The 57,671-nt window shown below is 70.3% G+C and carries 48 protein-coding genes (1 of these 48 running past the window's edge); 25 read left to right on the top strand and 23 right to left on the bottom strand.

Annotation, left to right across the window (positions count from 1 at the left end; all coding sequences use genetic code 11):
- A protein-coding gene (locus tag ACWEQQ_RS35215) for a hypothetical protein (protein ID WP_452351238.1) crosses the window boundary here: on the top strand, positions 1-479 show its final stretch. Its footprint begins 580 nt before the window's first position; only the last 479 of its 1,059 coding nucleotides appear in the window; its start codon lies off the left edge, out of view; its stop codon occupies positions 477-479.
- Here the strand turns inward: ACWEQQ_RS35215 and ACWEQQ_RS35210 are convergent.
- Positions 430-756 carry a hypothetical protein gene (locus ACWEQQ_RS35210; RefSeq protein WP_040857932.1) on the bottom strand — a complete coding sequence of 109 codons (327 nt, stop codon included), beginning with the start codon at positions 754-756 and terminating at the stop codon, positions 430-432. The genes ACWEQQ_RS35215 and ACWEQQ_RS35210 overlap by 50 nt on opposite strands.
- A 195-nt stretch (positions 757-951) precedes the next feature.
- Between ACWEQQ_RS35210 and ACWEQQ_RS35205 the strand changes: the two genes are divergently transcribed.
- Positions 952-1,287, top strand: a complete 336-nt coding sequence (locus ACWEQQ_RS35205) for an RNA polymerase-binding protein RbpA (RefSeq protein WP_040857934.1) — start codon at positions 952-954, stop codon at positions 1,285-1,287.
- A gap of 137 nt (positions 1,288-1,424) precedes the next feature.
- On the opposite strand, the gene ACWEQQ_RS35200 is transcribed toward ACWEQQ_RS35205, so the two are convergent.
- From ACWEQQ_RS35200 to ACWEQQ_RS35180, 5 genes are all read right to left on the bottom strand, one after another.
- A complete protein-coding gene (locus tag ACWEQQ_RS35200) occupies positions 1,425-2,207 on the bottom strand; it encodes an ABC transporter permease (RefSeq protein WP_452339992.1) in 783 nt (260 codons plus the stop codon).
- A gap of 92 nt (positions 2,208-2,299) precedes the next feature.
- Positions 2,300-3,292, bottom strand: coding sequence for an ATP-binding cassette domain-containing protein (locus ACWEQQ_RS35195; protein ID WP_452351237.1), 993 nt, complete (start codon positions 3,290-3,292; stop codon positions 2,300-2,302).
- A complete protein-coding gene (locus ACWEQQ_RS35190) occupies positions 3,289-16,941 on the bottom strand; it encodes an amino acid adenylation domain-containing protein (protein ID WP_452351236.1) in 13,653 nt (4,550 codons plus the stop codon). The genes ACWEQQ_RS35195 and ACWEQQ_RS35190 overlap by 4 nt, the downstream gene beginning before the upstream one ends.
- Before the next feature lie 406 nt (positions 16,942-17,347).
- A complete protein-coding gene (gene lnt, locus ACWEQQ_RS35185) occupies positions 17,348-19,294 on the bottom strand; it encodes an apolipoprotein N-acyltransferase (RefSeq protein ID WP_452351235.1) in 1,947 nt (648 codons plus the stop codon).
- Entirely contained in the window at positions 19,284-20,879 is a 1,596-nt protein-coding gene (locus ACWEQQ_RS35180; RefSeq protein ID WP_452351234.1) for an amidohydrolase, read from the bottom strand. The genes lnt and ACWEQQ_RS35180 overlap by 11 nt, the downstream gene beginning before the upstream one ends.
- Before the next feature lie 96 nt (positions 20,880-20,975).
- Between ACWEQQ_RS35180 and ACWEQQ_RS35175 the strand changes: the two genes are divergently transcribed.
- Genes ACWEQQ_RS35175 through ACWEQQ_RS35165 form a run of 3 tightly spaced genes read left to right on the top strand, consistent with a single transcriptional unit; the run spans position 20,976 to position 21,707 of the window.
- Positions 20,976-21,179, top strand: coding sequence for a hypothetical protein (locus ACWEQQ_RS35175; RefSeq protein ID WP_452351233.1), 204 nt, complete (start codon positions 20,976-20,978; stop codon positions 21,177-21,179).
- A complete protein-coding gene (locus tag ACWEQQ_RS35170) occupies positions 21,172-21,492 on the top strand; it encodes a type II toxin-antitoxin system PemK/MazF family toxin (RefSeq protein ID WP_452339888.1) in 321 nt (106 codons plus the stop codon). The genes ACWEQQ_RS35175 and ACWEQQ_RS35170 overlap by 8 nt, the downstream gene beginning before the upstream one ends.
- Positions 21,493-21,533: 41 nt before the next feature.
- The gene (locus ACWEQQ_RS35165; RefSeq protein ID WP_452351232.1) at positions 21,534-21,707 is read left to right on the top strand and encodes a hypothetical protein; all 174 of its coding nucleotides are present in this window, start codon (positions 21,534-21,536) and stop codon (positions 21,705-21,707) included.
- Between the two features lie 37 nt (positions 21,708-21,744).
- On the opposite strand, the gene ACWEQQ_RS35160 is transcribed toward ACWEQQ_RS35165, so the two are convergent.
- From ACWEQQ_RS35160 to ACWEQQ_RS35150, 3 genes are all read right to left on the bottom strand, one after another.
- Entirely contained in the window at positions 21,745-22,239 is a 495-nt protein-coding gene (locus ACWEQQ_RS35160) for an FxsA family protein (protein WP_364610100.1), read from the bottom strand.
- An 81-nt stretch (positions 22,240-22,320) separates the two neighbouring features.
- Positions 22,321-22,983, bottom strand: a complete 663-nt coding sequence (locus tag ACWEQQ_RS35155; protein ID WP_354832289.1) for a response regulator transcription factor — start codon at positions 22,981-22,983, stop codon at positions 22,321-22,323.
- An 89-nt stretch (positions 22,984-23,072) separates the two neighbouring features.
- Positions 23,073-24,305, bottom strand: a complete 1,233-nt coding sequence (locus ACWEQQ_RS35150; protein WP_452351231.1) for a sensor histidine kinase — start codon at positions 24,303-24,305, stop codon at positions 23,073-23,075.
- A gap of 100 nt (positions 24,306-24,405) precedes the next feature.
- Here ACWEQQ_RS35150 and ACWEQQ_RS35145 point away from each other — a divergent pair, with 100 nt between their 5' ends.
- A complete protein-coding gene (locus ACWEQQ_RS35145; protein WP_452351230.1) occupies positions 24,406-25,176 on the top strand; it encodes a TSUP family transporter in 771 nt (256 codons plus the stop codon).
- A 16-nt stretch (positions 25,177-25,192) separates the two neighbouring features.
- On the opposite strand, the gene ACWEQQ_RS35140 is transcribed toward ACWEQQ_RS35145, so the two are convergent.
- On the bottom strand, positions 25,193-26,017 hold the full coding sequence (locus tag ACWEQQ_RS35140; RefSeq protein ID WP_452339883.1) for a TetR/AcrR family transcriptional regulator: 825 nt from the start codon (positions 26,015-26,017) through the stop codon (positions 25,193-25,195).
- A gap of 187 nt (positions 26,018-26,204) precedes the next feature.
- Here ACWEQQ_RS35140 and ACWEQQ_RS35135 point away from each other — a divergent pair, with 187 nt between their 5' ends.
- The 5 genes from ACWEQQ_RS35135 to ACWEQQ_RS35115 all read left to right on the top strand — a co-directional run bounded on the left by ACWEQQ_RS35135 (position 26,205) and on the right by ACWEQQ_RS35115 (position 31,453).
- A complete protein-coding gene (locus tag ACWEQQ_RS35135) occupies positions 26,205-27,731 on the top strand; it encodes a TldD/PmbA family protein (protein WP_452351229.1) in 1,527 nt (508 codons plus the stop codon).
- Between the two features lie 21 nt (positions 27,732-27,752).
- Positions 27,753-29,150, top strand: coding sequence for a metallopeptidase TldD-related protein (locus tag ACWEQQ_RS35130; RefSeq protein ID WP_452351302.1), 1,398 nt, complete (start codon positions 27,753-27,755; stop codon positions 29,148-29,150).
- A gap of 180 nt (positions 29,151-29,330) precedes the next feature.
- Positions 29,331-29,576, top strand: a complete 246-nt coding sequence (locus tag ACWEQQ_RS35125) for a hypothetical protein (RefSeq protein ID WP_452351228.1) — start codon at positions 29,331-29,333, stop codon at positions 29,574-29,576.
- A gap of 158 nt (positions 29,577-29,734) precedes the next feature.
- Entirely contained in the window at positions 29,735-30,331 is a 597-nt protein-coding gene (locus tag ACWEQQ_RS35120) for a dihydrofolate reductase family protein (RefSeq protein WP_452351227.1), read from the top strand.
- A gap of 219 nt (positions 30,332-30,550) precedes the next feature.
- On the top strand, positions 30,551-31,453 hold the full coding sequence (locus tag ACWEQQ_RS35115; RefSeq protein ID WP_452351301.1) for a S1C family serine protease: 903 nt from the start codon (positions 30,551-30,553) through the stop codon (positions 31,451-31,453).
- Positions 31,454-31,465: 12 nt separating this feature from the next.
- On the opposite strand, the gene ACWEQQ_RS35110 is transcribed toward ACWEQQ_RS35115, so the two are convergent.
- Complete coding sequence (locus tag ACWEQQ_RS35110; RefSeq protein WP_452351226.1) at positions 31,466-31,735, bottom strand: helix-turn-helix transcriptional regulator; 270 nt, start codon at positions 31,733-31,735, stop codon at positions 31,466-31,468.
- 79 nt (positions 31,736-31,814) lie between these two features.
- Between ACWEQQ_RS35110 and map the strand changes: the two genes are divergently transcribed.
- A complete protein-coding gene (map, locus tag ACWEQQ_RS35105; protein ID WP_452351225.1) occupies positions 31,815-32,582 on the top strand; it encodes a type I methionyl aminopeptidase in 768 nt (255 codons plus the stop codon).
- A 254-nt stretch (positions 32,583-32,836) separates the two neighbouring features.
- Positions 32,837-33,523, top strand: a complete 687-nt coding sequence (locus tag ACWEQQ_RS35100; RefSeq protein ID WP_452339878.1) for a TetR family transcriptional regulator — start codon at positions 32,837-32,839, stop codon at positions 33,521-33,523.
- On the opposite strand, the gene ACWEQQ_RS35095 is transcribed toward ACWEQQ_RS35100, so the two are convergent.
- Positions 33,520-34,113, bottom strand: a complete 594-nt coding sequence (locus ACWEQQ_RS35095) for a TetR/AcrR family transcriptional regulator (protein ID WP_452351224.1) — start codon at positions 34,111-34,113, stop codon at positions 33,520-33,522. The genes ACWEQQ_RS35100 and ACWEQQ_RS35095 overlap by 4 nt on opposite strands.
- A 93-nt stretch (positions 34,114-34,206) precedes the next feature.
- Between ACWEQQ_RS35095 and ACWEQQ_RS35090 the strand changes: the two genes are divergently transcribed.
- On the top strand, positions 34,207-34,938 hold the full coding sequence (locus tag ACWEQQ_RS35090) for an alpha/beta fold hydrolase (protein ID WP_452351223.1): 732 nt from the start codon (positions 34,207-34,209) through the stop codon (positions 34,936-34,938).
- Between the two features lie 120 nt (positions 34,939-35,058).
- Entirely contained in the window at positions 35,059-35,439 is a 381-nt protein-coding gene (locus ACWEQQ_RS35085; RefSeq protein ID WP_354832266.1) for a PPOX class F420-dependent oxidoreductase, read from the top strand.
- A 452-nt stretch (positions 35,440-35,891) separates the two neighbouring features.
- Here ACWEQQ_RS35085 and cobN read toward each other — a convergent pair whose 3' ends face one another.
- Positions 35,892-39,527 (bottom strand): cobaltochelatase subunit CobN, encoded by a 3,636-nt coding sequence (cobN, locus tag ACWEQQ_RS35080; protein ID WP_452351222.1) that lies wholly within the window; start codon positions 39,525-39,527, stop codon positions 35,892-35,894.
- Positions 39,528-39,826: 299 nt separating this feature from the next.
- On the opposite strand from cobN, the gene ACWEQQ_RS35075 reads away from it, so the two are divergent.
- The 3 genes from ACWEQQ_RS35075 to ACWEQQ_RS35065 all read left to right on the top strand — a co-directional run bounded on the left by ACWEQQ_RS35075 (position 39,827) and on the right by ACWEQQ_RS35065 (position 42,473).
- Positions 39,827-40,081, top strand: a complete 255-nt coding sequence (locus tag ACWEQQ_RS35075) for a hypothetical protein (RefSeq protein WP_452339874.1) — start codon at positions 39,827-39,829, stop codon at positions 40,079-40,081.
- Between the two features lie 391 nt (positions 40,082-40,472).
- A complete protein-coding gene (gene cobG, locus ACWEQQ_RS35070; RefSeq protein ID WP_452351221.1) occupies positions 40,473-41,672 on the top strand; it encodes a precorrin-3B synthase in 1,200 nt (399 codons plus the stop codon).
- A gap of 249 nt (positions 41,673-41,921) precedes the next feature.
- Positions 41,922-42,473, top strand: coding sequence for a hypothetical protein (locus ACWEQQ_RS35065; RefSeq protein ID WP_452339872.1), 552 nt, complete (start codon positions 41,922-41,924; stop codon positions 42,471-42,473).
- Here the strand turns inward: ACWEQQ_RS35065 and ddaH are convergent.
- Positions 42,442-43,314, bottom strand: a complete 873-nt coding sequence (ddaH, locus tag ACWEQQ_RS35060; protein ID WP_452339871.1) for a dimethylargininase — start codon at positions 43,312-43,314, stop codon at positions 42,442-42,444. The genes ACWEQQ_RS35065 and ddaH overlap by 32 nt on opposite strands.
- Before the next feature lie 154 nt (positions 43,315-43,468).
- On the opposite strand from ddaH, the gene ACWEQQ_RS35055 reads away from it, so the two are divergent.
- The 4 genes from ACWEQQ_RS35055 to ACWEQQ_RS35040 all read left to right on the top strand — a co-directional run bounded on the left by ACWEQQ_RS35055 (position 43,469) and on the right by ACWEQQ_RS35040 (position 46,875).
- The gene (locus ACWEQQ_RS35055; RefSeq protein WP_379380569.1) at positions 43,469-43,906 is read left to right on the top strand and encodes an Lrp/AsnC family transcriptional regulator; all 438 of its coding nucleotides are present in this window, start codon (positions 43,469-43,471) and stop codon (positions 43,904-43,906) included.
- Between the two features lie 129 nt (positions 43,907-44,035).
- Positions 44,036-44,671, top strand: a complete 636-nt coding sequence (locus ACWEQQ_RS35050; RefSeq protein WP_452351220.1) for a precorrin-8X methylmutase — start codon at positions 44,036-44,038, stop codon at positions 44,669-44,671.
- Positions 44,668-46,293, top strand: coding sequence for a precorrin-3B C(17)-methyltransferase (cobJ, locus tag ACWEQQ_RS35045; protein ID WP_452351219.1), 1,626 nt, complete (start codon positions 44,668-44,670; stop codon positions 46,291-46,293). The genes ACWEQQ_RS35050 and cobJ overlap by 4 nt, the downstream gene beginning before the upstream one ends.
- Positions 46,294-46,329: 36 nt before the next feature.
- The gene (locus tag ACWEQQ_RS35040; RefSeq protein WP_379400066.1) at positions 46,330-46,875 is read left to right on the top strand and encodes a PadR family transcriptional regulator; all 546 of its coding nucleotides are present in this window, start codon (positions 46,330-46,332) and stop codon (positions 46,873-46,875) included.
- Between the two features lie 12 nt (positions 46,876-46,887).
- On the opposite strand, the gene ACWEQQ_RS35035 is transcribed toward ACWEQQ_RS35040, so the two are convergent.
- From ACWEQQ_RS35035 to cynR, 5 genes are all read right to left on the bottom strand, one after another.
- A complete protein-coding gene (locus ACWEQQ_RS35035; protein ID WP_452351300.1) occupies positions 46,888-47,634 on the bottom strand; it encodes a cobalt-precorrin-6A reductase in 747 nt (248 codons plus the stop codon).
- Entirely contained in the window at positions 47,631-48,206 is a 576-nt protein-coding gene (locus ACWEQQ_RS35030; protein ID WP_452351218.1) for a hypothetical protein, read from the bottom strand. Before ACWEQQ_RS35030 ends, ACWEQQ_RS35035 begins: the two co-directional genes overlap by 4 nt.
- Positions 48,207-48,405: 199 nt before the next feature.
- Positions 48,406-49,161 (bottom strand): aspartate/glutamate racemase family protein, encoded by a 756-nt coding sequence (locus ACWEQQ_RS35025; RefSeq protein WP_452339867.1) that lies wholly within the window; start codon positions 49,159-49,161, stop codon positions 48,406-48,408.
- 26 nt (positions 49,162-49,187) lie between these two features.
- Complete coding sequence (locus tag ACWEQQ_RS35020) at positions 49,188-50,735, bottom strand: NCS1 family nucleobase:cation symporter-1 (RefSeq protein WP_452351217.1); 1,548 nt, start codon at positions 50,733-50,735, stop codon at positions 49,188-49,190.
- A gap of 189 nt (positions 50,736-50,924) precedes the next feature.
- On the bottom strand, positions 50,925-51,812 hold the full coding sequence (gene cynR, locus ACWEQQ_RS35015) for a transcriptional regulator CynR (RefSeq protein WP_452339865.1): 888 nt from the start codon (positions 51,810-51,812) through the stop codon (positions 50,925-50,927).
- A gap of 209 nt (positions 51,813-52,021) precedes the next feature.
- Here cynR and ACWEQQ_RS35010 point away from each other — a divergent pair, with 209 nt between their 5' ends.
- Positions 52,022-52,492 carry a nuclear transport factor 2 family protein gene (locus ACWEQQ_RS35010; protein WP_452351216.1) on the top strand — a complete coding sequence of 157 codons (471 nt, stop codon included), beginning with the start codon at positions 52,022-52,024 and terminating at the stop codon, positions 52,490-52,492.
- Positions 52,493-52,579: 87 nt separating this feature from the next.
- Here the strand turns inward: ACWEQQ_RS35010 and ACWEQQ_RS35005 are convergent, their stop codons facing one another.
- Positions 52,580-53,350: an isocitrate lyase/PEP mutase family protein gene (locus tag ACWEQQ_RS35005; protein WP_452351215.1), complete on the bottom strand. Its 771-nt coding sequence runs from the start codon at positions 53,348-53,350 to the stop codon at positions 52,580-52,582.
- A 200-nt stretch (positions 53,351-53,550) separates the two neighbouring features.
- Positions 53,551-54,111 (bottom strand): MarR family winged helix-turn-helix transcriptional regulator, encoded by a 561-nt coding sequence (locus ACWEQQ_RS35000; RefSeq protein ID WP_452351214.1) that lies wholly within the window; start codon positions 54,109-54,111, stop codon positions 53,551-53,553.
- Between the two features lie 204 nt (positions 54,112-54,315).
- On the opposite strand from ACWEQQ_RS35000, the gene ACWEQQ_RS34995 reads away from it, so the two are divergent.
- Both ACWEQQ_RS34995 and ACWEQQ_RS34990 read left to right on the top strand, forming a co-directional pair.
- The gene (locus tag ACWEQQ_RS34995) at positions 54,316-54,753 is read left to right on the top strand and encodes a nitroreductase family deazaflavin-dependent oxidoreductase (protein ID WP_452351213.1); all 438 of its coding nucleotides are present in this window, start codon (positions 54,316-54,318) and stop codon (positions 54,751-54,753) included.
- Between the two features lie 253 nt (positions 54,754-55,006).
- Entirely contained in the window at positions 55,007-55,930 is a 924-nt protein-coding gene (locus ACWEQQ_RS34990; RefSeq protein ID WP_452351212.1) for an NADP-dependent oxidoreductase, read from the top strand.
- 27 nt (positions 55,931-55,957) lie between these two features.
- On the opposite strand, the gene ACWEQQ_RS34985 is transcribed toward ACWEQQ_RS34990, so the two are convergent.
- Both ACWEQQ_RS34985 and ACWEQQ_RS34980 read right to left on the bottom strand, forming a co-directional pair.
- On the bottom strand, positions 55,958-56,560 hold the full coding sequence (locus ACWEQQ_RS34985; protein WP_452351299.1) for a maleylpyruvate isomerase family mycothiol-dependent enzyme: 603 nt from the start codon (positions 56,558-56,560) through the stop codon (positions 55,958-55,960).
- Between the two features lie 217 nt (positions 56,561-56,777).
- Positions 56,778-57,509 carry an alpha/beta fold hydrolase gene (locus ACWEQQ_RS34980; protein ID WP_452351211.1) on the bottom strand — a complete coding sequence of 244 codons (732 nt, stop codon included), beginning with the start codon at positions 57,507-57,509 and terminating at the stop codon, positions 56,778-56,780.
- Between the last annotated feature and the right edge of the window lie 162 nt (positions 57,510-57,671).

Below are 57,671 nucleotides of genomic sequence, written 5' to 3'. Positions count from 1 at the left end.
GACACCCGGTCCGGCTGGGCGCGGGACACACCTTCGTCAGCGGGCAGCCCGCCGTCCGCGACGGTGTCGAGGGCATGCCGATCACGCACTGGAGCACCGCGGGCGGCGACATGCGGATCGCGCATTTCGCGGGCCTGCACGGCATTCAGCTGCTCCTCGTGGTGGCCATCGTGCTGGCCCGCCTCGCCCCGGCCGTGACATGGCTGCGCACCGAGCGCACCCGCACCCGGCTGATCGGGGTGCTGGCGCTCGGTTACACCGCTCTGGTGGCGCTGCTGATGTGGCAGGCGCTGCGCGGGCAGCCGGTGACCCGGCCCGACGGTGAAACCCTCACCGCCCTCGGCCTTGTCGCCGCCGTCACCGCGCTCGGCATCGGCATCGTCTACGCACTGCGCGTGCGCGCCCTGCCCGCCGGCCGCCACGCCGCGGTCAGCGCAGCCGTTCCGCCTCGCGCGTCAACGCCACCAATGTCGCGGTGAGATCGGCGAGTTCGATCATCTCGGCGCCCTCCGCGACCGCCGTGGCCACATCCTCGGCGGCGCAGCGGGCGGCGAACCAGCGATCGGACAGGTCCGAGACCTCCTGGGCACTGAGCACCACCGAATCCTCGGGAATGCCGGTGCCCTTCACGCTGTTTCGATGTTCGTACGCCCGCTGGCGACACGATTGCCGGCAGTACCGCCGGCGGCGTCCGATCTCCGATTCGGCGATCTCCCGCCCGCACCATTGGCAGCAGGACAGCACGCGTCGAGACATGGTCCGTCACATTAGCGGTTTGCGGCCGCGACCGGGCGGAAGGGCACGCCGCGGCGGAGTGGGCGCGCCGGACGAGTAGGATGGCAGGGTTCTCCCACGGGAACCGACACGTGCGCGGCTGCGTTGACAGTAGGTAGCGCAGCTGCAGAAACACTGATGTAGAACATTGCCGACAGGCGAGAAGGGACCGCACTCATGGCAGATCGCGTACTCCGGGGGTCTCGGCTCGGAGCGGTGAGCTACGAGACCGACCGCGACCACGACCTGGCGCCGCGTCGGATGGCGCGGTACCGCACCGACAACGGCGAGGAATTCGACGTTCCCTTCGCCGACGACGCCGAAATCCCGCCGACCTGGCTGTGCCGCAACGGCCAGGAGGGCATCCTGCTCGAGGGCACCACTCAGGAGCCCAAGAAGGTCAAGCCGCCCCGCACCCACTGGGACATGCTGCTGGAGCGTCGCAGCAAGGAGGAGCTCGAAGAGCTCCTCCAGGAGCGCATGGAGCTGCTCAAGACCCGCCGCCGCGGCTGAGCACCGCGGCAAAACGGGAAGGGCCCCGCACCACACCGGTGCGGGGCCCTTCCCGTGCCGGGGTCAGCCCGGTGAGCCGTAGTGAGCGGCAAGGATGGCGTCGAGGAAAGAGTGGTCGGCGCGCTGCCCGCGCCGACTCAGTGACTGGCCACCTTCCGGTACTGCAGCAGGGCGATCGGCACCGAGATCGCCAGGATGGCCAGCGAACAGTAGACGGAGTACGCGACGCAGTGGTCGGCAGGCCAGCCGGTGGCCGGTGTGAACGACGGCGGGGAGCCGTTGTCGAAGAGCTTGCGCCCGGCCGCCGACACCGCGGTGATCGGATTCCAGGCGGCGACGGTGCGCAGCGGACCGGGCAGCGTCTCCCCGGAGATGAAGGCCGAAGAGATGAAGGTCAGCGGGAAAAGCCAGATGAGACCGGCGCTCTGTGCCACCTCGACGCTGGGCGACATGAGCCCGGTGATCGCCCCGACCCACGACATGGCGAACGCGAACAGCAGGATCACCCCGAACGCCAGCACCGCGTCGATGATCGACCCGTTGATCCGCCAGCCGACCACATACCCGCAGACCACCATGACCGCCAGCGCCAGGATGTTGACCACCAGGTCCGACAGGGTGCGGCCCATCAGCACCGCCAGCCGCGACATGGGCAGCGTCCGCATCCGGTCGATGATGCCCTTGTGCAGGTCGTTGGCCAGGCCGACGGTGGTGAACGCGGCATTGAAAGCGACTGTCTGCGTGAAGATTCCGGCGAGCAGGAACTCCCGGTACTGGCTGCCGCCCAGGGACGCGCCGAAGATGTAGGCGAACAGGAACACGAACATCAGCGGCTGGATGGTGGCCGTCACCAGCAGGGTGGGCACCCGCAGGATGGTCAGCAGGTTGCGGTAGGCCACGATCGCCGAGTCGCGCACCACCCGGGGTAGCAGCAGGAGGGGTCCCTCGATGCGGGGGCGGCCCTGTTCCTCCTCGGGTGGCGCGGGAGCTTCCGGTTCGGCGGGGAGGGTCGTCACGACAGGATCTCCTCTTGGACAGACTCGGGGGCGGGGACGTCCGGCTTGCGTTCGCCGGGTTTGCCGGTGAGGGAAAGGAATACGTCGTCGAGGGTGGGCCGGTCCACGACGGCGTCGACCACGTGCACCCCGGCGTCGTCGAGGCGGCGCAGCGCCTCCACCATGGTGCGGCTGCCGTCGCCGACCACCACGGTGACCGTGTCGGCGCCCTCCTCGAATTCGGCTTCGCCGATGCCCACCTCACCCAGCACCTGCTGTGCGGGGGCGGGATCCTGGCCGGGCGCGAGGGTGACGGTGAGCTTGTCGCCGCCGATGGAGGTCTTCAGCTCGTCGGCCGAGCCGCGGGCGATGACCCGCCCGCGGTCGATGACGGTGATGCGGTCGGCGAGGAGGTCGGCCTCCTCCAGGTACTGGGTGGTGAGCAGCACGGTGGTGCCGTCGTCGACGAGTTCGCCGATGACACGCCACATGTCGAGGCGACCGCGCGGATCCAGGCCGGTGGTCGGCTCGTCCAGCACGACCACCGGGGGCCGGCACACCAGCGCCCCCGCCAGGTCCAGCCGGCGGGCCATACCGCCGGAGTAGGTGCCCGCCCGCCGCCCGGCCGCGTGGTCGAGGCCGAGGGCGGTGAGCAGTTCGGTGGCGCGTTCGGCGGCCCGCTTGTGGTTCATGCCGTACAGCCGGGCCACCATGCGCAGGTTCTCGAATCCGGACAGGTTGGCGTCGATGGCCGCGTACTGGCCCGACAGGCCGATCCGGGTGCGAACGCGGGCGGGATGCTTCAGCACGTCCACTCCCGCGACGTGCACCGAGCCCGCGCTCGGGCGTAGCAGGGTGGTGACGACGCGGACCGTGGTGGTCTTGCCCGCGCCGTTGGGCCCGAGCAGGCCCATCACCGTGCCGGACGGGATCTCGAGATCGATACCGTCCAGCACCCGCACCTTGCCGTAATACTTCACCAGCCCTTTAACTTCCACGGCCAGACTCATCGCATACCCTCCCGCCGGGCTCGGATGGCTGCCAGCTGATCCCGCAACACCGGCCCGATGACGGCGAGGGATTCGGGCGTTGTCATGCCGGCGTGCGTGCAGCGCACCAGCTGGTCGTGCACCGCACCGGTGACGTAGGGCTGCCAGGCCGCGGCACAGCGGTCCGGGTCGGCCCGGTTGATCTCATCGTCGGCGGCGGTGAAGAACAGCAGATCACCGTCGAAGACGCGGGGCCGGAACCCGTGCGCCTGCGCCGCGCCGTTCTCGTATCCGGTGTAGAGCCGTTCCAGGTGCTCGACGGTGAGCGCCGCGAACGGCCCGGATCGCCCGCGGAGCAGTTCGGCCGCCTCGGTGAGCGTCAGGCGCGAATCGATGTCGGCGTCACCGCCGAGCAGGTCGGAACCGAATTCGGCGACCACGGCCGCCACCGACGGCACCGCATCCTCGAGCCACCGATCCGACAGCTGGTAGCTGTCCATCATGGCCAGCAACGCGACCTCGTCACCGGCCTCCTGCAGCTGCACGGCAATCTCGTGGGCGATGAGCCCGCCCAGCGACCAGCCCAGCACCTGGTAGGGGCCGGTGGGCTGCACCGACTTCATGTGCGCCACATAGTGTTTCGCGGCCTCGGCGATGGTGCGGTGACTGTCCTCCCCGGCCACGTGCGGGGCCTGCAGGCCGTACACGGGCCGATCCTGCGGCAGATGCGACAGCAGCCCGGCGAAGCACCAGGACAGGCCGATGGCCGGATGCACGCAGAACAGCGGCGGCACACCGGAATCGGCGACCGCGCGCAGCGGCAACACCGCGCCCAGGGCCGCGGTCAGCGCGGCGCCCGCGTCACCCTCGGCGGCGGCGAGCCGCCCGGCGATGCCGGCCGGGGTGGACTCGCCGAACATGGCCTGCACCGGCAGGTCGATGCCGCCCGCCCGCAGCTGGGCCACCACCTTGGTGGCCAGCAGCGAGTTGCCGCCGAGCTCGAAGAACCCGTCGTCGGCGCCGACCTGTTCGACGCCCAGCACGTCGGCGAAGGCGGCGCACAGCGCCTCCTCCAGCGGGGTCGCGGGGGCCCGGTAGCCCTCGCGGGCCGCGAACATCGGTTCCGGCAACGCCTTCCGGTCGAGCTTGCCGACCGGGGACAGCGGCACCCGGTCCAGCAGCATGATCGACTGCGGGACCATGTAGTTGGGCACCAGCTCGGCCACGTGCGCGGTCAGCTCGGCGGTGGTGGGCGCGGTTCCGGTGCGCGGCTTCACATACGACACCAGCGCGGTGGACCCGGCCGGGGTGCGGTGCCCGATGGTGGTGGCGAACTCCACCTCCGGGTGCTTGGCCAGCGCCGCGTCGATCTCGCCCAGCTCGATGCGGAAGCCGCGGATCTTGACCTGGTGGTCGGTGCGGCCGACATACTCCAGATCCCGTGCGCCGCCCTCGCTTTCGAGCCAGCGGACCAGGTCTCCGGTGCGGTACATGCGCTCACCGGGCTTGCCGAACGGGTTGGCCACGAAGCGCTGTGCGGTCAGGCCCGGGCGGCGCAGGTAACCGCGCGCCAGCGCCGCGCCGGCCAGGTGCAGTTCACCGGTGACCCCGGCCGGGGCCGGGTGCAGGCGCGCGTCGAGCACGCTCGCGCCGACCCCGCGGATGGGCCCGCCGATGGTGATCTGCCCGCCGGGCGTCATGGGGTGCGAAATCACCGTGACGATGGTGGTCTCCGTCGGCCCGTACACGTTGTAGAGCCTGCGGCCCGGGGCCCACCGGCTGACCAGGTCCGGTGGCAGCGCCTCGCCGCCGACCAGTACATGCCGCAGTGCGGTCACGCCGGCCGGATCGACGGTGCCCAGCGCCGAGGTGGTGATGAAGGCGTGGGTGATGCCCTCCTCGATGAAAACCTGACCCAGTTCCTGCCCGCCGACCACACCCTGCGGGCTGATCACCAGGGTGGCGGCCCCGCCGAGAGCGAGCAGCAGGTCCAGCATGGCCGCGTCGAAACTCGGTGTGGCGAAGTGCAGGACCCGGCAATCGGGGCCGACGTCGAAGCGCTGCGCGGTCTCGGCCGCGAAGTTGGACAGGCCGCCGTGGGTGACGACCACGCCCTTGGGGATGCCGGTGGAGCCGGAGGTGTAGATGACGTAGGCCGGGTTGTGCATGCGCAGCGGCACGATGCGTTCGGCGTCGCGGATCGGCGCATCGGAACTGGCGAGCACCCGCCGCCGGAACGACGGCGCGTCCAGCATCGTCCAGTTGGCCGCGTCGGGCATGCGCTCCCGATAGCCGGACAGCGTGATGCCCACGGCCGCACCGGAATCCAGCAGCATGTGGCTGATGCGCTGCTCCGGGTAGTTCGGGTCGACGGGCACGAACGCGCCACCGGCCTTGGCGATGGCCAGCATCACCGCCACCGATTCGGCCGAACGCGGAATCCCCATGGCGACCAGGGTTTCCGGGCCCACCCCGTAGCCGATGAGCACCCGGGCCAGCCGGTTGGTCCAGCGGTCCAGAGCGTCGTAGGAGATCTGGGTGCCGTTCGAGCGGACCGCGATGGCCGACCGGTTGACATTGGCCGCGGCCTCGAACACCTCCGGGAAGGTGATGGGCAGGCCGGGCTCGGTGCCGCGGACCGGCGCCAGCGCCGACCATTCGGCCGAGTCCAGCACGTCCAGATCGCCCACGGCGGTGGCCGGATGCGCGGCGGCCGCAGCCAGCAGGCGCACGAACCGCTGTGCCAGCCGCTGCGCGGTCGCCGCCTCGAACAGGTCGGAGGCGTAGTTCACCGACACCGTGATGCCGTCGGGTTCGCGGCGCGGCGTCCAGGATTCGGTGAGGGTGAACTGCAGGTCGAACTTGGCGATGCCCGGGTCGGCGTCGTCGGCCTCGATGCGCATGGCCGGCAGCTCCAGCACCCGGGCGGGCTGGTTCTGCACCGACAGCATGACCTGGAACATCGGGTGATGCGCTTGGGAGCGCACCGGATTCAACACCTCGACCAGGCGCTCGAACGGCACGTCGGCGTGGGCGAAGGCCTCCAGATCGGTGTCGCGGACCGCGCGCAGCAGGTCGCCGAACGCGGCGCCGCCGTCGATGCGGGTGCGCAACACCAGGGTGCCGACGAACATGCCGACCAGGCGGTCCAGCGCCGGATGTCCGCGTCCCGCAATGGGTGTGCCGACCGTGATGTCGTCGTCGTGCGTCAGGCGATGCAGCAGTGCGACGAGTGCCGCGTGCAGCACCATGAACATGGTGACACCGTGTTCGGCTGCCAGCGCCTGCAATTCGCGGTGGGTGAAGGCGTCGAGCTTGCACTCCACCGTGCCACCCCGGTAGGTCGGCACCGGCGGCCGCGGCCGGTCGGCGGGAACGGAGAGCCGTTCGGGGATGCCGTCGAGGGCGCGCCGCCAGTAGTCGAGCTGGCGGCTGATCACCGAGTCCGCATCGTCCTCGCGGCCCAGCACATCCTGCTGCCACAGCGTGTAATCGGCGTACTGGATGGGCAGTTCGGGCCATTCCGGGGCCTGCTTGCCGGTGTGCGCCCGGTAGGCGGCGGCCACATCGGCGGCCAGCGGCTGCAGCGACCAGCCGTCCATGGCGATGTGGTGCACGACCAGCACCAGCACATGTTCGGTCTTGCTGCCGGTCAGGCGCAGCAGGGCCGCGCGCACCGGCACGCTGGTGGCCAGGTCGAAACCGCCGGCGGTGACACGGCGGATCTCGCCGGGCACCTCGTCCGCGGCGACCGTCCGCACCGGCAGGCCGACGGCGCCCTCGCCCGGCTCCAGGATCCGCTGGCAGGGTTCGCCGTCGATCTCCGGGAAGACGGTGCGCAGGGTCTCGTGACGGTCCTGCACGGCGTGCAGGGCCGCGCGCAGCGCCGGGATGTCCAGCTCACCGTGCAGGCGCAGGGCGACCGGAACGTTGTAGGCGCCCAGCGCTTCTCCGTGTTCGCCGGCGTTGAACTTCTCCAGGAACCACAGCCGCCGCTGGGCCGCGGAGAGCGGGATCCGCGCGGGCCGGGTGCGCCGGCGCGGTTCCGGCCGCAGATCCGCCGAGGAGGATCCGGCGTCCAGGGCCGCGGCGAGTCCGGCCACGGTGGGCGCGGCGAAGACCGACCGCACCTCCAGCCGCACCCCGGTGACGGTGGCCAGCCGGGCCACCAATTGGGTGGCCAGCAGCGAGTTTCCGCCGACCTCGAAGAAGCTGTCGTCCGCGCCCAGGGCCTCGGCGCCGACCAGCTCCCCCATCACCTCGGCGACCAGGCGTTCGGTGTCGGTCTCCGGTTCCCGCGAGACCCCGGCGACCACCGCCGTGGGTTGCGGCAGCGCGTCGCGGTCGAGCTTGCCGACCGGGGTGAGCGGAATGTGGTCGAGCAGGGCGAGGGCGCTGGGCACCATGTGCGCCGGCAGGTGCTCGGCGCAGTGCGCGCGCAGCTCCTCGGGATCGGGTGCGGCGGCGAGGTCCACGGGCAGCACGAACGACACGATGCGGCGCGCGCCCGCGATCTCGCGAACCTCGGTGTGGGAGAAGCGGATTGCGCGGTGGGCGGTGAGCACGCCGTCGATCTCGCCCAGCTCGATGCGGAAACCGCGCAGCTTCACCTGGTGGTCGCTGCGGCCCAGGTAGACGATGTCACCGTCGCCGGTCCAGCGCACCACATCGCCGGTGCGGTAGAGGCGCGAGCCCTCCGGGCCGTACGGATCCGCGACGAACCGGGCGGCGGTGAGATCGAACCGCTCGAAATAGCCGCGCGCACAACCCTGTCCGCCGATGTACAGCTCGCCGGGCACGCCGACCGGGACCGGGCGCAGGCGCTCGTCCAGGACCACGGCGCGGGCGCCGCGGACCAGGTTGCCGATGGTGATGGGCTCGCCGACCCGCAGCGGCGAGGAGATGGTGACCACGATGGTGGTCTCCGTCGGGCCGTACACGTTGAACATCAGGCGGCCGGGGGCCCAGCGCGCCACCAGTTCCGGTCCCAGGGCCTCGCCGCCGACCATGATCGCGCGCAGGTGCGGCAGCGGCCAGCGGTCCCGGTCGATGGTCGCCAGCGCGGCCGGGGTCATGAAGGTGTGGCTGACCCGTTCGCGTTCCATGAGCGCGGCCAGTTCGTCGCCGCCGTACACGTCGGGCGGGACGATGACCATGGTCGCGCCCGCGCAGATCGCGAACAGCAGGTCGTAGACGGAGGCGTCGAAGCTCGGAGACGAGAAGTGCATGATCCGCGAGTCCCGGTCGACCCGCGCGCGCTCGCGGACCTCGTCGGCGAAATTGGATAGGCCGCCGTGGGTGACGGCCACGCCCTTGGGTTTTCCGGTCGAGCCGGAGGTGTAGATGAGGTATGCCAGATCCGTGGTCCACAGGGTGCCGGTGCGCTCGGCATCGGTGATCGGCCCGTCGTCGAGGACCTCGAGCTCGTCGAGCAGTACGGCATCGTCGAGCAGCAGCCACTCCACGCTGTCGCCGCCGCCGGCGGCGTGGAGCCGGTCGGCGTGCTCGCTCATGCTGACACCCACCCGGCATCCGGAGTCGGCGAGCATGTGCTGCACCCGGTCCGCCGGATAGTTGGGGTCCACCGGCACGAACGCCGCACCGCACTTGGTGACGGCCAGCGCCGTCAGCACCGACTCCACCGACCGGGTCAGGCCCAGCGCCACCCGGTCACCTGGGCCCAGGCCGCGGTGGATCAGGGCCCGCGCCAAGCGGTTCGAATACACGTCGGATTCCAGGTAGGTGAGCTCGGTGCCGTCGAGTCGCAGGAACACCCGGTCGGCGTGGAGGTGTGCGGTGGCCGCGAAGTAGGCGGCCAGGCTGCACTGCGGCTCCGGCGCGGGGCCCCAGGCCGGGGTGAGCATGTCGTGCTCGAGTTCGGTGCGCGCGTCGATGTCACGCACGCGCACGTGCGCGTCGGTGGTGACGGCGCCGAACACCTTCACCAGGCGCTCGGCCAGCAGGCATACCGTCGACTGGTCGAAAAGCTCGGCGGCGTAGACGAATTCGAAGGCCCGCTGGTCCTCGCCCGCGCCGGGCAGCACCCGCAGCTCCAGATCGAACTTGGCCAGCGCGATATCGAGTTCCTCGGCCTGCAGCGACAATCCGGGCAGCCGCAGCGCGGGCAGCGGGGTGTCCTGCACGGTCAGCGCGACCTGCAGCAGCGGGCTCGCGCCGTAGCGGCGCTGCCCCGTGTCCGCGGACTGCAATTCCTCCACGACCCGCTCGTAGGGCACCTCGGCGTGCGCCATGGCGGCCAGTTCGGTGTCGCGGTCGGCCTGCAGCAGTTCGGCGAAGCTGCGGTCGGGGTCCACATCCGAGCGCAGGATCAGCGTGTTGACGAACATGCCGACCAGATCGTCGAGGCGGGTGTCGGTGCGCCCGGCCACCGGGGTGCCGACGATCACGTCGCGGCCGCCGGTGACCACGCGCAGCAGCACGGCCAGCGTGGAGCGCAGCACCATGAACAGGCTGACGCCGTGTGCCCGGGCGACCTCGGCGAGCCTGCGCTGCAGGACTTCGGGCACCTCGAACCGCACCGATCCGGCCCGCTGGGTGGGTTCGGCCGGGCGGGGCCGGTCGTAGGGTAGTGGCAGTTCCCCGGGCAGCTCGGCCAGCGCGGTACGCCAGTAGGTCAGCTGGGTGGCGGCGGCGCTCTCGGCGTCGTCCTCCGTGCCGAGAATCTCGCGCTGCCACAGGCTGAAGTCGGCGTACTGCACCGGCAGCGGCGTCCAGGTGGGCGCCGCGCCGCCGTGGCGGGCGGCGTAGGCAATGGCCAGGTCCCGGGTCAGCGGGCCCAGCGACCAGCCGTCGGCGGCGATGTGGTGCAGCGCGATGCCGAGCAAGTGCCGGCGGGTTCCGGTGCGCAGCAAGGTCATCCGCAGCGGGATCTCGCGGGTCAGGTCGAAGCCGCGGCGCGCCAGCGAGCGCAGGGCGTGGCGCGCGCCGACCTCGTCGGTCTCGACCACGTCCAGCACCGGCAGGCACCGTGCGGTGTCCAGCACGACCTGGTAGGCGCCCTGGGCGTCCTCCGGGAAGACGGTGCGCAGCACCTCGTGCCGCTCCGCCACGTCCGCCAGCGCCGCCCGCAACGCGTCGATGTCCGGATCGCCATCGATCCGCAGCACGAATGCGATGTTGTAAGCGCTGGATTCGGGGGAATATCTGTTGAGGAACCACAGTCGCTGCTGCGGCAACGACAGTGGCACGCGCTCCGGGCGCGGCGTATGCACAGCCAGCGCTACACGCTCGGCCCGGGGCGCTTCCGCCAGCCGTGCGGCCACCCCGGCCACCGTCGGCAGCTCGAAGATCTCGCGCACCGGCAGCTCCACCCCGAACTCACTGTGCAGGGCCGTGGTCAGGCGGGTGGCCAGCAGCGAGTTGCCGCCGATCTCGAAGAAGTTGTCGTCCGCACCCGGCGTGAGTCCGCCCAGCACACTGCCGAAGACCAGCGCGACCTGTTGCTCCAGTTCGGTTTCCGGGGCGCGGGTGGGCGCGGCGGCCACGAACTCCGGTGCGGGCAGCGCCTTGCGGTCCAGCTTGCCGGTCGGGGAGACCGGTACGGCGTCGAGCACGGTGAGCGCCGCGGGCACCATGTAACCCGGCAGCCGTCCGCGTGCGGTCTCGAGCACCGCGGCCGGGTCGATGTCGGTATCGGCGGTGAGATAGGCCACCAGACGCGGGATTCCGCGCTCGTCGTGGTGAACGACGGTGAGCGCGAAGGTGACTCCCGGATGCGAGGCCAGCACATGGTCGATCTCGCGCAGTTCGATGCGGAAGCCGCGGATCTTGATCTGGTCGTCGGCCCGGCCCAGGAAGCGCAGCTGTCCCGCCCGGTCGGCGACCACGAGATCGCCGGTGCGGTACATGCGTTCGCCGCGCCGACCGTGCGGGTTGGCCGGGAATTGTTGCGCGGTCAGGCCGTGCCGGCCCAGGTAGCCGCGGGCCAGGCCGGGACCGGACACGTACAGCTCGCCCGCCACGCCCGGCGGCACCGGGTGCAGGCGGCCGTCGAGCACGAACAGCCGCATACCGCGCACGGGCCCGCCGATCGGCACCGGCTGCCCCGCGAGCATGGGCCCGGTGGCGGTGGCGGCGACGGTGGCCTCGGAGGGGCCGTACATGTTGTGCATGCGCCGCGCCGGACGGCCGGGCCGGGAATCCGGTGCGGTCCAGACCTCGACGAGGTCCTCGGGGCAGGCCTCGCCGCCGACGATGACGGCCTCCAGCTCCGGCAGGTCGGCGGCGGGCACGGTGGCCAGGGCCGCGGGCGTGACGAAGGCGTGCGTCACGTGCTCTTCGCGCAGGATGCGCGCCAGCTCGGCGCCGCCGAAGACACCCGCGGGCACCACCACGATGGTGGCCCCGGCCGCGAAACCGAGCAGCAGCTCCAGCACCGACGCATCGAAGCTGGGCGACGAGAAGTGCAGGGTGCGAGCCGAATCGGTGACCTTGAACAGGTGCATCTGCTCGTGGGCCAGCGAGGCGATGCCCGCATTGGTGACCACCACGGCCTTGGGCTTGCCGGTGGAACCGGAGGTGTAGATCAGGTAGGCCGGGCCGCCGATGCGCAGCGGGTGGTGCCGGTCCGCGTCGGTGACCGGGGTGCCGGGCAACTGCGCGCACTCCTGCGTGAGCTGCTCGGAGCCGAGCAGCAGCCAGTCGACGTAGCTCTTGCGATGGCGGCCCCGATTGCCGGGCCAGGTGGTCGGCATGTTCGCGCGCCGTTCGGCATTGGTGATGCCGAGCATGGCGCCGGAATCGGCGAGCATGTGGGCGATGCGGTCGGCCGGATAGTCGGGGTCGACGGGCACGTACGCGGCACCGGTCTTGGCCACCGCCCACACCGCGAGGATGCTCTCCAGGCTGCGCGGCAGCGCGATCGCCACCACCACCTCCGGGCCGGCGCCGTGCTCGATCAGCACCCGCGCCAGGCGGTTCGAGCGTTCGTCGAGCTCCCGGTAGGTGGTGTCGACGCCGAGGTAGCGGACCGCGACCGCGTCGGGCACCCGCTCGGCGGTGTCGCTGAGCAGCCGGGCCAGGGTGATGCTGGGCACGGCGGGGGAACCCACGATGGGCACCAGCTTCGCGATCTCCCGGACGTCCAGCAGCGGCAGGTCGCCGACCGGGGTGGACGGGTCGGCGACCGCGGCGGCCAGGAGCGCGCCGAAGCGCCGCGCGATGGCCTCCACCGTGGTCCGGTCGAAAACGTCGGCGGCATAACCGAATTCGGCGGTGAATCCGGCGTCCTCGGCGGAGATGCCGGCCGGTTCCTGGACGGTCAGCTGCAGGTCGAACTTGGCGACGTCGGTGGCCAGGGGCACCACCTCGGCCTGCACGCCGGGCAGGTCGACGTCCAGCTCGGGGTTGCTGTCGTAGGACAGCATCACCTGGAACAGGGGGTGGCGCGCGGCGGAGCGCTCGGGATTGACCACCTCGACGAGCCGCTCGAACGGCACGTCGGCATTGGCGAAGGCATTGAGGTCGGTTTCGCGGACCTCGGCGAGCATGCGGTCGAACCCGGCGGCCGGGTCCACCCGGGTGCGCAGCACGAGGGTGTTGACGAACATGCCGACCAGATCGTCGAGCGCCGGATCGCTGCGCCCGGCGATCGGCGTGCCGATCACGATGTCGGTGGTGTTGCACAAGCGCGCGAGCACCGCGGCCAGCGCGGCGTGCAGGACCATGAAGGTGCTGACCCCGCGTGCGGCGGCCACGTCGGCCAGGGCCCGGCGGGTCTGCGCGGAGATGTCGAACTCGACGGTGCCGCCGGCGGTGCTGCGGTGCCGCGGGCGGGGGCGGTCCAGTGGCAGGTCCAGCTGGTCGGGCAGGTCGGCGAGCGCGGCGCGCCAGAAGGCGAGCTGCCGGGCCAGGGCGCTGGCCGGGTCGGCCTCGTCGCCGAGCAGTTCCCGTTGCCACAGTGCGAAATCCGCGTACTGCACCGGCAGCGGCGTCCACCGCGGTGCCGCGCCCTGGGCGCGGGCGGCGACCGCGGTGATGATATCGCGGCTCAGCGGGGCGATGGACCAGCCGTCGCCGCTGATGTGGTGCAGCACCACCAGGAACAGGTGGGTGTCGGGCCCGATGGCGTACAGCGCCACCCGGACCGGGGCCTGGCTGCGCAGATCGAAACCGTACCCGGCGAATTCGCTCGCCAGCGCGACCGCGTCCTCGCCGGTGGCGTCGATGGGATCGAGGGTGAGCGGGATCTCCGAGGCCGGGTGCACCAGCTGGCAGGGCCCGTCGGGGGTGTCGGGGAAAGTGGTGCGCAGGCTCTCGTGCCGTTCCAGCACATCCACCAGACCGGCCCGCAGCGCCGGAATATCCAGGGGCCCGGTCAGTTTCACCGCGAAGGCCATGTTGTAGGCCGCCGCGTGCTCGGCGAACCGGTTGAGGATCCACAGCCGCTGCTGGGCCAGCGACAGCGGAAGCTGTTGCGGCCGTTGCCCGGCCACCAGTTTCGGGGAGGTGTTCTCCGGCTCCGCGGCCGAGAGCCGGGTGGCCAGCGTGGTGATGGTGGACGTTTCGAACAGATCGCGGATGGTGAGCGACGCGCCGAGGGCCGCGTTCACGCGCGCGACCGCCCGGGCGGCGGTCAGCGAGTTGCCGCCCAGGTCGAAGAAGCTGTCCTCGATGTCGAATTCGTCGGTGCCGAGCACCTCGGCGAAGATGCCGGTGAGCTGGTGTTCCATGGCGGTGCGCGGGGCGGCGACGGGCCGGGCCGGGCGGCGGGCGCCCGCATCGGGTGCGGGCAGCGCCTTGCGGTCCACCTTGCCGTTCGCGCTGAGCGGTAGTTCGTCCAGCACCATGAGATACGACGGCACCATGTAGCTGGGCAGGGTCCGGCGCAACGTGGCGGTGAGGTCGGACGGGTCGAGGTCGCCGGCCCCGGGGACGGGCACGACGTAGGCGATGAGCTCGTCCCCGCTGCGGCCGCGGCGGGCCACGCACACGGCGCGCGCGACGCGGGCATCGGCCAGCAGGACGGCCTCGATCTCGCCGAGTTCGATGCGCAGGCCGCGCACCTTGATCTGGAAGTCGCTGCGGCCCAGGTATTCCAGGACGCCGCTGGCGCCGGTGCCACGCCAGCGCACCAGGTCGCCGGTGCGGTACATGCGGGCGCCGGGGGTGAACGGGTTGGCTACGAAACGGTCGGCGGTGAGGGCGCCACGGCCCACATAGCCCCGGGCCAGCTGCACGCCGGCCAGGTACAGCTCGCCCACCACGCCCGGGGCGACCGGCTGGAGCCGGGCGTCGAGCACATAGGTGCGGGTGTTCCAGATGGGCGAGCCGATCGGGACGTCGGTGCTGCCCGGAGTGCAGTGCCAGGCGGTGACGTCGACGGCGGCCTCGGTCGGGCCGTACAGGTTGTGCAGCTGCGGCGCGTCGGCGCCGCCGCCGAGGGCGGCGTGGAAATCGGCGACGGTGGCGGCGGGCAGCGCCTCACCCGAGCAGAAGACCCGCGACAGTCCGGTGCAGCCCCGCACATCGGTGTCGGTGAGGAACACCGACAGCATGGACGGCACGAAGTGCGCTGTGGTGACGCCCTTCTCGGCGATGATGCGGGCCAGATACGCGGGATCGCGGTGCCCGTCGGGGGCGGCGATGACCAGGCGGGCCCCGATCTGCAAGGGCCAGAAGAACTCCCACACCGAGACGTCGAAGGTGGCGGGGGTCTTCTGCAGCACCACGTCGGAGGAGTCGAGCGGGTAGGCATCCTGCATCCAGCGCAGCCGGTTCACGATGGCGGCGTGGGTGACGCCGACGCCCTTGGGCGTGCCGGTGGAACCGGAGGTGAAGATGACGTACGCGAGGTGGTCGGGACGCAGCGGCGCGGTCCGATCGGTATCGGTGACCGGGCGGCCGGGGTGCCGCGACATATCCGCGGTGTCGATGTCGAATTGCGGTGCGGTGCCGGGCATGTCGAGCCTGTCGCGCGACGCGGTGAGCACGCACAGCGGCCGGGCCTGGTCGAGGATGGCCTCGATGCGGTCGGCCGGGTGGTCCGGGTCGATGGGCAGGTAGGCGGCGCCCGCCTTGACGATGGCGTACATGCCGACCAGCAGGTCGAGGCTGCGCCGGACGGCCAGGCCGACCAGGGTGTCGGGTCCCGCGCCGCGCGCGATGAGTTCGCGGGCCAGCCGGTTGGTGCGCTCGTCGAAGGCGGAGTAGGTGAGGGTCTCGCCCTCGAAGTCGAGCGCGACCTGATCGGCGGAGGCGGCGGCCCGGTCGGCGAACAGCCCGGCCAGGGTGCCCTCCTGGCGGGCCACCTGGGTCGAATTCCATTCGTGCAGCACGCGTTCGCGTTCCGGATCGGTGAGCACCGGCATGTCGGCGACCGGCGTCTCCGGGTCGGCGGACACGAAACGGGCCAGGTAATCCAGCAGCCGGTCGTGGTGCGCGGCGAGTTCGGCATCGCTGTAGAGGCGCGGGTTGGCCTCGAAGTCGATGTGGATGCGATCGCCGAGACCGTTGTACAGGTTGATCGACAGGTCCTCGACCGGGCCGGTGGACAGCACGTTGATGGCGCCCATCAGGCTGCCGAACTTCAGCTCGCTGTGGAAGAGCATGAGGTTGACCATGGGGCCGAAGAAACCGCGGGCGTCGCGCGAATAACCGCAGTCGCGCCGGATGTCGTCGCTGCGATAGCGCTGGTGGCGCAGGGCACCGGTGATCTGCAGCTCGACCGCGCGCACGGTGTCGGCGACGGTGTGGGTATCGGTGAACTGCACGCGGATGGGCACCACGTTCGAGACCACACCGCTGGAGCGGCGCAGTGCCACGGTGGTGCGCGCGGACACGGGCAGGCTCAGCACCACGTCCTGGGTGCCGGTGACGGCCCGCACGTAACCGGCCAGGGCGGCCACGAACAGCGCGGAGCTGTTGGAGCCGAACGCGGTCGCGGCGGCCTCGACGGCGGCCTGGGCGTCATCGGCGAGCACGGCGTTCGCGCTGCGGCGGCCGGCGTCGGATACCGCGGGCAGCATTCCGTTGCTGGACAGGGTGATCGGCTCGCCGGCGCCGTCGAGCTGCTGGCGCCAGTAGTCGCTGTCGGTGACGAAGCGGCTGGTCTCCCGGTAGCGGTTCTCGTCGGAGTAGATGCTGGCCAGCGGGGTGGCCCGGGAGTCGGCCGGCTCGTCGTGGGCTTCGAGGGCCGTATAGATCTCCGCGGCGCGGGTGGTGGCGTTCATGGCGCCGTAGCCGTCGATGACGATGTGGTGGCCGCGGCTGTACCAGATCCAGTCCGAGTCGCCGACCTGCAGCACCACATTGGTGGTGAGCGGGTCGCGTTCGATGTCGATGGGCGAGCTGGCGTGCTCGTTCATCCAGGCGCGGGCCGCGGCGCGCGGGTCGGTCTCGGCGCGCAGGTCGTAGCGGGCCCAGCCGGGCCGCCGGTGGTAGTCCACCAGCTGGTGCGGCACCCCGTCGATCTCGAGCAGGCGCACGTGGCCGACTTGGCTCTCGGCGCCGTAGCGCTCGATGGCGTACAGCAGGCGGCCGACGTCCAGGTCGCCGTGAATCTCGACGTATTGCGCGATGGTGAGGGGGATGTCGGGCCGGATGCGCTGGGCGTACCAGAGAGCCGACTGCGCGGGAGAGAGCGTGAAAGGTTGAGCCGAGAATTCACCAGAAGAACATTGGTCGACACGGTCGGTGGCCAATGAACTCATCAAAAAACTCCGTTCTGCCGCTGTAGACGCAACTCCCCGAGCCCCGAAAATCGATCACGGTCCGCCCCGATGGCCCGGCGATCGCGCGCATGCGCGAGCCGTAGGACGTGATCCACGTCCTATGATTCGGAGCATCCCGCCGAGCGGATCGGTGGTGATCTCGAGTTGTCCGCAACGAACGGGCGTTGACGGCGCGAAGATTAAGTTCAGTTACCCCATGGCAAACCTCGCTAGGATCGCTTAACTCGCCTAAGGAAACCGCACGACCACAGACAGACCGGAGACTCCAACAAGCCATGGCAACGAAGTGGCGAAACTGCCTCGCCGACGCGGGACGGCCCTCTCACACGTGCCCGCGGGTAATACGCCGGAAAAAGCCTCCGGGATCAGATCCGGTCGATCGGAGTCACGCGCGCGGTGCCCGACGCCGGATCAGCGCTGCCGCAGTGGCAGCAGCGGCCAGGATACACACGATCGCCTCGGGCGCGGGGCCGAAACGAGTGGCAAATGTCGTATTGTTCCGCAACGGCAACGTCGCTACCAGCGCCGCAGGTTCGAATTGCGGTGTCTGCTGCCGGATCACGCCGTCGGCGGTGATCATGGCGCTGACGCCGGTGGTCACCGAGACCACCACCGCGCGCCCGTGTTCCACCGCGCGCACCCGCGACATGGCCAACTGCTGATAGGTCATCTCGCTGCGGCCGAAGGTGGCGTTGTTGGACGGGACCGCGAGCAGCTGCGCGCCGGCGCGCACGGACTCCTCGAAGGCGCGATCGAAGACCACCTCGTAGCAGGTGGCCACGCCGATGGCGACCGGGGCGCCGCCGCTGAGCGGCTGGGCGTGCACCACTCCGTCGCCCGTACCGGGGACGAAATAGCCTGCGCGGTCCGCGTATTCGGAGAAGTGCCGGAAGAAGTTGCGGTACGGGAGGTATTCGCCGAAGGGCTGGATGATCTTCTTGTCGTGCCGCTCCCCCGGTCCGGCGTCGCCGTTCCACACGATGACCGAGTTGGTGGTGGTGCGGTCGTCGTTGACGAGCACCGCGCCGACCAGGATGGGGGCCTTCACATCCTTGGACGCCTGCGAGATCTCCTGGGCCGCATCGGCATTGCGCAGCGGATCGATATCGGAGGAGTTCTCCGGCCAGATCACCACGTCCGGTTGCGGGGCCCGGCCGGCCGCGATGTCGCGGGCCAGTTCCTCGGTGCGCTTGACGTGATTGTCGAGAACCGCGCGGCGCTGGGCATTGAAGTCCAGGCCCAGGCGCGGCACGCTGCCCTGGATGGCGGCGACCGTGATCGGCCGGTTGCCGTCCTCCGGGCCGGGCAGCGCGGTCCGGAGGATCACTCCGGTGAGGGGAACTATAGCCACAAGCATTGCCGCAGCAACAATCCGGTTCCAGGATGTGGGACGGATAGCCCCCGATCTGGGAGAATCCGAGGCGACCGCGGCCGGCTCACCGCCCTCCTCCGCACCCGATGTGAAGCGGCGCAGCAAACTCACCGCAAGCCACGCCAGCCCGGTGCCGGTGAGCGCCACCGCGAAGCTCACCAGCGGCGCGCCGCCCACCATCGCGAAGGGCAGATACCACCCGTCGGCCTGACCGAAAGCCAGTTTCCCCCAAGGGAACCCGCCGAACGGAAAGCTGGCCCGCGCCCACTCGGTCAGCGACCACACGGTCGCCACCCACAGCGGCCATCCGGGCAGCGTCGCCACCCACCGCGTCAGCAGTCCGAACAAACCGACATACAGGGCGCACACGGTCGACAGGGCGAGCCACGGCACCGGACCGACATAGATCCCGGTCCACGGCAGCAGCGGCAGGAAGAACGCCAGCCCGGCCACGAACCCGAATCCGAATCCTCCACGCGCCCGGCAGGTTCCGCGCACGGCGAGGGTCAGCACGGCGATCCCGACCGGAGCCAGGTACCACAGCGTCCGGGGCGGGAAGCTCGCGTACAGCAGCAGCCCGGCCACCGCCGCGGCCAGCAACCGCGTCACTTGCGGCCGTGCCGTCGCTACCGCGATCGCTCGCGCCGCCGCCCCCGGCCGGGACTCCGGCGTGGACGCGACCCCGGCCCGCGTGACCGTCGAGATGCCGCCGCCCTCATCGCCTTCCGATGCCGCGCCGACGGCGAGATCTCCGTCACGCTCGGCCCCTGCGGTCGCCACCGGATCCGGGCCCTCGTCGGCGGTCCCGGAGCCAGTGTCCGCATCGCTGGCCGATCGTCCCGATCCGGTAGCTGCTTCCGCGCCGGGACCGTCGGTCTCGCGAGATCCGGGATCCGGCGTGGCCGGTCCGGTGGAAGCCGGTGCGGCGGTGCGGTTCTCGGAGTCGGGCTCAGGCTTCATGAATGGTGACTCCGCGGTGCACGGTGCGCAGGCAGCGCGGCAGGGTGGCGTCCGGGGTGAGGGGCGGGAGGCCGGGGACGCGGGAGCGGGGGTCGGTGGACCAGCGCTGCACGGTATCCGCGGCGGCCGCGACGACGAGCTCGCGGGCGTCCCAGATGGCATAGGAGGCCGGGGCGCCCGGGACGAGAGTGCCGGCGACACCGTCGCGGACGCCGCCCGCACGCCAGGCGCCGCGGGTGGCCGCGGCGAAGGCGGCCCGCGGCGAGATCCGATGGCCCGGGGTGCGATGGTTGACCGCGGCGCGGATGGCCTCCCACGGGTTCAGGGCGGTGACCGGCGCGTCGGAGCCGATGGCGAGGGAGATACCCGCGGCGGCCATGGCGGCGAACGGGTTGAGGGTGGCGGCGCGTCCGGCGCCGAGGCGGGTGGCGTACATGCCGTCCGGGCCGCCCCAGGCGGCGTCGAATCCCGGTTGGACACTGGCGATCACGCCCCAGGCGGCGAGTTTCCCGATCTGGTCGGCGGTCATCATCTCGGCGTGCTCGAGGCGGTGCCCGCGGGAGGCGACGGCCGGGCCGCCGAGTTCGCCCACGACCCGCTCGAATCCGGCGACGACCGCGTCCATGGCGGCGTCGCCGATGACGTGGAAGCCGGTCTGGATGCCGGCCTCGGTGCACGCGAGCACGTGCGCGGCGATGGCCTCGGTGTCGAGGTAGGAGGTGCCGGTGGTGTCGCGGTCGGCATAGGGTTCGCGCAACCACGCGGTGTGCGAGCCGAGCGCCCCGTCCACGAACAGGTCGCCGCCGAGGGCGTGCACGCCGAGTTCCTTGACCAGGGTGCGGGCTTCGTCGGCGGTGCGCACGGCCTGTCCCCAGTAGGCGCGCACCTCGACGCCGTGCCCGAATTCGAGGAGTTCCCGCACGTCGTCGGCGCCGGAGATCTCGGGTCCCGCGCATTCGTGCACGGCCACAACGCCATTGGCGGCCGCCGCGTCCAGCGCGACCTGCCGGGCGGCATCCCGCTGTGCCCGGTTCAGCGCACCCAGAGCGGCCCCGCGCACGCGATGGTGGGCGTCCGCGCGCAGCGGCTCACCGCGGGTGAATCCGGTCGTCTCGGCGATTCCGGGTACCGCGTCCAGCAGTGCGGTGGAGGCCACCGCCGAATGTGCGTCCACGCGAGCCAGATACACCTGGCGTCCCGGCGCGGCGGCGTCGATCTCCTCGCGCGTCGGCGGCCGTCCGCCGGCCCAGGTGGTCTCGTCCCAGCCCTCGCCGAGGATCACCCCGTCCGGGTGCGCGGCGGCGAACTCCCGCACCAGCTGCAGGCATTCCTCCAGCGAACGGGCCTGTGCCAGATCGAGTCCCGTCAGCGTCAGCCCCAGCCCGGTCACGTGCACGTGCGGGTCCACGAACCCGGGGGCCACGAACGCCCCGTCCAGCTCGATGATCTCGGCGTCCGGATGCAATGCCCGCCCCGGCTTGTCCAGCCCCACCCACACCACGGTCCCGTCACTGACGGCCATGGCCGTCGCATCAGGATTGCTCGAACTGTAGATACGACCGCCGACAAGCAACTGGGTACTCACGGGTCTCCAGTCTGCCCGACGCGCCTGCCACGCTCACAACCGCACTGCGCACCAAAGACCGCCACTCCGGTAGCACCCTAGTGCTACCGTGGTCGCATGAAGATCTCCGTGTCGCTCCCCGATGATCGCGTCACCGAGCTGATCAAGGAACAGCCGAACGTATCGGATTTCCTCTACCGCGCCGCTCGCCGCATGCTCGTGGCCGAGGAACTCGCCGCGCTCACGCCCGATACCGAGGCCGACGCATTCGCCGAGGCGTCCGAAGCGGCCTCGCTCGAGGCGTGGGCCGCCGGTGAGTGACGTCCCCGGCATCCAGGGTGAGATCTGGAAGTTACGCGGCGTCCGCGACATCGTGCATACCGTCGTCGTCCTCGACTCTGTGCCACACGTCGTCCGGGGCGGCCTCATCGCGGTGGCGATGGTGATATCCACGCGCGAGGCTCCCAATCCCCGTGCGCTTCTGACCGTTCCGATCGCAGGCACCGATCAGGCGGTAGCTGTTTTCCGGCTTGGCACGTTCAGCGCGTCCTTGTTCCTCGAAAAGATCGGGAAGCTCGACTCCGCGACCCTCGAGAATGTGCGAATGGCGCTGCGAGCTCGGTTCGATCTCTAGCCGTTCGGCAACGAACTGCCGGAGATCGCGAACGCCTGGCTGTGGGATCACCTGCTGCCGCTGGCCGGGCCCGCGGACGGCCCGATCCTCGAGGGCTGGATCTGATCGGCGCCGGTTTCACCCACATCGTGCTCAGCCTGCGCGCGCCGTATCCCGACCAGATGGCCGGCCGGCTGGTCGAGAACGTCATCACCCCGGTGCGCGACCGGCTCTGAGGCCGGGACACACCGGGGTGAGGGACAGCGCTGTGGGTCAGCGGGGGTCGATCATCTTGTACCCGTTGCCCTGGCCGTCGTCGTAGTACTCGGTCACGACGGTGGCGTCGATGACCTCGCCGTCGGGGTCGATGACGACATTGCGGTAGCCGTAGGGGCCGACCGCGGTGGCGACGCGGCTCAGGCGGCGGGCGGCGAAGGCGGCCACGACCGGGCGGAACAGGAAACGGGTGACGGGCAGCAGGGCCAGCAGGCCCAGCGCGGTGGTGAGCAGGCCGGGCACGAACATGAGGACCGCGCCGACCGCGACCAGGGCGCCGTCGGCGACGGCGGTGCTGGGTTCGAGTTCACCGCGGGCCGCACGGCGGAAGCTCTGGAACACGCGCCGGCCCTGCGAGCGCACCAGCACCAGACCCACGGCCGAGCCCGCCAGCAGCAGCAGGATGGTCGGGAACACGCCGATGAAGTGGCCGACCACGACGAGGGTGGCGATCTCGGCGACGAACCAGGCGAGGAACAACAGGGCAGGCATCGGGCGATCCTTTCGATCGATCTACCCGTGCAACGCGCGACGGCGCGGTTTTTCTCCCGGATGCGTCGCCGGTCACATCCGCTAGGCGCTGCCCGGCCGCACCAGCCCGGTCTCGTAGGCCAGCACCACGGCCTGAACCCGGTCGCGCAGGCCGAGTTTGGTGAGCACCCGGCCGACGTGGGTCTTCACCGTGGCCTCGGACAGGAACAGCGCGCCGGCGATCTCGGCGTTGGAGCGCCCGGCGGCGATGTGTTCGAGGACCTCGCGTTCGCGGGCGGTGAGCACGTCGAGGACGCGGGGATCGCGCCCGGCGGCCGGGTCCTCGGCGATGAGGCGGTCCAGCAGCCGCTTGGTCACCTTGGGCGAGACCACCGCATCCCCGGCGGCGACACTGCGAATCGCGGAGATCAGATCTTCCGGAGGCGTGTCCTTGAGCAGGAATCCGCTGGCCCCGGCGCGCAGCGCGCCCAGGGCGTGCTCGTCGAGATCGAAGGTGGTCATCACCAGAACCCGGCTCCCGCACCCGGATTCGATGATCCGCGCCGTCGCGGTCACCCCGTCGGTCACCGGCATCCGCACATCCATCAGCACCACATCGGGCCGCAGCTCCCCCGCCCGCGCGATGGCGGTGGCCCCGTTGTCGGCCTCTCCCACCACCTCGAGGTCGGGGTGCGCACCGAGCACCATCCGCAGTCCGGCCCGCATGAGCTCCTGGTCATCGACAACGAGAACGGTGATCGGCACCCCCACAACCTATCCGGCCACCCGGTGCGGCGGTGTGCGCGGGCCGGGGCCGATCCCCGGACGCTCTGGTCGTCGCAGGTGGGAGCCGGTCAGTCGGGGGCGTCGCGGTCGAGGGGGATGGTGGCGCGGACGGTCCAGCCGCCGTGGGGATTTCGGCCCGCGGTGAGGGCGCCGCCGAGGACGGCGATGCGTTCGCGCATGCCGACGAGGCCGAGGCCGCTGCCGGGGATGCGGGCCGGGGGCGGGAGAATGGTGAGTGTGGTTGGGGCGCTGGGGGATCCGCAGCCGCCGGGGGTTGTCGCGGGCTCGACGGGGGCGCCGCCGGAGTCGGTGATGTCGAGCAGGACGTCTGCGGCGCGGCGGGTGACGCGGACGTCGGCGTGCGGGTCGGGGCCGGCGTGGCGGAGGGTGTTGGTGAGCGATTCCTGGACGATGCGGTGGATGCCGAGGCTGACCTCGGGGGTGACGGTGTCGAGTTCGCCGCTGAGTTCGAGGGAGACGTCCAGGCCCGCGCTGCGCATCATGTCGACGACCTTGGCGATGCCGGCGGTGCCGTGCTGCGGAAGTTGTTCGGGCGCATGCTCGGTGCGCAGCAGTTCGACGGTGCGGCGCAGTTCGCGCAGGGCGTCGCGGCCGGTGCCGGCGATGGTGGTGAGTGCCTGTTCGGCGGTGTCCGGGTCGTGGCGCAGGGCGTAGCGGGCGCCGTCGGCCTGCACGATGATGACGCTGACCGCGTGCGCGACCACGTCGTGCAGTTCGCGGGCGATGCGGGTGCGTTCGGCGGCGACGGCGTCGTGGGCGCGGCGTTCGCGGTCGTAGTCGGCGACGGCGAGTCGGGCGGCGACCTCGGCGTCGTAGGCGTGGCGGGCGCCGACGAATTCGGCCAGCGTCCAGCACAGTGCGTAATAGAGGGCGGTGAAGGCGATGTCGGTGCCCGACGGTTTGCCGATGGCGGCCGCCGAGATGAGGCTGTCGAGCAGCAGGATGCCCAGGTAGAGCAGACCTTGGCGGCGGCCGACATACGCGACCAGGGTGTAGAGCATGATGCCCAGCCCGAGCAGCGCCGGATGCACGGAGGTGTCGCCGACCGCCCCGTGCACCAGTGAGGCCGCGATGGACAGCAGCACCACCGCGAGCGCCGCGGCGCGGGTGTGGGTGCGGCGGAACACGATCGGCAGCGGCAGCAGCACACTGAAGACCAGGTAGGTCGGCTTGTACTGACTGTTGCTCAGGGCGAGCACATCGATGGTGAGCAGCAGCAACGCCACCACGGAATCGGTGATCAGCGGCTTGCCGCGCAGCCACAAACTGAACCGGCGCACCCGTCCACCCTACGGTCGTGCCCGCGGGCGGCCTCGGGTCGGCGTGCCCCGGGCACTCAACCGTTTGATCTTGCTCCGGGGTTTCTGGTTGGGTCGCCCTGTGAGTCTTGCGGACTGGGCGGTCTTGCTGACCGCGGCGACGGCGGCCGGATGGGTCGATGCGGTGGTCGGCGGCGGGGGCCTGATCGTGCTGCCCACCCTGTTCGTGGTGCTGCCCGGCCTGTCCCCGCAGACGGCCCTGGGCACCAACAAGATCGCCGCGTTCTCCGGCACCAGCGCCGCGGTCCTCACCTTCGCCCGCCGGGTGCCGATGCGCTGGAAGGTCCTGATCCCGGGCGCGGTCATCGCCGCGATCGCGGCCGCCTGCGGTTCCGCGGCGGTGGCGCTGATCGACAAGAAATACTTCGTCCCGATCGTGATGGTCGTGCTGGTGGGCGTGGCGATCTTCGTGACCCTGCGGCCCTCGGTCGGCGTCACCATGGCCACCCATCCGCCGACCCGCCGCAAGACGATCCTGGTGGTCGCCCTGGCCGCGGGCCTGATCGGGCTCTACGACGGCATTCTCGGCCCCGGCACCGGGACCTTCCTGATCATCACCTTCGCCACCCTGCTCGGCACCGAGTTCGTGCGCGCCGCCGCCATGGCGAAGGTCATCAACTGCGGCTCCAACCTGGGCTCGCTGCTGTTCCTGGCGAGCACCGGCCACGTGCTGTGGGCGCTGGGCCTGTCCATGGCGGTGGCGAATGTGGCCGGGTCCGTGGTCGGTTCACGCATGGCGCTGGCCAAGGGCGCGGGCTTCGTCCGCGCCGTCCTGCTGGTGGTGGTCGTCGTCATGGTGATCCGCCTGGGCTGGCAGCAGTTCGGCGGCTGACCCCGGATCGCGACGGTCAGACGCGGGCGTCCTCGGCGGGCCGGTGACCGCCCGGCAGCGAGCGCGGGCTGCCGCCGTCGAAGGCGGAGCGCTGCAAGGACTCCGGGCCGAGCCGGTGTACGGTGGGCATCGGCCGCAAGGCGTCGGGCTCCTGGCGTAGTGGCCCGTCGGACTGCAATGCGGTCTGCTCCCCGGGCAATTCGCGCGGCGCGGCGGTCTCGGGCTGGGTCAGCCACGGCGCCAGCACCTTCGAGGTGGTCTCCTGGATCTTGCGCTGCAGCGCTTCGCCGTCCTCGAGGCCGGGCCGCTGGAACAGCACGGTGAGCGCACCCGAGACGGCCCCGACCACCGCGCCCACCAGCGCGGCCGCGCCGACGTCGTCGAGTTCGTCGGGGAAGGCGGCGCGCAGCTGGCGCGCGATCTCCTGCTGGGAGGCGAGCTGGGCGTAGGCGGCGCGACCCGAGACGGCGGGCACGGTGCGCGAAACCTGCGCGCGCAGCACGGCGATGCGGGCGGCGAGGGTGTCGCCGAGGTGGTCGCCGGGATTGTCACCGGCGGCGCGCAGGGCGCGCAGCAGTACCTCGACGGGGCGTTCCCCGGCACGGCGGGTGGCGATGGCGCGCACGGCGGCCTGCACACGTTCGTCGGGCTCGGGGAACAGTAGTTCCTCTTTGCTGGCGAAGTAGTTGAAGAACGTCCGGGTGCCGACTTCGGCGGCGGCCGCGATATCGGCGACCGTGGTCGCCTCATAACCTCGGCTCTCGAACTGTTCGACGGCGGCTTCGAGCAGGGCTCGGCGGGTGCGTTCCCGTTTGCGATCGCGGAGTGCGGATGGCGGCACGCGGGCAGACAGTACGGCATCCGGTCAGCAAAACGTGGCATGTCCAGCTGTCGTGCGCGCCGTTTCAGGCTGTGCTGCTTCACACTTCGTGCATCGTTGCAGCGTATGCAGTTTTGCGCGAAGTGAATTCGGTTCGAGGTGAGTCGTTTCTTGTACGCCCGGCGTGTCGGCCTCTAGCGTGGTGCGGGTGAGCATCGCTACCAAGGTCGTGGACGAGCAGTTCCGCGCGCTGCCGCTGTCCGCGCTGGCCGACGCCGCGCTCAGCGCGGCCCGCGCGGCCGGGGCCGAGTACGCCGACCTGCGCGTGCATCGGCTCGTGCAGCAGTCCATCCGATTGCGCGACGGACGCGTCGAATCGGTGTCCGACAGTACCGACCTCGGGTTCGCGGTGCGCGTGATCGTCGACGGCACCTGGGGCTTCGCCTCGCACGCCGACCTCACCACCGGCACCGCCGCCGAGGTGGCGCGCCGCGCGGTCACCGTGGCACAGACCCTGCGCGCACTCAATCGCGAGCGCGTCGAGCTGGCCCCCGAGCCGCGCTACGACGGCGCGGAGTACGTCTCCGCCTACGAGGTGGACCCCTTCGAGGTGCCGACGCCGGAGAAAGTGGCGCTGCTGCTGGACTATTCGGACCGGCTGCAGACCGCCGACGGCGTGGATCACGTGACGGCATCGGTGCTGCAGGTCAAGGAGCAGACCTTCTACGCCGACAGCTTCGGCTCCCGCATCACCCAGCAGCGGGTCCGGCTGCACCCGCAGTTCGAGGCCATCACCGTCGACCCGTCGGCGGGCGTGTTCGAGACCATGCGCACCCTCGCCGCACCGGCCGGGCGCGGCTGGGAGTACGTGACCGGCGCGGACGGAACCTGGGACTGGGCAGGCGAACTCGCGCGGATGCCGGAGTGGCTGGCCGAGAAGGTGAAGGCGCCGACCGTGCAGGCCGGGCCTGCCGACCTGGTCATCGACCCGACCAACCTGTGGCTGACCATCCACGAGTCCATCGGCCACGCCACCGAGTACGACCGCGCCATCGGCTACGAATCCGCCTATGCGGGTACCTCTTTCGCCACCCCCGACCTGCTGGGCACCCTGCGGTACGGCACCCCGATCATGCACGTGACCGGCGACCGCACCCAGCAGCACGGCCTGGCCACGGTCGGCTGGGACGACGAGGGCGTGGCCGGGCAGCGCTGGGATCTGGTGCGCGACGGCGTGCTCGTCGGCTATCAGCTCGATCGCGTGTTCGCGCCCCGCCTGGGTCTCGAGCGCTCCAATGGCTGTTCCTACGCCGATTCCGCACACCACGTGCCGATCCAGCGCATGGCCAATGTGTCGCTGCAACCCGATCCCGACCGCGACACCAGCACCGCCGAGCTCATCTCCCGCGTGGAGAACGGCATCTACATCGTCGGCGACAAGTCGTGGTCGATCGATATGCAGCGCTACAACTTCCAGTTCACCGGCCAGCGCTTCTTCCGCATCCGCAACGGCGAACTGGCCGGGCAGCTGCGCGATGTCGCCTACCAGGCCACCACCACCGACTTCTGGGGTTCGATGGAGGCGGTCGGCGGGCCCTCGACCTGGACGCTGGGCGGGGCGTTCAACTGCGGTAAGGCGCAACCCGGTCAGGTGGCGGCGGTTTCGCACGGCTGCCCCTCGGTCCTGGTGCGCGGCATCACTATTCTCAATACCCGCGCCGAAGCCGGACAGTAGGAAAGGACCGACACGGTGAGTGTGCTCCCCGCCCCCGAGGTCGTCGACCGCGCGCTGCGGGCCTCCCGCGCGGACGAGGCCATGGTGATCGTCACCGACGCCCACGAGGCGTCGCTGCGCTGGGCCGGAAATTCGATGACCACCAACGGTTCCTCGGTCTCGCGGGACTGGGCGGTCGTCTCGGTGTTCCGTGACGGCCCGAACACCGCCCGCGTCGGCAGCGTCAGCTCGACCAGCGTGGATCCCGCCGATATCGAAGCCGTGGTGCGCGCCAGCGAAACCGCCGCCCGCACCGCCGAACCCGCGCGCGACGCCATGCCGCTGCTGCACCCGGACGCCGTCGACGCCGACACCCTCGACAAGCTGCTCGACTGGGACGGCGACCCGGCCACCACCGACATCGGCGTCTTCACCACGCTGGCAACCGATCTCGCCGCCGGCTTCGACGGCGCCGACCGCCTCTACGGTTTCGCCCACCACCAGATGCACTCCACCTGGCTGGGCACCTCCACCGGTCTACGCCGGCGCTGGGTGCAGCCCACCGGCTCGGTGGAGATCAATGGCAAGCGGGGCACGGGCGCGGAGCTGGCCAGCGCCTGGGTCGGCACCGGCACCACCGATTTCGGCGACGTCGACATCCCCGGCCTGCTGGCCGAACTGGCGCGCCGCCTGGACTGGAGCAAGCGCCGCGTCGACCTGCCCGCGGGCCGCTACGAGACGCTGCTGCCGCCCTCGGCGGTCGCCGATCTGATGATCTACATGGCCTGGACCATGGAGGGCCGCGGCGCACACGAGGGCCACACCGCGTTCTCGCGGGCGGGCGGCACCCGAATCGGGGAGCGGCTGACCGGGATTCCGCTCACCCTGTACTCGGATCCGAGCGCGGCCGGGCTCGAGTACCGGCCGTTCGTCGCGACACCGTCGTCGTCGGAGTCGCTGTCGGTGTTCGACAACGGCCTGACCGCGCAGCGCACCGATTGGGTCCGCGAGGGCGTGATCGAGTCACTGGTCTACCCGCGCGCCACGGCCGCCGAATTCGACGCGCCCGTCACGGTGCCGGGCGAGAACCTGCTCATGACCGGCGGCGGCGAGGCCACCCTGCCGGACATGATCGCGCGCACCGAGCGCGGGCTGCTGCTGACCTGCCTGTGGTACATCCGCGAGGTCGATCCGGCGACGCTGCTGCTCACCGGCCTCACCCGCGACGGCGTCTACCTGGTCGAGAACGGTGAGGTCACCGCGGCGGTCAACAACTTCCGCTTCAACGAGAGCCCCCTGGATCTGCTGCGCCGGGTCAGCGAGGCGGGCCGCACCGAGATCACCCTGCCGCGCGAGTGGAAGGACTGGTTCACCCGGACGGCCATGCCGCCCTTGCGGATTCCCGACTTCCACATGTCCTCGGTGAGCCAGGCGACCTAGCCCGGCCCGGCGGCGCCGAACCGAACACCTGAATCCGATTGCCGCCCGGCCCGATCCGCACCGAGACCGTCGGTCGCCGTGCTACTGCGCGTCGAGCCGGGCGGCCAATGTGCGCCGGCGGGCGGTGGCGCTGGCCGACGCCGACCTGTTCGGCTGGGGCTGGCGGGCCACTCGATCGGCATGCAGGGCTTCTTTCTGATCTTCGCGCTGTGGCTGCAGGCGGGTCAGGGCTACACCCCGATGCAGGCCGGTGTGCTCACCGTCGCGTCCTCCGTGGGCGGATTCCTCACCGCGCCTGCCGCCGACGGCCTGGCCGTGAGGTTCGGCCGCTGGATGCTGCTGGCCGGGGCGCTGCTGATGGCGGGTGGTTTCGGCTGGGTCCGGCTGTGCGTGCTGCTGCCCCGCCACACCACCCGCCACGACTGAACAGCATGGCGGTCGGCGTGTGCACCGGTTCGGTTCCGCTCCAGGGTTACCCGACAACTTCTCCGGGCATGAACGATGAGTTGCCGATATCGGCTCCGACTTCATCGCAGAGACGGCAATCCCCCGCCGCTTCGTTCCACCCATGAAGGAGTACGGCAATGAGCAAGGTAGTCACCGGCGCGAGCATGTCCCTCGACGGATACATCGCGGGCCCGGGCGAAACCGGATTCGAGCACCTGTTCGCCTGGTATCAGAGCGGCGATGTCCCGATCCCCAGCACCCACCCCGAGATCCCGTTCAACCTGACCCCCGAAGATGCCGCGTATCTGCGGGCCTGGCTCGACGGGGTCGGCGTCTACATCGTCGGCAAGCGCCTGTTCACCCTGACCGACGGCTGGGGCGGCGTGCACCCGGCGGACAAGCCCATCGTGGTGGTCACCCACACCGTGCCCGACAAGTGGGTCGCCGACCATCCCGACGCGCCCTTCACCTTCGTCACCGGCGGTGTGAAGGAGGCGGTGGAGGTCGCGCGCGGCATCGCCGGCGCGAAGATGGTGGGCGTCAGCGGCGGCAATGTGGCCCGCCAGTGCCTGGAACAGGGCCTGCTGGACGAAATCTGGGTCGATATCGTGCCGGTGCTGCTCGGCGGCGGCGTCCCGCTGCTGGGCGAACTCTCCAACGCGCCGGTCCTGTTGGAGGATCCCGAGATCGTCGCCGGCACCCGCGTCACCCACCTGAAGTACCGCCTCCGCTGAGGCCCTGACCTCGGCCTGCACGGGGCGTGGTTGCGCTGTCGGCGAACCGGTTGTCGTGACGATGGTTTCGCGCGCATCCTGGGATGGAGGCAACGTAATCATGTAATCGGGATGGTGGTCGTCGTGGACGACGAAGCTGCCCTCTCGTCGATGGACGAGAACGCGAACTCAGCGGCATCGACCCCGCAGCCCGGCTTCGGAACCCCCGACGCCGCGGCGATGGACGCCTACTCGCGCACGGTGATCGCGGTCGCCAAATCGGTGACACCGCACGTCGCCAGCGTGCAGACCCGCCGCGGCGGGGGCTCGGCGGTGGTCTTCACCGACGACGGCTTCCTGCTCACCAACGCGCACGTGGTGGGCGAGGCGGCCGACGGAACCGTGGTGTTCGCCGACGGGCTGGAATCGAGATTCGATGTGGTGGGCGTGGATCCGCTCTCGGACCTGGCGGTACTGCGCGCCCGCGGCGGCGCGCCGACCGCGGTGACGCTCGGCGACGCCGACACCCTGGTGGTGGGCCAGCTGGTGGTCGCGGTCGGCAGCCCGCTCGGGCTGGCCGGGTCGGTGACCGCGGGCGTGGTGAGCGCGCTGGGCCGGTCGGTGCCGGTCGGCAATCGCCGCGCCGCCCGCGTGATCGAGGACGTGATCCAGACCGACGCCGCCCTCAACCCCGGCAATTCCGGTGGGGCGCTTGCGGATTCGGCGGGCCGGGTGGTGGGGATCAATACCGCGGTCGCCGGCATCGGCCTGGGCCTGGCGATTCCCATCAATGCCACCACCCGCCGCATCATCAGCACCCTGCTCACCGAGGGCCGGGTCCGACGCGCCTACCTGGGCGTGGTCGGGGTGCCCGCACCGCTGCCCACCGCGGTGGCCGCCCGCACCGGGCAGGACGCCGGGCTGCGCATCGTCGAGGTGGTGCGCGGCGGCCCGGCCGAGCGCGCCGGACTGCGGCGCGGCGATCTGATGCTCAGCATCGCGCGCACCGAAATCCGTGACGCACAGGGGATTCAGCGGCAGCTGTTCGCCGACGCCATCGGCCGCTCGCTGCCGGTGACGGTGCTGCGCAACGGCGCGATGGTGGATGTCATCGCGGTGCCGGTAGAACTGACCGCCGACTGAATCGGCCCGCAGTCACGATGCCGAGCGCTGGTCCGCGTGGCCCGGCTGCCAGATCTCGGCGAGCTCGTCGAGCGGGATGTCCAGTGCGCGGCTCAGGGCCACCACGGTCCCGAACGCCGGGGTGGGCAGCCGGCCCGATTCGATCTTCCGCAGCGTCTCCGGTGAAATGCGCGCGCTCGCGGCCACCTCCAGCAGCTCCCGGCCGCCACGGGCGGCACGCAGCGCGGCGCCCAGGCGCCGACCGGCTTCCAGCTGGGCGGGGGTTAGGGGCAGTCGGACCATGCCCGCCACCCTACGGTTGGTATTTAAATACCGCAACCCGCTATGGTCGGTATAAAAATACCGAAACGAGGAGGTTGTCATGGTGGAGCTCAAGAGCCCGGCCGAGATCGAACGCATGCGGGTGACCGGGCAGTTCGTGGCCGGAGTGCTGAGCGAACTGCGGGAGAAGGCGCAGATCGGGGTGAATCTGCTGGAACTGGAGGCCGTCGTGCGCGACCGAATCCGCGAGCGCGGCGCGGTCTCCTGCTACTGGGACTACTCCCCCTCGTTCGGACGCGGCCCGTTCCGCAACACCGTCTGTCTCTCGGTCAACGACGCCGTGCTGCACGGACTTCCGTTCGATTACGCCCTGCGCGACGGCGATGTGCTGAGCATGGATCTGGCGGTGAGCATCGACGGCTGGGTCGCCGACTCCGCGGTCACCACCATCGTCGGCACCCCCGATCCGGAGGACGCGCGCCTGGTCCGCGCCACCGAGCAGGCCCTCGACGCGGCCATCGCGGCGGCGCGGCCCGGCAACACCATCGGCGACCTGTCCGCGGCCATCGCACAGGTCGCCCGCGCCGGCGGCTACCCCATCAACACCGAATTCGGCGGCCACGGCCTGGGCCGCACCATGCACGAGGACCCCCACGTACCCAACGAGGGCCGCGCCGGGCGCGGCTTCCGGCTGCGCCCCGGCCTCACCCTCGCCATCGAACCCTGGTTCGCGCGCGGCACCGACCGCATCGTCACCGACCCGGACGGCTGGACCCTGCGCGCGGCCGACGGTTCGCGCACCGCGCACTCCGAGCACACGATCGCCATCACCGACGCGGGCCCGCAGGTCCTCACCCGCGCGGCGTGACCGGTCCGGCCTGGGCGCGGAAACCCGGACGGCACGTCGGATTTCCGCGCCCGGCCGCGTGACGGGGATCGACGTCCGGGCTACGCGGATGCCCGGCGGATCCCGGCGTCACGGTCTCGGGACCGCAACGACGCCGCCCATCTAAGCGCCCGCTTAGTCTACATGTGACCGGAGCCACGTCACCCCCACCGGCCGGGCGTCCCTCGCGCCCGGCCGGTGATCGAGTGAAACACTCTCTGGGAGATACTCATTCGATGGGTAACGACGACATCGCGCCGATCACCGGGGACGGCATCCGCGACACCGCCGCCGACGGCTCTCGTGACACCGCCGCGGTGGCGCACCTGGAGCTCACCCAGCGCCGCTTCCCCGAGGGCCAGCGCCGGATCTTCCTGGCCGCCATCGACGCCTTCGCCGAGCGCGGCTTCCACGCCACCACCACCCGCGACATCGCCGCCCGCGCCGGGCTGAGCCCCGCGGGCCTGTATGTGCACTTCGGCTCCAAAGAGGAAGTGCTCTACCGCATCTCGCTGTCGTCCATGCGCCTGACCCAGCAGGTCGCGGTGGCCGCGTCCGCCGGTTCCGGCAGCGCCGCCGACCATCTCAGCGCCGTGGTGCGTGATCTGACCGTCTGGCATGCCGAGCACGCCGCCTCGGTGCGCGTGGTCCTGCACCACATGACCGACCTGACCCCCGAGCACCGCTCCGAGGTCGTCGACCTCCAGGTCGCCATTCACCGCCTGGTCCGCGATCTCGTGAGCCAGGGCCTCGCCGACGGCGTCTTCGACGTCGCCGACACCAATGCCGTCACGCTGGCGCTGATGTCGCTGTGCGTGGACACCGCACGCTGGTACCAGAAGGACTACCGCCGCTCCCCCGAGGAGATCGGCGCCGACTATGCGGCGCTCGCGCTGCGGATGGTCGGGGCGAATCCCGCCTAGCCCGCTCGGCCGGCCGCGGGTAGGCCTGCCATCACCAGATCGACTGCGCCGCTGACGTATTCGGGCGTCAGGGGCTCGCCGCGCAGCAGCAGCCGGAACCAGATCGCGCCGGCGAGCAGGTCCATGATCGCCGCGGGATCGCAGGTCGCGGCCAGTTCACCCCGGGCCATCGCGCGCTGGAACACCGGCTGCTCGCGGCCGAGCCGGTCGGCGAAGAACGACGCCCCGACCGCCGCCAGGTGCGGGCGCGCCGGGGCGGCCGCCAGCACGGCGATCGCGATGGGTGCGGTCGCCTCGGCGGTCAGCAGCCCCGCGATCGACTGCGCGAGCGCCAGTAGATCGCCCCGCAGGCTGCCGGTGTCCGGCACCGGGAAGGCCAGTACGTCGGAGTCGATCAGCGCCGCGGCCAGCAGCGCGTCCTTGGCCGGCCACCACCGGTACAGCGTCGTCTTGTTCACCTTCGACCGGTCGGCCACCGCCTCCATGGTCAGCCCGTCATAGCCCTTGGCAGCCAGCAGCTCCAGGGTCGCCCCGAAGATCGCCTCGGCCTGTCGCGGCCTGCCCGCCGATCGCCGTCCCGGTGTCGTCACTCCCCCAAAATACAACACAACGTTGCGTTGTGTCCCCGGCACTGCTTTCATGGAAACGCAACGCGGCGTTGCATTTCGATTCGGGAGGTAGTCATGACGAGAACGCCGGTCCTGCTGGTCCACGGCATTCGGCTGAGCAGCACCTGCTGGGTGGAGGTCGGCGAGCATCTCACCCCGCAGCGCCCGGTCCTGGCGATCGATCTACCCGGCCACGGCACCCGCCGTGGTGAGCGCTTCACGCTGCCGGGCGCGGTCGAGGCCGTGCGCGCGGGTCTCGATCGACTCGGCGGATCCGCGCTGGTCGTAGGCCATTCCTTGGGCGGTCTCACCACCATCGCGGCCGCGGCCGCCCATCCGGACCAGGTAGCGGGCGCGATGCTCGTCGGCGCCACCCTGGTCCCGGGGCCCGCACTGGCGACCCCGTTCCGGCTCATGCATCGCGTCCTCTCGTCCCGGCCCGACGGCGGACAGGCCCTCAGCGAGAAGGTCTTCGACCGTGCGGTGGCACCCCGGGTCGCCGCGGCGATCGCCCGCGGCGGCATCGCCACCGAGGTGATTCCGGATGTGCTCGCCGCCGTATCCGGTTTCGATCCGGTTGCCGCGCTGGCGACCTACCCGGGCCCGGTGCGCCTGATCAATGGCGGCCACGACCACTTCCGCCTGGGCGAGCAGCGTTTCCTGCGTGCCTGCCCGAACGGCCGGCTCCTGATCGTGCCGCGCGCGGGCCACTATCTGCCGCTCACCCATGCCGCGACGGTCGCCGACCTGGTCGCAGACTTCGCGGCGCCGCGAGACACCACCCACGAAGCCGCCTCCGCGCACTAGGCGCCGAACGGGTCAGCCACGCCGGTCGGTTCGCGACCCACGGTCCGGACCCGACCGGGATCCCCGCCCGTACGCGGCGCGTGATCCGCGTCGTACGCCGGTTCCGGATAGGCTGCGGAGGTGGACAACCCGTTCGGGCCCGTGGGCACCGCGAACTACGTCAATCTCGTCACCTACAAGAAAGACGGCACGCCGGTCGGCACGCCGGTGTGGGCCGCGCTCGACAATGGCCGCCTCTATGTCTGGACCGTCACCGACAGCTGGAAGGTCAAGCGTGTCCGTCGCAATCCCGAGGTCACCGTGCAGGCGTGCGATCTGCGCGGCAAGACCCGCGGCGAGATCGTGAAGGGCAGCGCGACCGTACTCGACGCGGCCGGCACCGAGCGGGTGCGCGATCTCATCAAGCGCCGCTACGGCATTCAGGGCTGGCTGGGCATCACCCTGAGCAAGGTGCGTCGCGGCAGCGCGGGCACCATCGGCATCGAAATCGTTCCGGCGTAACGGTATTCGCGCACAGCACGGCCGCCGGACCGGCTCGACCGGTCCGGCGGCCGTGCGTGTTTCCGCCCCTGGTTCGAGCTAGGGTTGATCCCCGGCGATGATCGCGCCGAGGAGTCCGCCGACACCGCAGCCGACAATGCCCGCAGGGCCGAGCAGGCGCATCCATGGGATACGCCGGAACACTGCAACTCGATTACGCATACGCGAGGGCGCGGCGAATCGGGGAAATTCCCACATCGAATTATCGGACCCGGCAACGCCTTTGGAACGTTACCGGGTGTCCCGGTGCCTGGTGACGAGTACGAAGTCCGCCCCGAACGCGACACCGGGACGATTCTCATGATCCCCTCGGGCCGGAGGGCAGGGAAGACCGAGGTGCCGGGGTTGTCCGCCCTTGTCCTGCGCGTCACCCCGGCATGCCGCGACCGATCGAACAGACCGGTCGAATTCGATTACTCCAGTTCGCCTTCGGTTTCCAGATAGATCTGCCGCAGCCGATCCAGGGTGTCGCTTTCGGGCTGTTCCCAGAGTTTCCGCTCCGCCGCCTCCAGCAAGCGCTCCGCAATACCGTGCAGCGCCCAGGGATTCGACTGCTCCATGAACTTCCGATTGGTCTCGTCGAAAACATAGGATTCCGCGAGCTTTTCGTACATCCAGTCGGCGACCACATTCGTGGTGGCGTCGTAGCCGAACAGATAGTCGACGGTGGCGGCCATTTCGAACGCGCCCTTGTACCCGTGCCGGCGCATGGCCTCGAGCCAGCGCGGATTCACCACGCGCGCCCGGAACACCCGGGTGGTCTCCTCGGACAGGGTGCGGGTGCGCACCGCGTCCGGGCGGGTGCTGTCGCCGATGTAGGCCTCGGGATTCTTGCCGGTCAGCGCGCGTACCGCCGCGACCATGCCGCCGTGGTACTGGAAATAGTCGTCGGAGTCGGCGATGTCGTGCTCGCGGGTGTCAGTGTTCTTGGCCGCCACCGCGATTCGCCGGTACGCCGTGCGCATGTCGTCCGCGGCGGGCGCGCCGTCCAGGTCGCGGCCGTAGGCGAAACCGCCCCAGGCCGTGTACACCTGGGCCAGATCATCATCAGTGCGCCAGCTCTTGGAATCGATGAGCTGCAGCAGGCCCGCACCGTAGGTGCCCGGCTTGGAGCCGAAAATCCTTGTGGTGGCCCGGCGTTCGTCCCCGTGCTCGGCCAGGTCGGCCTGGGCGTGGGCACGGACATAATTGGATTCGGCGGGCTCGTCGAGCTCGGCCACCAATCGCACCGCGTCGTCCAGCAGCGCGAGTACGTGCGGGAAGGCGTCACGGAAGAAGCCGCTGATACGCACGGTCACGTCGATGCGCGGCCGGCCCAGCTCCTCGAGCGAGACGGCCTCGAGCCGGGTGACGCGGCGGCTGGCCTCGTCCCACACCGGCCGCACGCCCAGCAGCGCGAACACCTCGGCGATATCGTCGCCGGAGGTGCGCATGGCCGAGGTACCCCACACCGACAGGCCCACCGAGCGCGGGTACTCGCCATGGTCTGCCAGGTACCGTGCGAGCAGCGAATCCGCCATGGCCTGACCGGTTTCCCAGGCCAGCCGCGACGGCACCGCCTTCGGGTCGACCGAGTAGAAGTTGCGGCCGGTCGGCAGCACATTGATCAGGCCGCGCAGCGGCGATCCGCTCGGCCCGGCCGGAATGAAGCCGCCGTTGAGCGCGTGCAGGATTCGTGAGATCTCGATGCCGGTCTGCCGCAACCGCGGCACCACCTCGGTCGCCGCGAAGCCCAGCACCTTGCGCACCTCGGCCAGGCGGGCCGGGACCTCGGTGATCCCGGCCGCATCGGCGAGCTCGCCGGCCAGCAGGGTCTCGGTGACCGCGTCGATGGAGTCGACATCCCAGTCGACCTCCTGCATGGTCAGCACCAGTTCGCGCGCCAGCTTCTCGAACGCGTCCACCCGTTCGCGGGCCTCGTCCCCGGATTCACTGAGCCCCAGCGCTTCTCGCAGCCCGGGGACATTGACCTCGCCGCCCCACAGCTGGCGGGCACGCAGCATGGCCAGCACCAGGTCGACCTCGGCCTCACCCGCCGGAGCCTGGCCGAGAATGTGCAGGCCGTCGCGGATCTGCACGTCCTTGATCTCGCACAGCCAGCCGTCGACGTGCAGCAGCATGTCATCGAAGGATTCCTCGTCCGGCCGCTCGGTCAGGCCCAGATCGTGGTCCATCTTGGCCGCGCGCATGAGCGTCCAGATCTGCTGGCGGATGGCGGGCAGCTTGGCCGGGTCGAGCGCGGAGATATTGGCGTGCTCGTCGAGCAACTGCTCCAGACGCGAGATGTCGCCGTAGGTTTCGGCGCGCGCCATGGGCGGGATCAGGTGGTCGACCAGGGTGGCGTGGGCGCGCCGCTTGGCCTGGGTGCCCTCGCCCGGGTCGTTCACCAGGAACGGGTAGATCAGCGGCAGGTCGCCGAGGGCGGCATCGGTGCCGCACGAGGCCGACATGCCGAGGGTCTTGCCCGGCAGCCACTCCAGATTGCCGTGCTTGCCCAGGTGCACCACGGCGTCGGCGGCGAAGCCCTCCGGCGCGGCCAGCCAGCGGTAGGCGGCCAGGTAGTGGTGGCTCGGCGGCAGATCCGGGTCGTGATAGATGGCCACCGGGTTCTCCCCGAACCCGCGCGGCGGCTGCACGATGAGCACCACATTGCCGAAACGCAGTGCGGCGATGACGATCTCGCCCTTCGGGTCCGCGGACCGGTCGACATAGAGCTCGCCCGGCGGCGGTCCCCACGCCTCGATCACGGCCGCGCGCAAATCCTCCGGCAGCGTCTCGAACCACCGCGTGTACAGGTCGGCGCCGATGCGAATCGGGTTGCCCTCCAGCTGTTCGGCGCTGAGCCAGTCCGGATCCTGCCCACCCGCGGCGATGAGCGCGTGGATCAGCGCGTCGCCGTCGGCCTCTTCCAAGCCCGGGATCTCCCCCGCCGCGCCGAGATCGTAACCGGCGAGCCGCATTTCGGTGAGCAGCCGGATGGCGCTGGCAGGCGTGTCCAGGCCGACCGCATTGCCGATCCGGGCATGCTTGGTCGGATACGCCGACAGCACCAGGGCGACCTTCTTCCGGTCCGCCGGAATGTGCCGCAGCCGCGCATACCGCACCGCGATGCCCGCCACCCGCGCCGCGCGCTCGGCATCGGGCACATACGTCGACAGCCCGTCGGCGTCGAACTCCTTGAACGAGAACGGCACCGTGATGATCCGCCCGTCGAACTCCGGCACCGCCACCTGCGTGGCCACATCCAGCGGAGACAGGCCGTCGTCATTGGCCTCCCACTGCTCGCGACCGCTGGTCAGGCAGAGGCCCTGCAGGATCGGCACATCCAGATCCGCGAGCGCGCCCACATCCCACGCCTCGTCGTCGCCGCCCGCCGACGCGGTCGCGGGCTTGGTGCCGCCGGCCGCCAGCACCGTCACCACGAGCGCGCCTGCGGTGCGCAGTTCGGCCAGCAGTTCCGGTTCCGCGGTGCGCAGCGAGGCGCAGTACACCGGCAGCGCCCGCGCGCCCTTGTCCTCGATGGCCGAGCACAGCGCATCGATGTAGCCGGTGTTCCCGGCCAGATGCTGGGCGCGGTAGTAGACCACCGCTACGGTCGGGGCGTCCGCCCCGACCGGACGCGAATCCCGTTCCAGCGCACCCCAGCTCGGCATCTCCACCGGCGGCTCGAAGCCGTGCCCGGTGAGCAGCACCGTGTCGGACAGGAAGTTGTGCAGCTGCAGCAGGTTTCGCGGGCCGCCCGCCGCCAGGTAGTTGTGGGCGTCGGCGGCCACGCCGCCCGGCACCGTGGAGCACTCCATGAGCTCGGCGTCCGGCGCGATCTCACCGCCGAGTGCGACCAGCGGAATCCCGCTGGCGCGCACCGTCTCCAGGCCCGGCTCCCAGGCGCGTTTGCCGCCGAGGATGCGCACGATCACCAGCTCGGCGCCGTCGAGCAGGGCGGGCAGGTCCGCCGGCAGCAGGCGCGCGGGATTGGCGAGCCGATACTCGGCGCCGCTCGCACGCGCGCTCAGCAGGTCGGTGTCGGAGGTGGACAGCAGCAGGATCACAGGTTTCAGGCCTTCCTAGGGTGACGCGCCCAGCACGGTTCGGCGCCCGCCGGGAAGGTCTGACTGTCACAGTGGCGCGACCGCACCGGAATTGCACCGGATTCTTCCGTTCGACGAGCTCGCCGATGCTATCGCGCCGACTCCGCGGGGCCGCTATCGCGCCCGGATCACAGTGCGGCAAAGGCTCCTCCGAGCTTCTTCGTGCGCAACTGGACGCCGCGTACGCTGCCCGTATGCCAACCACTCCAGGATGGGTCAGGCGGAACCGCTTTGCTGCCTGGTCGGGATACTTTTGCGTATTGGTTGCCTTCGCAACGCTGGCCATGGCCCTCACGGCCGCCGGCACCGGTCACACCGAGTGGGCCATGCTCGCCGGCATCGTCTGCGCCGCGACCATCCTGTTCGGCATCACGGTCATGACCACCACCGTCCACCGCGACCACGTCGACCACCACAACGTCCCGAGCCTCCTCAACGACACCTGGGAATCCACCCCCGCCTTCGCCCGCCGCCGCGGCGCCCCACTGGCCATCGAACCGCATCGCATGCGCTGACCCACCCGACCTTCCACCACGATTCCGGGGCTCACACCCCGGAATCCTGCTGTCCGGGGACAGCACTCCGCGCCGCACAGCCTGAAACGGCGCGCACGACAGCTGGCGACGGCGAGGCGGGCGGCGACCTCGGCGTCGTAGGCGTGGCGGGCGCCGACGCCAGCCCAGGCGGATCACCATGGCGACGACCACCACCAGCAGGACGCATCCCCGCCCTGAAAGACCAACTGCGGCTTCGTGATCCATGCTCCAGGTTCGGCACGGACCGATTCGCGCACGACACATGCTCAGATCGCAATATCTATAGATGTGGATACTTGTGGGTGCTGGTCCGTCCCGGTCCCGGCCCGTAGGTGCCCGACCTCGGCGTCCTCCGTAGGCTGGGGACGTCATGACGCGAACCGATCCCGATTCCTGCCCGGGCGTGCTGCGCCTGCACCAAGCGGCCGATGGTCCCCTCGCTCGCATCCGGGTGCCGGGCGGACACCTCTCCCCCGGCCAGGTGCAGGCCCTGGCCGCCGCGGCCGTCGATCTGAGCGACGGCAATATCGAGCTCACCTCCCGCGGCAATGTGCAGTTCCGGCAGGTGCGGGATGCGGCCGCGCTCACCGAGCGGCTGACCGACGCGGGCCTGTTACCCAGCGCGACGCACGAGCGGGTGCGGAACATCGTCGCCTCTCCGCTGTCCGGGCGGGTCGGCGGATGGACCGATGTGCATCCCCTGGTGCCGGCGCTCGACGAAGGTTTGCGGGCGCATCCGCGACTGGCCGACCTGCCCGGCCGGGTGCTGTTCACCCTCGACGACGGTCGCGGGGATGTCAGCGGACTGGGCGGGGATATCGGTGTGCACGCGCTCGACGAGAACACCTACGCACTCCTGTTGGCAGGCAAGGACTCCGGTATCCGCGTATCCCCTGCCGACGCGGTGGATCTCATGCTCACCGCGGCGCACGGTTTCCTGGAGCTGCGCGACGGCCAGTGGCGGTTGCACGAGATCCCGGACGGCGGCGCCCGACTGACCGATCACCTGCTGACCGCCCGGCCCGGCCTCGACGCGTCCGGCGACCCCGTCGAACTGCCGGTGCGCCAGGACATTCCGATCGGCTGGCTGAATCAGGACGATGACCGGGTCGCGCTCGGCGCGGGCGTGCGCCTCGGCTCGCTGCCCGCCCGCACCGCCGAATTCATCGCCGCCGTCGAGCGTCCCGTGTTCCTCACCCCGTGGCGCAGCCTGGTCCTCACCGATCTCGACGAATGGACGGCCGAGCAGGTGGTCCGCGTCCTCGCCCCCATGGGCCTGATCTTCGACGCCAACTCCCCCTGGCTGCTGGTCAGCGCCTGTGCCGGCCGCCCCGGCTGCGCCAAGTCGCTCACCGACGTCCGCGCCGACGCCACGGACGCCGTGGACACCGGCCGTGCAGTCCCCACCGGCGCACCACAATTCGCGCGCGAAGGCCTCGACGCCGATGACATCGTGGCCGCCGGCCGCCAGCACTGGTCCGGCTGCGACCGCCGCTGCGGCCGCCCCAAGGGCGCGGTCACCGACATCATCGCAACGACCGACGGCTACCGCATAGTCCCGTCCACATAGGCCGAGGTCGCCGTCACCGAGTAAGAACCCGCGTCTGCCCCCGCCGGGCCCGCCCGCGACACCGGTCAACCCCGTCTGCCGCCCCGGCAACGCGCACCTGCCGTGCCAGGCCATTCGCACTGCCCGGCGGGCACGCTGCCCAGGCCGCACTACCACGAAATCCCGCTGGGCATGCCGCCGCGGCTTGTCGCGCATGCTGGTGCACAGTGGGTCCTAGGCAGCGGCGAGCATCGGAGACGGGAGGCGGTCATGGCTGTGCCTGAGGTCAGCGATGAAGAGATCGCGGCGATGTCCGACGACGAGCGGCGGGAGCTGATCGGGCGTTTGCGGCTGCCGCCCGAGCGGGTGCTGCCGCGGCCGGAGGTGGTGCGGGTACATCGGCGGGTTCGGTTGGCGCTCATGGTCGGCGGCTGTCTCGCGCTGATCCCGTGGATCGTGTACCTGGGGTTCTCGCTGCCGGCGGAGTATCACGCGCAGAACTGGTCGCTGGCCTGGATCGGGTTCGACATCGCGCTGGTGCTGATGATGGCGACCACCGCCTACCTGGGCTGGAAGCGGCGGGTGGTGCTGCTGCTCCCCGCCTTCGGCACCGGGCTGCTACTGCTGGTGGACGCCTGGTTCGACATCGTGACCGCCGATGCCCGGGACGTGTGGGTGTCGGCGGGCACGGCGATCCTCGGTGAGATCCCGCTGGCGCTGTTACAGATCACCGGTGCGATCCTGCTGCTGCGCTTCCTGATCCTGGCGCACCCGCTGCACGATCCGGCGGTTACTCCGTTCCGGACCCGGCTGCCGTTCTGACCCGGTGCAATTCGAGCGTGCAGCACTTCACGCTGCCGCCGGACTTGAGCAACTCCGACAGGTCGATCCCGATCGGCTGGTAGCCGCGGGCCCGCAGCTGCTCGGCCAGGCCGACTGCCTTCTCGCTGAGGAAGACGTGGTAGCCGTCGCAGACGCCGTTGAGGCCCAGCACATTCGCGTCCTCCTCGTCGGCGATGAGGGCGTCCGGGTACAGGCCGGCCAGCAGCCGGGCGCTGGGCCCGCTGAAGGCGCCCGGGTAGTACGCGACGGTGTCGTCGAGCACCATGAGCGCGGTGTCGAGGTGATAGAACCGCGGATCCACCAGATCCAGCGAGACGACCGGTAGTCCGAAGAACTCCGCCACCTCCTCGTGCGCGCCGGGAGCGCTTCGGAATCCGGTCCCGGCGAGGATCCGGTCGGCGGCGATGGCGAAATCACCTTCGCCCTCATTGGTTTCGCGGGCGGCGGCCACCGTGGCGAATCCGCGGGCCGCCATCCACGCGTGGAAGGCCGGACCTTCCTGTGCGCGTTCGGGATTGGCGAAACGGGCCGAGAGCGCCCGGTCTCCGATGACGAGTCCGCCATTGGCGGCGAACACCATATCGGGCAGTCCGGCAACCGGTTCGATGACCTCGACCCGATGCCCGTGCGCCTCGTAGGCGGCGCGCAGCCCGTCCCACTGGGCCAGGGCCAGGGCGCGGTTCACCGGGTCGGAGGTGTCCATCCACGGATTGATGGCGTAGGTGACATCGAAGTGTTCCGGGCGGCACATGAGATAGCGGCGGGGAACGGGCCGGCGGGCGGCGGGATCACGGGCGGGCAGCGTGGCTACGGACGTCAACGAGACTCCCTCGGAAGCGGCGCGGACGGGGCTGATCTGAAGGTAGGTGGCGTACCGTTGTGCTCGAAATAGCGAATCGTTGCGCTGATCGCGGGATGAGTGGCGATTCGTTGCGTGCCACCCATGCGTGCGCATCTTTGCGAAAGGGGCGAGCATGGACGAGCTGGACCGGCAGATCCTGGCGCATCTGCTCAAGCACGCGCGCGCCTCGTTCCAGGACATCGGCTCCGAGATCGGCCTGTCCGCGCCCGCGGTCAAGCGGCGGGTCGACAAGATGGTGGCGGGCGGGCAGATCACCGGTTTCACCGCGGTGGTGAACCCGGCCGCGCTGGGGTGGCGCACCGAGGCGTATGTCGAAGTCTTCTACCGCGACAACATCTCCCCCGCCGAACTGCGCCGCAGCCTCGAACCCATTCCGCAGGTGGTGGGGGTGTGGACGATCGCCGGTGAGGCCGACGCCCTGGTGCATGTGATGGCCACCGATATGGCCGAGATCGAGGCGACCGTCGAGCGTATTCGCGAGAACGCGCGGGTCGGGCGCACCCGCAGCAATATCGTCATGTCCCGGCTGCTCGAACGGCCCCGCACGTGATCCGGTCCGGTCGCGAACGGTCCACTGTGCCAGCTGAACCCCGTCGCGAGGCGGCCCGAACCCGGTCGCCAGGTGCCGGCGCACGACCCGCTCAGCGCGGCCCCGACGGCGAAATCTAGGGTGGACTCCATGTCCGACGTGCGTGCCAGCTACCTCAAAGACGGGGCCGAGATCTATCGGCGCTCGTTCGCGACCATCCGGGCCGAGGCCGATCTGACCCGTTTCCCGGCGGACGTGTCGCAGGTGGTGGTGCGCATGATCCACGCCTGCGGGCAGGTGGATCTGTCCGGTGACGTCGAGTTCAGCACCGATGTGGTGGCCAAGGCGCGGGCCGCGCTGCAGGGCGGCGCGCCGATCCTGTGCGACGCCAAGATGGTCGCCTCGGGCGTGACCCGCAAGCGGCTGCCCGCCGGCAACGACGTGCTGTGCCTGCTCGACGATCCCCGGGTGCCGGAGCTGGCGGCCCGCATGGACAACACCAGATCGGCTGCGGCGCTGGAACTGTGGAGCGACCGGCTGGACGGCGCGGTGGTGGCGGTCGGCAATGCGCCGACCGCGCTGTTCCACCTGCTGGACATGCTGGACGCCGGCGCGCCCCGGCCCGCCGCCGTGCTCGGCATTCCGGTCGGGTTCATCGGGGCCGCGGAATCCAAGCAGGCCCTGGCCGAATACGGCGGTGTCGAATTCCTGACCGTGCGGGGCCGGCGCGGCGGCAGCGCCATCACCGCCGCCGCCCTCAATGCGATTGCGAGCGAACAAGAATGAGCAAGCTCTGGGGTGTCGGGCTCGGACCCGGCGATCCGGAACTGGTGACGGTCAAGGCCGCGCGGATCATCGGCGAGGCCGATGTCATCGCCTTCCACAGTGCCCGCCACGGCCGCAGCATCTCCCGCGCCATCGCGGCCCCCTACATGCGCGCGGGTCAGCTCGAGGAGCACCTGGTCTACCCGGTGACCACCGAGACCACCGACCACCCGGGCGGCTATCAGGGCGCGATCGACGAGTTCTACGAACGCGCGGCCGGGGTGCTGGCCGGCCATCTCGCCGCGGGCCGCACCGTCGCCCTGCTCGCGGCCGGTGACCCGCTGTTCTACAGCTCGTTCATGCACATGCACCGGCGCCTGGCCGACCGCTTCGACACCGAGATCATCCCCGGCGTCACCTCGGTCAGCGCCGCCTCCGCCGCCCTGGGTACCCCCCTGGTGGAAGGCGACCAGGTCCTCACCGTGCTGCCCGGCACCATGCCCACCGAGGAACTGACCCGCCGCCTGCGCGAAACCGACGCGGCCGCCATCATGAAGCTGGGCCGAACCTACCCCGGTGTCCGCCAGGCCCTTTCCGACTCCGGGCGTCTCGGCGACGCCTACTACGTCGAACGCGCCAGCTCGACCCGCCAGCGGGTGCTGCGCGCCGCGGAGGTCGACGAAGCGAGCGTCCCCTACTTCGCGATCACGATAGTGCCGGGCCCCGAACCCGCGACGCGGATCGCGCTGACGGCCGACAGTGCGCCCACATCCTCCGAAACAACTGGTGCCACTACGGATTCCGGTATCACCTCCGCGACGAACGGCCGCCCGCGGACCGCGGCCGCCCATGCCCCCGCAGCGGGCGTCGCCGGTGGCGAACCTCGCGCGGCGGGACAGGTCGGCGAGGTCGTGGTGGTGGGTCTCGGTCCGGGCGCGGAGGCATGGACCACGCCGGAGGTTCGGCAGGCGCTGGCCGAGGCGACCGACATCGTCGGGTACACCACGTATGTGAACCGGGTGCCGGTGCGTCCGGGGCAGCGGCGGCACGCCAGTGACAATCGGGTCGAATCCGAGCGCGCCGGAATGGCTTTGGACATGGCCAAGCAGGGCGCGAAGGTCGTGGTCGTCTCCTCGGGCGATCCGGGCGTGTTCGCCATGGCGGCGGCGGTGATCGAGGAGTCGGCGGATCCGCAGTGGCGGGAGGTGCCGGTGCGGGTGCTGCCCGGCGTGACCGCAGCCAGTGCGGTGGCCAGCCGGATGGGCGCGCCGCTGGGGCACGATTTCGCCATGATCTCGCTGTCGGATCGGCTCAAGCCGTGGGAGACGGTGGCGCAACGGATTTCGGCGGTGGCGTCGGCGGATATGGCGTTCGCCGTGTACAACCCCGCATCGTCGCAGCGCACCTGGCAGGTGGCGGCCATGCGCGACCTCGTGCTCGAGCATCGGAAGCCGCAGACGCCGGTGGTGATCGGCCGCGATGTGGGCGGCCCGGCCGAGTCGGTGCGGGTGGTGACGCTGGCGGAGTTGGATCCGGCCGAGGTGGACATGCGGACCCTGTTGATCATCGGCGCGTCGACCACCACGGTGTTCGACGCGGCCGGTGGACCCCGGGTGTTCACGTCGCGCCGCTACGGAGACTAATATTCCACTGTAGAACGTAGGCTGGAAGGAGTGCCGGTGCCTGAAGACAATGCTCGACGCCCGCTCAACTCGACGGCCGCGTCCCTACTCGGATTCCTCCACCAGGGCGAATTGTCCGGGTGGGATCTGGTGGCGCTGGCCCAGGATCGCATCGGCGACTTCTGGACCATCACCCAGAGCCAGGTCTACCGCGAACTGGCCACCATGCACCAGAACGGATTGGTGGACAAGGGTGCGGCCGGCGCCCGCGACCGCACCCCCTACCGGATCACCGAGGACGGCCGGGAGGCCTTCGCCGAGTGGATCGCCCGCGATCCCGGCGCGGAGACCATCCGGGTGCCGCTGCTGCTGACCCTCTCCTTCGGCGAGTTCGTCGACCCCCAGCGGCTCGAACGCATCGTCGCCACCGGCCGCACCGTCCACGAGCAGCGCCTGTCCGGCTACCTGTCCGGCCACGACGAACAGCGTATGTCGCCCTACGAACGGGCCACCCTGGATTTCGGCATCCGCTACGAGCGCGCCGTGCTGGAGTGGTTCGATCGGCTGCCGGAGCTGCTCGACCGCACCAGCCGCCTGTCCTGAGCCCGGGCCGGCCTAGCTTCCCGTTCCATGCCGGGCGCGCAGCCAATCCCAGGCTGCCGCAACGGTTTCCACCTGCTCCGCGCCCGCGGGCAGTGGCGGCCGGTCGATCATCACGACCGGTATGCCGAGCTCGCGCGCGGCGGTGAGTTTGGCCTCGGTCAGCGCTCCCCCGCTGTCCTTGGTCACCATGACGTCGATGCGCTGCTGGGTCAGCAGCGCGATCTCGTCGGCGACGCTGAAAGGCCCACGGGCGAGCAGCAATTCGCGATCGACCGGCATCGCCCCGTCGGGCGGGTCGATGGCCCGGATCAGGAACCACGCGTCCGAGTGCGCGAACGCGGCCACGCCCTGGCGGCCGATGGTGAGGAAAACCCGTTTCCCCAGGGCTGCGGCGGCTTCCGCCGCGAGCGCCAGGTCCGGAACGCGCATCCATCGATCCCCGGGCTGCTCGGCCCATCCCGGCCGCCGCACGTGCAGCACCGGTATCCCCAGACTCGCGGCCGCGGCCGCGGCATTGGCGGTGATGCCCCCGGCGAACGGGTGCGTGGCATCCACCACGACCTCGATTCCATTGCCGTGCAACCACTCCCGCAGACCGGCGACGCCCCCGAAGCCCCCCACGCGCACCTCGCCGACCGGCAGCAGGGGGTCGCGCACGCGCCCGGCGAGCGAGGACACGATGTCGAATCCTCGCTCGCCCGACGCGATGTCGGCGAGTTCCCGGGCTTCCCGGGTGCCGCCGAGAATCAGCGTTTTCAGGGCTGCCCGCTGAAATAGGCCGAGCCCGAGTCGATCAGCGGCTGTCCGCCGACGATCAGCAGTCCGATGATCGCGCCGGGAATCGCGCCGATCCCGAACAGGAAGGCGCCCAGGATGCCGCCGATGATGCCGCCCAGCGCGGCGTGCTGCAGCTGACCGAAGAAGTCGGCCTGCGAATCGATGTCCTTGGCGGTCGACACCGGTGCCGAGACCGAGGTCAGGGTCAGCTGGGTGCCCGCGGTGTCGATGGCGGCGGTGAGGCCGTACTGCTTGCCCGCCAGCGTGCCGTTCAGCGGCACCTGGGTCACCACATCACCGGCCTGGTTCTTCAGGAACACGGTCTGGCTGGCCGCATCCAGGCTGAACCGGCCGCCGGTCACCTGGGTGACGATGTCGTTCGCGTCGGTGAGCGCCACGCTGTAGTCGACGCCCTGCTGGCTGCCGTGCAGCGTCGACGGGGACTGCTCCACCGCCGGAGCGGGGTCGACGGGGACGGCGTAACCGGTGCCCGCGGCGATACCGGTCGCGGCGGCGGCAATGAACGCGGTGGCCACGAACTTTGTGTACTTCATGGAAGTCATCGATCTCCAAATAGTCTGAATCGAACCCGATAACAATCGGGTCACGGGGATTCACACTACCGTTGGTTTACGCACGTTTCACTCTGAATGCCTCGCGCGCGGAGCCGCTTTCATGCCAATGACCCATTTGAGCAGCACACGGACGCAGGGAGCTCCCCCGCGACATAGCCGGAACGATACCGCGCGAGCGTCAGGCGCGAAGGGTGGACAGCAGCTCGGCAGCGGCCCCCGACAGCGGCCACCCGGTGACCGTCTTCGGGCGCGGCGCCGCGAAGGTCCGCACCTTGGAGGTCGACAGGCCCAGCGCGACAAGCGATTCCGCGAGCTTGACCGCAGCGCTCACGCCATCCACGACGGGCACGCCGCAGCGCTCGGCGATGCGGCGGTCCAGGCCCGCCATGCCGCCGCAGCCCAGGCAGATGACCTCGGCGCCATCCTCGCGGACCGCACGCTCGGCCTGGTCGACGACGGCGACCACCGCCGCCGCCGGATCTGCTTCGAGGGCCAGCACCGGCAGGCCGCTCGCGCGGACGGACGCGCAGCGCGCCTCCAGGCCGGCGAGTTTGAGCCGGTCGGCGATCATCGGCACGGCCCGGTCGAGGGTGGTCACGACCGAGTAGGCGTGGCCGAGCAGCATCGCCGTCATGGCGGCGGCCTCGGTGATGTCGACAACCGGGACGTCGAGCAGCTCCTGCAGGCCCTCGCGCCCGTGCTCGCCGTAACCGGCCTGCACCACCGCGTCGAACGGCTCCGGGTAGTTGACGACGGCGTCCATCACGCCGACCGCCGCGAGGTAGCTCTCGAAGTTGCCCTCGACCGATTCGGCGCCGAATCTCGGTGTGAGACCGACGATCTCCGTCCCCTCGGCCGCGACCGCGCGGGCCTGGGCGGCGATGGCGTCGGTCATCGACGCGGTCGTGTTGACATTGACGACGAGAATCCGCATGTCGGATTACCTCCCGGATAGTGGGTTCAGTGGGTGCACTCGACGGCGATCGGCTCGCCCGAGACGTCCTCGAACGCGACCTTGCGGTCGGCGATCAGGAGATGGATCACGGCCCCGGATCCGGCGCCGATGAACCACGCGAACGGTGACACTGCGTCGAGCGCGGGAATGAACGCGATGAGCAGCGACACCGCGGCGGCCGGAACGAAGGCGCCCAGGGCGCGCGGGTTGACGCCGCCCCGATAGAAATACGCGCCCGCCGGATCCTCGCTGTAGAGCGCGGGGACGTCGATGCGGCCGCGGCGCAGCAGCCAGTAGTCGGCCATGATGATGCCGTACAGCGGGCCGAGCAGCGCCCCGAGCCCGCCGAGGAAGTACTCGATGACCGCCGGGCTGTTGTACAGATTCCACGGCAGGATGACCAGCCCGATGACACCGCTGACCAGTCCGGCGCGGGCGAAGTTCAGCGTCCGGGGAAACAGGTTGGTGAGCGCGTAGATCGGGGCGACGAAGTTCGCCATCAGATTCACCGCCACGGTCAGGACCAGCAGCGCCAGCGACGCCAGCACCAGCAGGGCGGTATTCGGGATGGCGTGCACGATGTCGGCGGGACTCGCGATCACCCGGCCATCGATCTCGAGCTGGCCGCCGGCCGTGACGACGACGATGGCACCGAAGAAGAGCACGTTGATCGGGATGCCCCAGAAGTTGCCCCGCACAATCGAACCGGGGCTTTTCGATGCCCGGGTGAAGTCACAGAAATTGAGCACGAAGGTGGCGTAGACGGCCACCCACAGCGCCGCTCCGGCGAAGATCTCGTGCCACATGGCGAACCCGGTCAGCGGGTGGTCGACCGACCAGGCGATCGAGCCGCCCGCCTTGGTGAAGACCCACACCGCGAGCGCGGCCATGGTGACGAGGATGACCGGTCCGGCGAACGCCTCGTACTTGCGGATCATCTCCAGTCCCCGCTGCGCGAGGAAAGTCTGTACGGCCCACAGGGATCCGAAGGCGATCCAGCCCAGTGTCGACAGGCCGAGGATCGCGTTGTGGTCCCAGTCCGCCGCACCGGGCGCGAGCGCGATGATCAGCACGCGCAGCACCAGGGAGGCCAGGTAGGTCTGGATGCCGAACCACGCCACGGCGACACCACCGCGCAGCAGCGCCGGAATCTGCGCGCCCCGCACGCCGAACGCGATGCGGGTCATCACCGGGAACGGGATGCCGGTCCGGTAGCCCATGAACCCGGTGATGCTGAGCAGCACGAACAGCAGTGCCGAGCCCAGACCCAGCGCCACCAGGATCTGCCAGCCGCCCAGGCCGAGTGCGAACAGCCCCAGCGCGAAGCCGTAATTGCCCAGGCTGTGCACGTCATTCGCCCACAGGGTGAAGATGCTGTAGCCCGACCAGCGCCGGCCGGCGCGTCGGGTGGGAGCCAGGTCCCGGTTGTAGAGGCGGGTGCTCAGGCCGGGCGCGAAGGCGACGCCGGCCGCGTCCGCCGGGCGGGGATTCGCCGCGATCGCACTGTCACCCACCGGCGATACGAGCTGGGCGGTGTCGTCGGGAACCAGCATGGGTAGATCCTCGATTTCGCATGGCGGAAGGAGTTTTCCAGCGCGGGCTGGCCTCCGAGTGTCTGTTGACACAACACCGATCGTCAATCGGCCCGCCCCGTCCCGTTCACCCTCGCCATTGCCGTGACCGGCGGGTATAGACCACGCCGATGCCGGCCATCGGCAGAACGTCTGACCGGCAGGCGGGATTCACCCGGCCTGGCGGGCGCTCCAGTCCCGGGCGAGCCCGAAGAAGGCGCGCGCGGCCGCGGTGCGATAGGCGTTCTCGCGGCAGAGCAGAACCGCGATCCGGGTCGGCAGCGGCGGATCCAGCGCCACGGCCGTCAGTCGCGGATGATCGCGGGCGATGCCGTCGGGCAGGATGGTGGCGAGCGCGGTGAGCTGAACCGCCTCGATGACGGCGTGAATCGAGTTGGCCTCCACCAGGATTCGCGGGCTCACACCCTGCTCGCGAAAATAGGCGTCGATGTGCAGCCGGGTGACGAATTCCCGATTGAGCAGGGCGAGATCGTATTCGGCGAGCTTCGCCGCCGGCACGCGCGAGCGCGCGGCCCGGCGATCGGCGCCGACCAGGCTCAGCGTCTCGGTGAACAGGGTGGCGGCCTCGATGCCCGGCAGGTGCCCGCCCGCGAACCCGATCCCGACGTCGATATCGTCGGCCAGCAGCCCGGATTCGATCACGTCCTGATTGGTCTCGCGAATATCGAGAGTGATCCCGGGATGCCGGGCGCGCACTTCGGCGATGAGCGGCCCGATCAGATAGGCCGCGAAAGTCGGGGTGTACGCCAGCCGCAGATGCCCGCGCGACAGATCTTCGACATCGTGCACCGCCCGATCGGCGGCATCGAGTTCGGCCAGCGCGAGCCGAGCATGCCGGGCATACACCTCCCCCGCATCGGTGAGCCGGACCGCGCGCCCGGTCCGATCCAGCAGCGGCGCACCCACCAGCCGCTCGAGTTGCCGAATCTGCTGCGAGAGCGTGGGCTGCGAAACATGCAAATCCTCCGCAGCGCGCGTGAAACTCCCATGCTCGGCCACGGCGAGCAGATACCGCAGATGGCGCAGCTCCGGAGTCACCCACCGACTATAGATCAAGCCAATCGGCCCATCCCCAGCTACGCCATGAACGCTATAACCCCAGCTCACCCTGCCGGTATGCGCCCCTTCCGCAATTCAATGGAGGGCAGCGTCGACCCGGCAAGCTCGGCGGCGTGACCGGTCCTACTCACCGGAACTGAACAGCGGAAGCGGTTGGTTCGGTGACGGGCGGGCTTAGTTTGAGCGGCATGAGGAATGAAGCACTCGAGGCGATTCGGGCAGTCAAATATCGATATCTGCGCACGCTGGATCTCAAGCGGTGGGACGAATTCGGCGACACTCTGTGCGAAGACGTCACCGCCGCCTACGGGTCGCCCTCCGGTGAGATGCCTGCGGAGTTCAAGGGCCGTGAGCAGATCGTGGAGTACATGCGTGGTGCGCTGGGCGGCAACATCATCACCGTCCACGTCGTGCACCATCCGGAGATCACGGTCGATGGCGAATCCGCCACCGGCAGTTGGTGTCTGGAAGACACCGTGATCTTTCCCGAACACAGCAGCATCATTCGAGGCGCCGCCTACTACAACGACACCTATCGCTGCGAGGGCGGCGTCTGGCGGATCGAACGAACCAGCTACGAACGCATCTACGAATCCACCATGTCCACGGAAGGACTGCCCGGATACGCCCTCACGGCGAATCGCTGGGCACCGGCGTGACCCGGTCGCCACTCCGGTCGGGTCATCACCGCGGCGCAGTCGCCGATCAGGCTCCGGGATCCGCGTTCGCCAGGTGAGGGGTGCGGTTCAATCCTCTTCCGGCGGAGTGGGTATCAGGGTGGCGATGTCTCCATAGGTTGTCACCGGTTCGACTCGGCCGCCGTCGCGGACCGTGCGCGCGGCGGTCACGGCCGCGTCGAGTGCGGCGCGGTAGAGGAGGGAACCGGTGCTGACGCGTTTGACGCCGAGGCGTGCCAGTTCGGCGAGGGGGCGTTGGGCAAGGACGTTGAGCGGCACGGGAATTGATCGGACCAGAGCGATGATGTCGTCGTCGCGGATGACGCCGGGTACGAAGATGCCGTCGGCGCCGGCGTCGACGTAACGATGCGCACGATCGAGGGTGGTGTCGTGGTCGCGGCCCAGCCAGTAGGTGTCGACGCGGGCGTTGACGAACAGTCCGGGCGCACCGTCCTTGAGTCCGCGGACCAGGTCGGCGTGTGCGCGGGCATCGCCCACCGCGTCCTCCACGTTCACCCCGGCGACGCCCAGGTCCCACAGTCGCGCGGCCAATTCGCGCGGGTCGGCGCCGAACCCGGATTCGATGTCGACGGTCACCGGCACCGGGAGCCGCACGAGTGCGCCTGCCAGCGCGAGGGTTTCGTGCAGCGTCGATCCGGCCTCGTCCGGCAGTCCGTGTGCCGCGGCCACGCCGAGACTGGTGGTGCCGATCGCCGGGAACCCGTCCGCGACCAGCGCGGCCGCCGTGGCGAAATCCCAGGCATTGGGCAGCAGCAGCGGCTCGTCCTGATAGTGCAGCTGGTGGAAGCGCGAAACCGGCGGTACCGGAAGATCCAACATGATCATCACGTTAGAGCCGGAAAGGTTCGGCAGGCACCGAAGTGTCGCGGACGCAGAGTCGGGCTCCCGGTCCGAATAGGCTCGGCCCGTCGGCAATCGCGGTGGACAGGGCGAATGCCCGGACCGATGCCGTAGTGGTGGCCGGCGGATTCGCCGAGGTTGCCGGGATCGCTGGGCACGAGTCGGTGACCATCGCGTCCTCAGGAAGCTGATTCGAGCGATTCCTCGGCCGTGTGGTGCTCGAGACCGGCCGCGGTCGCGTGTGCGCCGGGAGCCTTTGCCGGATCATCGAGTCCGCCGGGATAGTGCTCCGCGGTGAAATGGCGATCGATCGTCCGGGCGATGTCGGTGAGGGCGTCGAGTTGTTCCGGGGAGAGCACGTCGGCGAAGCAGTGGCGAATACCCGCCACGTAGGGGGGCCAGGCGGCCTGGAAGGCAGCACGGCCCGCATCGGTCAGGACGACGTCGTAGCCCCGGGCGTCCCCCTCGCTGGGCGCGCGGACGACCGTGCCGCGCGTCTCCATCCGAGAGACCTGGCGGGAGAGGCGGCTTCGTTCCCACTGCAGGGCAGCGGCCATATCGCGGGCGCGCAACCGGTGCCCCGGGGTGTTGGACAGCCTGAGCAGGATCACGAAATCCGCCTCGGTCAGCCCGAAGTCGCGGACCAGCATGCGGGCCAGCACCACATTGATCTCGATGCGCATGTGCTGGAACGCGACCCAGGCGCGGGTCTCCCGCTCGTTCAGCGACTCCTGATCCATGACAGGGAGCCTACCCGGGATCGACCCTTTTGTTGACATGTAACCCTCTGGCGGCCTACAGTGTTTTTGTTTACATAGCAACAAACAGTGGATGAAGGCCGCGTCGTTCGGCAGGGAGTTCGCACTGTCGCCACAGACGGCCGGCCGGGCCACCACCACTCGATCCCGGCGTACGCCAGGGACCGTGAACGACAGGAGTTCGACATGAGCGAGGCGCTCGACTGGAACGCACAGACGATCGCGGAGTTTCGAGCGAACGGCGGCAAGGTCGGCGGAGTCTTCGAGGGTGCGCCGATCGTCCTGCTGCATCATCGCGGCCGCAAGAGCGGTCGGGAGTACGTCAGCCCGGTGATGTACCTCCCGGACGACACCGAACCGGACATCATCTACGTCTTCGCCACCAGCGGCGGAGCACCCACCAACCCCGACTGGTACTACAACGTGACCGCTGCCGGCGACGGCCGCATCGAACGCGGAACCGAGGCGTATCGGGTGACCGCGCGCGAAGTGCCCGGCGCTGAGCGCGATCGCATCTACGCCGAGCAAGCGCGGCGGTATGCGGGCTTCGCCGAATACGAACGCCAAACCACCGGCGTGCGCACCATTCCCGTTCTCGAACTCCGCCCTGCGGGAACGGAATAGCCGCCATGCCCGCGTCATCGAATGCGGCCGGCCCGGTCCTCGTGGTCGGCGCTACCGGTCGTTCGGGATCCCAGGTCGTCGGAGATACGACGCGGCACACCGAAGTCTTCGGGCAGCCACCGACCACCGAGGACGTCACCGAACGCCCTGCCGCACAACTACTTGCGACAGCTGACTCCGTATCCGCGCGCTGACGGGCCCGGCCCGTCCGGGGTGCTGCCAGGCGAATCCACCCGAAGGAGAGTCGAAGATCATGGCAAAGGCAGTCAGGTACAACGAGTTCGGCGGAATCGACGTGCTGCGGGTCGACGAGGTCGAACGCCCGGTGCCCGGCGACGGGCGGGTCCTCGTCCGGGTCAGGGCAGCCGGTATCAACCCCAGCGAGGCGGTCATCCGCACCGGAGCGCTGGCCGACATGTTCCCCTCGACATTCCCCTCCGGGCAGGGCAGCGATCTCGCCGGGGTCATCGAGGAGATCGGCACCGGCGTCGGCGGATACTCCCCCGGCGACGAGGTGATCGGATTCTCGGAGAACCGGGCCGCCCAGGCCGAGCTGGTCCTCGTCGAGGCCGCCAACCTCACCCGCAAGCCGGAGAACGTCCCGTGGGAGGTGGCCGGCGGCCTGTACGTCGCGGGTGTAACCGCATGGGGCGCAGTGCGTTCCGTCCGGCTCGCGCCGGGCGAGACCGTCGTCGTCTCCGGGGCCGCCGGCGGTGTCGGCTCGCTCGCCGTCCAGCTCGCGCGCCGTGCCGGGGCCACCGTCATCGGCCTGGCGAGCGAGCGCAACCACGCGTGGCTGCGCAGCCGCGGCGTGATCCCGATCGCGTACGGCGACGACGTCGCGGACCGGATCAAGGCCGCCGCCCCCGGCGGTGTCGACGCCTTCATCGACACCTTCGGCAACGGGTACGTCGAGCTGGCCCTCGCCCTCGGCGTCGCGACCGAGCGGATCGACACCATCGCCGATTACGCCGCGGCCGCGCAGTACGGGGTGAAGACCGACGGCGGAGCGGAGGCCGGGCCCGGCGGCGCGATCCTCGCCGAGCTGGCCGGCCTGATCGCCGGCGGACACCTCGAAGTCCCGATCGCGAACGTCTACCCGCTGGCACAGGTCCGCGCGGCCTACACCGAACTCGAACGCCGCCACACCCACGGCAAGATCGTCCTCAGGCCCTAGTCGTGGCGGAGCCGGTCCGGGACAGTGTCAGAGACGACTGCGCAGCGTGGGCACGCCGGGTCCGGTCAGATCGTCGCAATAGGCGGCTCTACCCGCCATCGCCATGGTCAAGGCGATCGTCGTTCCACTGACCAGAGGGCCGGTTCCGAGGGCGAAGGGTCCGTCGGTCGCTTCGAGCCGCAGATCTTCGATAGCGCTGCGGCTGCGAACGGTGAAGTCCCGGCTCGCGAAGAACCGGGCGACCTCGGTGACGGCCTCGATCGAGGGCTGGCGCGGCAGTCCCAGCGGACGGCGGATGTCCTGGCCGTGGACGACCACCTCGCCGAGCCAGGCGGCCGTATGGCCGAACGGCGCGATGGTGCTGGTGATGATCGCCCGGAACCGGTCCAACGTCTCCGCCGGAGTCGCGCCGCGATGCTCGGCCAGCCGCCGGGCATTGTGTTTCTCGAAGTCGAAGCGGGCCCCGAAAGCGCTGACCAGCCACCGGATTCGGCCGGTACTCGCCGCCGCGGTGAGGTGGGCGACGACCTCTTCCACCGTCCACTCTCCGCACAGCGACCGCACCGCCCACTGCCGATCGGTCAGATCGGCGAGATCATCGGCCAGCGCCGCACGTTCGGCGTGAGCCATGGCCCACAACTCGTCACGAAAAATAGCGTTCGACACTCGAAATAACCTCCCGGCTCAGCGCAGCCTGCCGGTGCGAGCGCGGTCATGGCCCGGCCATCGATCCGTCACGTCACAGCGGCATGGCTGCGGTTCGTTGTTCCTCCGTACTGACCGCGCCACTCGCCCAAACTCATCGGCCCACGCTATCGCCGAACGCGCACAGCAAGATGTCGCCGGGCTATCCCACGCGATCCGCGAAGTTCAGCAGGTGCGCGGCCAGCGCGCCGGGAGCGGACAGGAACGGGGAGTGCCCGGTGGGCAGCGAGACCGTGTCGGTGATGCCGTCACGCCGGTAGAGGGTCTGCTGGACATCGGCGGGGAGGAGCGCGTCCGCCGAGGTGATCACTCCCAATCGTGGGAGGGCCAGGTATCGGTCGGTGGTGTGGTCGATGCGGCTGGTGATGGTCGCGGTCGGCTCGGGGGTGAGCAACCGGAGCGCGAGGGCGATATCGATTGCGTCGCAGTCGTTGTAGAAGTATCGCGTGGCCGCCTCGTGCGCGATGTCGAAGGTCTCGGCGTCCACGTCGGCCGAGATGTGGGGACCCAGCGTCACCAGGATGTCCGCCAGGGCCGGATCGGTGGCGAGAGACTGCCCGCCCGCGACCACGTCGGCGGCGACGTAGGCGACCCCAGCGATCTGGTCCGCATAGCGTTCCGCGGCCGCCTTCACCGTGACACCGCCCATCGAGTGACCGACCAGAATCGCCTTGTCCGCCAGCGAATTCAGGACCGATCCCACGCGATCGAGATAGGCGGCACCGGTCAATCCCTTGGCCGGGGTGCGGTCTCTGCCGTGGCCCGGCAGGTCGGGTGTCACGACCGTGTGCCCGCGGGATTCGAGCACCGGCACCATCTTGTACCAGCACCACGCGCCATGGCTCCCACCGTGAATCAGCACGAATGTGCTCATGCCGAAGCCCTCAGTTCTTTCCGCGGACGTCGATCGGCGTCAGGTTCCACCCGGCGACGCGGTGCTCGATCCGGCGTTTGAGGTCTTCCGGATAGCTGGTCGCGAAGTCGCTTCGCAACGGAATGTCCTGTGGTGCGAGGTCGATCGGCCAGGTGCAGTCGA

The organism is Nocardia sp. NPDC004123 (genome assembly GCF_053603795.1).
This window is presented reverse-complemented; position numbering and strand designations above follow the sequence as displayed.

What these genes read in the sequence shown, in the direction of transcription:
- ACWEQQ_RS35210 (WP_040857932.1), bottom strand. Translation starts at nt 756, where the DNA reads ATGTCTCGACGCGTGCTGTCCTGCTGCCAATGGTGCGGGCGGGAGATC.
- ACWEQQ_RS35205 (WP_040857934.1), top strand. Translation starts at nt 952, where the DNA reads ATGGCAGATCGCGTACTCCGGGGGTCTCGGCTCGGAGCGGTGAGCTAC.
- ACWEQQ_RS35195 (WP_452351237.1), bottom strand. Translation starts at nt 3,292, where the DNA reads ATGAGTCTGGCCGTGGAAGTTAAAGGGCTGGTGAAGTATTACGGCAAG.
- ACWEQQ_RS35190 (WP_452351236.1), bottom strand. Translation starts at nt 16,941, where the DNA reads ATGAGTTCATTGGCCACCGACCGTGTCGACCAATGTTCTTCTGGTGAA.
- lnt (WP_452351235.1), bottom strand. Translation starts at nt 19,294, where the DNA reads ATGAAGCCTGAGCCCGACTCCGAGAACCGCACCGCCGCACCGGCTTCC.
- ACWEQQ_RS35175 (WP_452351233.1), top strand. Translation starts at nt 20,976, where the DNA reads ATGAAGATCTCCGTGTCGCTCCCCGATGATCGCGTCACCGAGCTGATC.
- ACWEQQ_RS35160 (WP_364610100.1), bottom strand. Translation starts at nt 22,239, where the DNA reads ATGCCTGCCCTGTTGTTCCTCGCCTGGTTCGTCGCCGAGATCGCCACC.
- ACWEQQ_RS35125 (WP_452351228.1), top strand. Translation starts at nt 29,331, where the DNA reads ATGCAGGGCTTCTTTCTGATCTTCGCGCTGTGGCTGCAGGCGGGTCAG.
- ACWEQQ_RS35120 (WP_452351227.1), top strand. Translation starts at nt 29,735, where the DNA reads ATGAGCAAGGTAGTCACCGGCGCGAGCATGTCCCTCGACGGATACATC.
- ACWEQQ_RS35115 (WP_452351301.1), top strand. Translation starts at nt 30,551, where the DNA reads ATGGACGCCTACTCGCGCACGGTGATCGCGGTCGCCAAATCGGTGACA.
- ACWEQQ_RS35110 (WP_452351226.1), bottom strand. Translation starts at nt 31,735, where the DNA reads ATGGTCCGACTGCCCCTAACCCCCGCCCAGCTGGAAGCCGGTCGGCGC.
- map (WP_452351225.1), top strand. Translation starts at nt 31,815, where the DNA reads ATGGTGGAGCTCAAGAGCCCGGCCGAGATCGAACGCATGCGGGTGACC.
- ACWEQQ_RS35100 (WP_452339878.1), top strand. Translation starts at nt 32,837, where the DNA reads ATGGGTAACGACGACATCGCGCCGATCACCGGGGACGGCATCCGCGAC.
- ACWEQQ_RS35090 (WP_452351223.1), top strand. Translation starts at nt 34,207, where the DNA reads ATGACGAGAACGCCGGTCCTGCTGGTCCACGGCATTCGGCTGAGCAGC.
- cobG (WP_452351221.1), top strand. Translation starts at nt 40,473, where the DNA reads ATGACGCGAACCGATCCCGATTCCTGCCCGGGCGTGCTGCGCCTGCAC.
- ACWEQQ_RS35065 (WP_452339872.1), top strand. Translation starts at nt 41,922, where the DNA reads ATGGCTGTGCCTGAGGTCAGCGATGAAGAGATCGCGGCGATGTCCGAC.
- ACWEQQ_RS35055 (WP_379380569.1), top strand. Translation starts at nt 43,469, where the DNA reads ATGGACGAGCTGGACCGGCAGATCCTGGCGCATCTGCTCAAGCACGCG.
- ACWEQQ_RS35050 (WP_452351220.1), top strand. Translation starts at nt 44,036, where the DNA reads ATGTCCGACGTGCGTGCCAGCTACCTCAAAGACGGGGCCGAGATCTAT.
- cobJ (WP_452351219.1), top strand. Translation starts at nt 44,668, where the DNA reads ATGAGCAAGCTCTGGGGTGTCGGGCTCGGACCCGGCGATCCGGAACTG.
- ACWEQQ_RS35030 (WP_452351218.1), bottom strand. Translation starts at nt 48,206, where the DNA reads ATGAAGTACACAAAGTTCGTGGCCACCGCGTTCATTGCCGCCGCCGCG.
- ACWEQQ_RS35025 (WP_452339867.1), bottom strand. Translation starts at nt 49,161, where the DNA reads ATGCGGATTCTCGTCGTCAATGTCAACACGACCGCGTCGATGACCGAC.
- ACWEQQ_RS35020 (WP_452351217.1), bottom strand. Translation starts at nt 50,735, where the DNA reads ATGCTGGTTCCCGACGACACCGCCCAGCTCGTATCGCCGGTGGGTGAC.
- ACWEQQ_RS35010 (WP_452351216.1), top strand. Translation starts at nt 52,022, where the DNA reads ATGAGGAATGAAGCACTCGAGGCGATTCGGGCAGTCAAATATCGATAT.
- ACWEQQ_RS35005 (WP_452351215.1), bottom strand. Translation starts at nt 53,350, where the DNA reads ATGTTGGATCTTCCGGTACCGCCGGTTTCGCGCTTCCACCAGCTGCAC.
- ACWEQQ_RS35000 (WP_452351214.1), bottom strand. Translation starts at nt 54,111, where the DNA reads ATGGATCAGGAGTCGCTGAACGAGCGGGAGACCCGCGCCTGGGTCGCG.
- ACWEQQ_RS34995 (WP_452351213.1), top strand. Translation starts at nt 54,316, where the DNA reads ATGAGCGAGGCGCTCGACTGGAACGCACAGACGATCGCGGAGTTTCGA.
- ACWEQQ_RS34990 (WP_452351212.1), top strand. Translation starts at nt 55,007, where the DNA reads ATGGCAAAGGCAGTCAGGTACAACGAGTTCGGCGGAATCGACGTGCTG.
- ACWEQQ_RS34985 (WP_452351299.1), bottom strand. Translation starts at nt 56,560, where the DNA reads ATGGCTCACGCCGAACGTGCGGCGCTGGCCGATGATCTCGCCGATCTG.
- ACWEQQ_RS34980 (WP_452351211.1), bottom strand. Translation starts at nt 57,509, where the DNA reads ATGAGCACATTCGTGCTGATTCACGGTGGGAGCCATGGCGCGTGGTGC.